Origin of the sequence: Hoeflea sp. AS16, assembly GCF_038900095.1 — a bacterium.
Classification (GTDB): Bacteria; Pseudomonadota; Alphaproteobacteria; order Rhizobiales; family Rhizobiaceae; genus Hoeflea.
The window spans coordinates 115,344-171,848 of the sequence record NZ_JBBMQQ010000008.1; the positions used below are offsets into that span (position 1 = coordinate 115,344).

Sequence of the window (56,505 nt, forward strand, 5' to 3'; positions counted from 1 at the left end):
GACGTCGACCGGCTCAACAGTGTCGGCGGACGGCTGATGGTCAGCCCCAATGTCGACAGGGAGGTTATTGCCCAGGCCGCCTCGCACGGCATGGTCACGATGCCCGGCGTGTTTACGCCGACCGAAGCGCTGGCAGCCTGTGCCGCGGGTGCCTCGGCGCTCAAGTTCTTTCCGGCCAGTGTTCTCGGCCCGTCAGGCATCAACGCCATTCGCGCAATCCTCCCCAAGGACGTGCCGGTCGGAGCGGTCGGCGGCGTATCGAACGAGGATTTCGCCGCCTATGCCAAGGTCGGCGTTCGCACCTTCGGGCTCGGTTCAAGCCTTTACAAGGAAGGCATGGAAGCCGCCGAAGTCGCCCGCCGCGGCGTGGCCGCGATCGCCGCTTATGATGCACTTGAGAAGGACAGGCCGTGAGCGCGGAAGAGATTGCATTTTCAGGACAGAAACTGAACGGCCCCGCCTGCATGCTTGGGGAAGGCCCGACCTATGACCCGCATACCGGCACGGCATGGTGGTTTGATATCATCGGGCGGAAACTGTTCGAATACGTGCTCGCCACCAACGACATCACGGTTCACGACCTGCCGGTGATGGGCAGCGTTCTGGCCCGGGTCGATGATGACCGGCAGGTGATTGCGACAGAGACGGGCCTGCATCTGCGCCACAGGGCGACGGGCGAAATGGAACTTGTCACTCCGATAGAAGCGGACAATGCCGTGACCCGTTCCAATGACGGGCGAGTGCACAAAAGCGGCGCATTGTGGGTCGGCACCATGGGCAGGAACGCCGAAAAAGATGCCGGTGCGATCTACCACGTGGCGCGCGGCAAGGTGACCACGCTTTTCCCCGACATCACCATTCCCAACGCGATCTGTTTTTCACCTGACGGGGCAATCGCCTACTACACCGACACGGTGACTGCCCGGTTGATGCGGGTGACGATAGACCCGGCAACCGCCTTGCCGACAGGCACGCCGGAGGTGTTTTACGACCATCGCGGCGATGCCGGCGGCCTCGACGGCGCGATCTGCGATCAGGATGGCAATATATGGAACGCCCGCTGGAGCGCAGGGTGCGTTGACGGCTATTCCCCCGGCGGCAAACGGTTCGTCTCGCTCAAGGTGCCGGCCGGTCAGACCACCTGCCCGGCATTTGTCGGCGAAGCGGCCGACCGGTTGCTGGTGACTTCAGCGCGTGAAGGCCTGTCGGACGAAGCGCTGGCAGCCGATCCCGAAGCCGGTTCGACCTTCCTGCTCGACCATCCGGTCAAGGGCCGGTTCGAGCCTGACTATATCCTCTGATCCGCCCCGGAGCCTGCCAAGATGAACCGTACGCTCGGTGTCTGCTACTACCCTGAACATTGGCCCGAATCTCAATGGGCGGAAGATGCCGCGCGCATGGCGAAGCTGGGCCTCACCCATGTCCGCATCGGCGAATTCGCCTGGTCGCGGCTTGAACCCAGGCGCGGTGCTTACGAGTTCGACTGGCTCAGCCGCGCCATCGACACCCTGCATGCCGCGGGTTTGAAAGTTGTGCTGGGCACGCCGACAGCCACACCGCCGAAATGGCTGGTGGACGAGATGCCGGACATGTTGCCGGTCGGCGCGGACGGATCCGTCCGCAAATTCGGCTCGCGCAGGCACTATGATTTTTCCCATGAAGGCTACCTGGAAGAATGCAAGCGGATCACGCTGGCGCTGGCAAAAGCCCTTGGCGATCACCCCGGCGTCACCGCCTGGCAGACCGACAACGAGTATGATTGCCACGACACCACGCTTTCCTATTCACCTGCTGCGCGTGCTGGTTTTCAAAGCTGGCTGCAGCGGAAATACCAGTCGCCGGAGGCTCTCAACCGGGCCTGGGGCAATGTGTTCTGGTCGATGGAGATTTCCGACTTTAGCGAGATTGAGCTGCCGAACCTGACGGTGACCGAAGCCAATCCGGCACATGTGATGGATTTCCGCCGCTACGCCTCTGACATGGTGGTACGCTTCAACAAGGCGCAGGCCGACATCATCCGGGTACATTCGCCGGGCCGCGACGTGATCCACAATTTCATGGGACGGACGCTGGCTTTCGATCATTTCGCTGTCGGCGCGGACCTCGACATCTCGAGCTGGGATTCCTATCCGCTCGGGTTCCTGGAAGATCGGTCGGACCAGAACGACGACTGGAAACAGAAATTTGCCCGGGCCGGCGACCCGGACTTCCAGGCCTTTCACCACGACCTCTACCGCGCCACCTCGAAGGGCCGCTGGTGGGTGATGGAGCAGCAGCCCGGTCCGGTGAACTGGGCGCCGCACAACCCCGCACCGCGCGACGGCATGGTGCGGCTGTGGAGCTGGGAGGCCTTCGCCCACGGAGCTGAAACCGTCAGCTATTTCCGCTGGCGGCAGGCGCCGTTTGCGCAGGAGCAGATGCATGCCGGCTTGCTGCGGCCGGATTCCATTGAGGCCGAGGGGTTTTTCGAGGCGGCGAAGGTGGCGGAGGAACTTGCCGATCTGGACGGCGAGCTTGACGACGCGGCAGGATGCGGGGATGTGGCCATCGTGTTCGACTACGCTTCCGCCTGGGCCTGGGAGATCCAGCCTCAGGGCCGTGAGTTCGACTATTTCCGGCTGGTGTTTGATTTTTACCGGACGCTTCGGCGGCTGGGCCTGTCTGTGGACTTCGTTCCCGCCGGTACGCAGAGTTTCGACGGATACCGGCTTGTGCTGATCCCCGGCCTTTTCACCTGGGCACCTGGCCTGCCCGATGCGATCAGGTCCCATGACGGGCATGTGCTGATCGGCCCGCGTTCAGGCTCCAAGACCGCCGACTTCGCCATTCCCGGCAAACTCCCGCCGGCTTTGCCGGACGACATACTCGGGGTACGCGTTGCACGCATTGAAACCTTGAGAGCTGATACACCGGTGCAAGTGAGCGGTGGCGGCGCGTTTCAGTTCTGGCGGGAATTCCTTGAACTTGATGCCGGGACCGAAACGGTTCTGAGCGCCGAGGACGGTGTGCCGGCCCTGATGAAGCAAGGCAATGTCCATTATCTTGGCGGCTGGCCGGATGCGGACCTGCTTCCGGGCATCATGAAAAAGCTGTCCGGCGAGGCCGGCCTTTCCATCCGGGAATTGCCTGACGGCGTCCGACTGCGACGGCATGGCAATCATGTCTTCGCGTTCAACTACGGCGCGACGAGCTTCAATCTGGCCGACCTCGGCTGGAGAGGCGAGCCCCTGTTGGGCAGGCTTGTGCTTGAGCCTTCGGGCATCGCCTTCACACGGCTTGTAGACGCCGGGTATTGAAAGCCGGGCAACACGCAGCGCAGATCCTAGATCTCCTTCATCAGCCTCAACGCATCATAAATCGCGGCGTGGGTGTTTCGCGCCGCCACCGCATCGCCGATGCGGAACAGCTGAAAGCCCTTTGAATTTCCGTCTTGCGAGCCAGACGCGGGGCCACCGTTGAGGGCCTGCGGCTTGCCGTTGATGAAAGCATCATAATCGACCTGACCGAGATTGCTCGACTGCGGCTTGAGATCAAAATAGAGATCATCGAGCGGCAATGTGCCGTGATTGACGACGATCTGGTCGAAATGCCGTTCCTTGGCGAGCGGCATGTAATCGCTGCCGATGATGGCTTTCAGCCCGTTGCCGTCGCGCTCCACCGAGGTCAGCCGGTAGGTAACGGTGAAGGTGACGTCCTTGTCCTGCAGCGCGCGCATATACGGCACCAGGTTCATTGCCATCACGTCGGGCGCGAAACTGCGATCCGGCGTCATGATCTCGACACTGGCACCCGCCATCGCCGCCACTTCCGCGGCCTGCAGCCCGGCATGATCTCCGGCGTCGTCATAGATCAGCACGGACTTGCCCGGCTTGACGTCGCCGGAGATCAGATCCCAGGTTGAAACCACCAGTTCATTGCCGGTTTCCAGCACCGCGGTGTTCGGCAAGCCGCCGGTGGCGATGATCACAGCATCTGGGTTTTCCGCCATCACATCTTCGGCCTCGGCCCAGGTGTTGAAACGGAATTCGACGTCACGTGCGGCGCATTGCGCCATGCGCCATTCGATGATGCCGATCATCTCCTTGCGGCGCTGGTTCTGGGCGGTGAGCCGGATCTGACCACCGGGATCGGGCTGCGCCTCAAACACCGTGACCTGATGCCCGCGTTCTGCAGCCACACGGGCGGCTTCCAGTCCGGCGGGCCCTGCCCCGATGATGGCCACGCGCTTTTTTGTCTCTGCCGGCGCAATCGTGTGCGGCATGGTCAGTTCGCGGCCGGTGGCGGGGTTGTGGATGCAGAGCGCATCGCCGGCCTGGTAGATCCTGTCGAGACAATAGGTGGCGCCGACGCAAGGACGGATATCGTGCTCGCGGCCTTCGACGATTTTCCTGACCAGGTGCGGATCTGCCATATGGGCGCGGGTCATGCCGACCATGTCGAGCTTGCCCTCGGATATGGCATGCCGCGCCGTGGCCACATCGGGAATGCGGGCGGCATGGAAGGTCGGCAGGCCGACTTCTGCGCGAATGCGGCCTGCGAAATCGAGATGCGGCGCGGATTTCATGCCCTGCACCGGGATCACGTCGGTCATCGCCGGGTCGGTGTGGATCTGGCCGCGGATAACGTTGAGAAAGTCCACATTGCCCGACGCCCTGAACATGTGGCCGATGGCGATGCCTTCGTCTTCGCTGATGCCGCCTTTGGCGGTTTCATCGGCGGTGTAGCGGACGCCAACCAGCAGCTTGTCGCCGACCTTGGCCTTGATCGCGGCAACCACGTCGAGCGCAAAGCGGGCGCGGTTTTCGAGCGGACCACCATAGGGGCCGTCGAGCTCATTGGTCAGCGGCGACATGAACTGATCCATCAGATGGCCGTAGCATTCGAGCTCAACCCCATCGAGCCCTGCTTCGGCCATGCGCTCGGCGGCATCGGCATAGTCCGCAATCACCCGGGCGATGTCCCAGTCTTCCATCTTCTTCGGAAACGCCCGGTGCGCCGGCTCACGCTGATGGCTTGTCGACAGCGCCGGCAGCCAGTCGCCTTTGTTCCAGTGGGTGCGGCGACCGAGATGGGTAAGCTGAATCATCACCGCGCAGCCATGATCGTGGCATTCGTCGGTGAGCTTTTTCATCCAGCCGACAACTTCGTCCTTGTAGGCCAGCACGTTGTTGAACACCGGCGGGCTGTCTTTCGAAACCGCGGCCGAGCCCGCCGTCATGGTCATGGCGATCCCTGCCTTTGCGCGTTCGACATGATAGGCCCGGTAGCGGTCCTTGGGCATGCCGTTTTCCGGATAAGCCGGTTCATGGCTGGTGGTCATGATGCGGTTTTTCAGCGTCAGATGCTTGAGCTGATAGGGCTGCAAAAGGGGATCGTTCAGGGTTGCCATGTGTTCAAACCACTCGTTTAATCGACACTAGGTCATCAGTACCAGGCATCGGCCTGGGTGCCCTTGGTGCGCTCGACATAGTCGACCAGCGCCTCGTCAACTGCAACATCCATTGGTGGCGCCTGATAGTCTGCCAGTGTCTGTTTCCAGCGCTTGTTGGCGCGGCTCGCGGCATCGGAACCGCCGGCCGCGCTCCATTTCTCGAACGGTTCGTTGTCGGCTATCGCCGAATCCCAGAATGCCGTCTGGTAGTTTTCCATGGTGTGGGCGCAGCCGAGGAAATGCTTGCCGACACCAACCTCCCGGAAGGCATCGAGAGCCAGCGAATTGTCGTCGACCACGACGCCGGCGAGATAGGAATGCAACGCGCCACAGAAATCGGCGTCCATGACGAATTTCTCGTAGGACATCGACAACAGGCCATCGAGGAAACCTGCCGAATGGAGAATGAAGTTGGCCCCGCAATGCACTGCCGAGAGCATCGACATGGTGCCTTCATTCATTGCCTGCGCATCGGGGAGTTTTGAATTGGAGAAGTTGCCAGCGCATCTGAGTGGCAGATCGAGACGCCGCGCCAGTTGCCCGATCACCATCGAGCCGATGGCGGGTTCGGGAGTGCCGAAGGTGGGCGAGCCCGACCTGAGCGACATAGACGAAAGGAAATTGCCGAAGATCACCGGCGCCCCCTTGCGCTCAAGCTGGGTCAACGCACATCCGGCCATGGTTTCGGCCAGCGCCTGCGCAATCGCGCCGGCATTGGTGACCGGGCCCATGGCGCCGCCGAGAATAAACGGCACGATCACCGCGGCCTGATTGGCGCGCGCATAGGCCCTGAGCGCATTGGTCATGGTGCCATCCCAGACCAGTGGCGAATTGACGTTGACGTTGCCGAGGATGACGCAGTTCCGGTCTACGAAATCGCGGCCAAAGACGATCCGCGCCATCTCGATGGATTCCTCCGCGCGGTTTTCCGCCGTGACCGATCCCATGAAGCAGCGGTCGGAATATTTCAGGTGGGCATAGACCATGTCCAAATGGCGCTTGTTGACCGGCACATCGACCGGCTCGCAGATGGTGCCGCCCGAATGATGCAGCCAGGGGCTCGATTGCGCCAGCTTTACGAAGTTGCGGAAGTCCTCGATCGTGCCATAGCGGCGGCCCTTGTCGAGATCCATGACGAAGGGCGATCCATAGGCGGGGGCGAAGACAACGCTCTTGCCGCCGATTTCGACATTGTTGGCCGGATTGCGTGCGTGCTGGGTAAAGCTTGACGGCGCGGAACTGAGGATCTCGCGCAGCATTCCGGGTTCGAATTTCACCAGAAGCCCATCGACATCAGCGCCCGCGTCTTTCCAGTGCCGAAGCGCTACAGGATCATCACGGAACTCAATGCCGATTTCGGCGAGGATGCGGTCTGCCACGGCCTCGATCCTGAGCAGGCTTTCTTCGCCGAGAATATCGTAGGTTGGAATGTTGCGGAGAATATAGGGGGCCGCGCAGTGCGGCGGTGCTACGCCCTGCCCTAACCGCCGGCCGTTGCGCCCGCCCGCCCGTTCCCGCCTGCGCCCCGTGGGGACCCCTGGTTCAACGATATCTGAAGCATCCATGGCATGCCCTCCATACCCGAAGTCTAGGATGATCCCCGATGCATGTAATGCTGGAAAATTCCATTGCATTGGATAAGCTGCGCTTATGGATAACCTTCGTCACCTGCTGCCGTCTGCCAGCAATCTCATCGTCTTTGAAGCAGCCGGGCGGCAGCTCAGCTTCACCAAAGCCGCGCAGGAACTGGGCATGACACAGGCCGCGGTCAGCTACGCGATCAGGTCGCTTGAAACCCAGCTCGGGACCTTGCTGTTTCACCGTGCGCACCGCGCGGTGTCACTCACCGAAGCCGGACGGCGCTTTCATGCAGACGTCACGCTCGGCTTGAGCCATATCCGCAAATCAGCGGAGGACATAAGGGCGCGTGGCCGGTCAAACACGGTCACGCTGGCTGCATCGACCGCGTTCGCCTCGCTTTGGATGCTGCCGCGATTGCACCGGCTACGCGACGAATTGCCTGACATTGACCTGCGGATCCAGACTGCCGACCGCGATCTCGACATTCGCAACGAAAACATCGAGCTTGGTGTGCGCGGCGGCAGGCCGGAAGACTGGCCCGATTATGACAGCGCGCTGATCGCACCGGAAGTGATCGAAGCCGTGGCAAGTTCCGCCTATATCGAAAAACACGGCATGCCCGAAAGTGTCGCCCACCTGACACAACACAGGCTGATCCATCTTGAGGAACCGTTTCGCAGCGCGTGTGACTGGCGGCAATGGTTCACAAGCGCCGGCGTCAACGGAGTGACGGCAAACCGCGGGCTGGCAATTAATGATTACGTGCTGGTCATCCAGGCGGTCATGGAGGGGCAAGGCGTGGCACTAAGCTGGCAACATCTGACCGAACGGCTGGTCACGTCGGGATTGTTGCAAAAAGTCAGCGGCCACCGGCTGGTCACCGGAGGTGCGTTTCATGTCATCTGGCCGAAAGGCCGTCCACTCTCTGCCCAGACGGAGATGGTCTTGCACTGGCTGACAAAGGAGGGCCAGGACGTCAGCGGATGAACAGACTTTCGCCTGATCCGCGTGCGCGGGCGATTTCCTCGGCTTCGATGAGGGCAAAGGTCGCAGTCGCATCAACAGCCTTGCCATAGAGCCAGCCCTGTCCAGACTTGCAACCGAGTTCCCTGAGCTTGGCTGCCTGTTCCTCCGTCTCGATGCCTTCGGCAATGACCTTGAGGTTGAGCCCTTCACACATCGCCAGAATGGCGCGGACAATATGCTCCGCGGATTTGTCGATGGTAATCTCGCTGACAAAACTGCGGTCGATCTTGACCTTGTTGAAGGCAAATTCGCGCAAACGCCCCAGGCTCGACTGTCCGGTGCCGAAATCATCAAGCGATACCCGGATGCCGACGCTGCTCAGCTCGGTGACCACCTTGGCGGCGATCTCAGGATCGCTCATCATCGCGGTTTCGGTGATCTCCAGTTCCAGGCGATGTGGATCGAGACCAACGCGGTTGATCACGGCAAGAACATTGAAAGCCGTTGCCGGATCGATCAGTTGGGCGGACGAAAGGTTGAACGACAGGAAAATGCCGGAAGGCCAGTGCTTGGCGGTCTCGGCGGCCTTCTTGAGCAGGGTTTCTGTCAGGGAATCAATGAAACCGCGCTCTTCTGCAAGCGGAATGAACACGCCAGGCGAAATGAAGCCCAGCTCCTTGTCAGTCCAGCGCGCGAGCGCTTCAAAGCCCTGGATGGAACCATCAGCCAGATTGACGATCGGCTGGAAGTGGACGGCCACCTCGTCCGCAATGATCGCCCGGCGAAGCGCCTGTTCAATCTGCGTACCGCGGCGCATCTCTTCCGCGATCTCCTCGGAATAGACGGTGATCTGGCCACGGCCACGCCGTTTTGACCGGTAAAGCGCCGTATCCGCGCTCTTGAGCAATTCGGCGAACTGCTCACCGGCGAACGGATAGACGGCGAAGCCGAAAGAAGCCGACAGGCGGACATTGCGGTCGCCCAGATCATAGGGAGCCGACAGCACATCCTTGAACATGCGGCCGATTTTCTCGGCGCCCTTTTTCTCGAACACGAGCGGCAGGATGAACGCGAACTCATCGCTTTCAATTCGGGCGACAAAGCCTCCGTCGGGAAGGCACGCGCGCAGGCGGTGCGCGACCTGACACAGGATCTCGTCACCGGCCGCGTGGCCGAACAAATCGTTGATCGGCTTGAAGCCATCAATATTGGCTATACCGATGGTAAAGGGAGCAGGGTCGTCAGCCCGTTCTGACGCAAGCTTGCGGATCTTGTCCATCAGCCGGCGTCTGTTTCCCAGACCCGTCAGGGGATCGGTGTAAGCCACAGCATTCGGGTTCGGGGACAATGCGTCCGTAATTGCATCTTCAGGGGTCATTGATAAACGATGGTCCGCACAAATGAATATATATTTCACCTTTAAAATGCGGCAGATGTCTTAAGATTGTCCTATAACGGGACCGGCAAGCATTCCCTAGGGAATCCGGGAACATAGACGGCTTATTCGGCGGCCATGAACTGGCTTGGGCTGTCGATCCATTTCTGGATGATCGCCTCGAGTTTTTCCGGGCTGACCGGCTTGGACAGATAGTCATCCATTCCCGCCGCCAGACAGCGGTCCCGGTCGCCGCTCATCGCATGGGCTGTCACGGCAATGACCGGAACACGTGCCGTCTTGTCCTTCATATTCGCCTCTGCATCCCGAATTGCCTGAACGGCCTGAAGGCCGTTCATGACCGGCATGGAAATGTCCATCAGGATGAGATCGGGTGGAGCCGCCCGCCAGGCAGCAACGGCTTCCTGGCCATTGTCGACAATGCGGAAGTCCACACCGATACCTTCGAGAATCTGCTCGAAAACGATCTGGTTGACGTCATTGTCTTCGGCCACAAGTACCCGGATCCGCTCACGGGCGGGAGCCGCCTTCTGGTCCGGAGCCGCGGAAAGTGAGGCCGCCGGGCTGGCGGGTTCATGCTTGGCATGAGCTGCCGGTTCCGGTGACTGTGCGGAGGCGACAACGGACAGGGCCGGAGGCTGGGGCGGCTTCACCGGCGTCGACGCAAGGGGGACTGGAGATCCGGCCGGCGGCTCTACTGCAAGCCTTTCCTCGATCGCCTGCTTGAGAACCGCATGCTTGCCGGTACCGGCCTGGCCTGACAAGACACTTGCCAATTGGGCCGTTATTTCCACCTTGCCGATTTCGAGCTTCATCGCTTTTGCTGCATCGAGAAAAGTAACGGCCTCGGTTGCGCTGGCAGTCGCCACAGCGTCGAACCCCGCCGCTTTCAGGGCCCTCACCCGTTCAGCCGAGCGGTTGCGATCCTCATCGACAACCAGGATGCGATGCCCGGGCTCCGCGTGGACCGGTTCCGCAGCTTGCGTGCCGGAAGACGCGGCTGACCGCTTTTCCGGTCTGCGGTAGTCCGACGCAAGCTTTGCGCCATCCGCGTAAGCACTGACGTCGTCGAACGACACGGTGACATGATAATTCCCGGGCGTTCCGGAGCGCGTGATGCGGGTCACGACCTGCAGCACTGTTCCGTCGGCCCTGTAGATATCCTCGAGCGCCTCGTAAGGCACGCCCGTTTCAAGCACATGGCCTTCGACCTTCTCGAAACGCGCAGCAAGTTCCGGCTCGACGAGATCGGCGGCTTTCTTTCCGACGATCTGCTTGCGGGGCAGGCCCGGGATCCGGCAAAAGGCGTCGTTGACCATCACGTAGCGCAGATCTGAATTCTTGACGATTAGCGGCGTGGCCAGATTGTCGAGGATGACCTGGACAAGCTCTGCCTTTTTCACAACCTCCGCCAGTTCCTCATCCTTGCGCTTCTGCTCGGTAACATCCTGAATGGTGGAAATCAGGATCCCGTCGGGCATCCGCCGCTTGCACAACCGCACCCAGCGTCCGTCGGCAAGCTTTTCGATGCTTTCGTAACGCTCACGCCAGTGGATGGCTATCCGCTCGGCAATCCAGTCCTCGCGCGAAATATAGCGTGGCTTCCCATTCAGTGAGCCCAGCACCCGAGCGCCGGCGTCATAGGTCGCGTTGAAGAGATCCCGCAGCCGGGCACCGGGCTGCAGCACGTCGGGGTTGATATTGAAAAACTGCAGGATCTGCGAGCTGGCGGCGATCAGCGTATCGTTCCGATCATAGATCATGATGCCGATATCAAGCGCCGATGCCAGGGCTTCGATCGTCCTGGCCTCCTCGAGGGATCGCCGTGTACCGGTTTCGTTCAACGCCATTTCACTTCGATCCGATACCCGTACTGATAAGCGGTATCACGCTAAAGATCCCACAGTGCGACCCTTTTCACCTTCTTTGAGCAGCGGCTGCTCCAACATGGTGCGATTGCTGCCCGAAACTCGAATTGACTATGGCAATCGAGGGTTAAGCCCCACTTAACTAAAAAAGCAAACAGCAGATATTCACTGCCGCACCGGGCGAGTGCAAAGGGCGTCCGGGTGTGACGCGATGACTTTTTCCTGCTTCAATTGCCTGACACACATTGCGCTGAAGCCCGAATCCCTGAACATGGCACCATGCGCGTCCATCAACTGCCAGAAACCCTGATCAACCAGATCGCCGCCGGTGAAGTCATCGAGCGGCCGGCAAGCGTCGTGAAGGAACTTGTCGAGAATGCCATTGATGCCGGCGCGAGCCGGATCGAGATTGCGACGGCCGCCGGCGGCAAGGCACTCATCCGGGTCATCGATGATGGCCTTGGAATGGACGCCGAGGATCTCACGCTCGCCATCCGCCGTCATTGCACATCGAAAATCGATCAGCGGCTCGATGATATTTGCACGCTCGGGTTTCGTGGCGAGGCACTGCCCTCTATCGGTTCGGTGGCACGGCTGACCATCCGGTCCCGCCCCAAGGATACGCCCCACGCCAACGAGGTCTCGCTGGCGGGCGGTGTTCCTGCCCCGCTCAGACCGGCAGCTGCCAACCAGGGAACCACGGTCGAAGTCCGCGACCTGTTCTTTGCGACACCGGCCCGGCTGAAATTCCTCAAGTCCGATCGCGCCGAAACAGCAGCAATCACCGAAACGGTCCGGCGCATCGCCATGGCCTTTCCGTCTGTCCGCTTCACACTTTCGGGACCGGACCGGTCGACGCTGGAACTGCCGGCAACGGGCGAGGACAGGCTGGCGCGCATTGCCCAGGTGCTGGGCAAAGAATTCGCCGCCAACACGATCGAACTCGATGCGGCCCGGGAAGATGTCGGCCTTGCCGGACACATCGGGCTGCCGACGTGGAACAAGGCAAATTCGCTGTCGCAATATGCCTTCGTCAACGGCCGCCCGGTGCAGGACAAGCAAATCCTGTCGGCAATCCGCGCCGCCTATTCAGACACCTTGCCGCGCGGCCGTTATCCGGTGGCCGTCCTGTGGATCACGATCGATCCGGCGCTGGTCGATGTCAACGTCCATCCGGCCAAGTCCGATGTCAGGTTCCGGGATCCGGGCCTGGTGCGCGGGCTTATCGTCGGAGCGATCCGCCAGGCGCTGATTTCCGGCGGCGACAGCGCCTCTCCCTCCGCCAGCGCCGGCCTGGCCCAGGCTTTCAGATCACCGGAGAGCTTACAGACGGATTCAGCGGGCGGCGGCATGTTCCATCGTGACCGTTTCGGCGCCATTCCGGCTGGCAGCACCACTGCAGGCTGGCGTCCGGCGGCCTCTCCGTCGCGGCCCTTGGATGGTTTCGGGCCGGGCTTCTCGGAGCCCTCACAGCCGGAGATCAGTGAAGCCGCAGCACCTTCCGCGCGAATGGGCGATACCGATATCGACCCTACCGCCGTCGAGCACCCGCTTGGCGCGGCGCGAACGCAAATCCATGAGAACTACATCGTGGCGCAGACCCGCGACGGGCTGGTGATTGTCGATCAGCATGCCGCTCACGAGCGGCTTGTCTTCGAGCGGTTCAAAACCGCGCTCAAGTCGGGCAAGGTTGCCTCGCAGATCCTGTTGCTGCCGGAGATTATCGACCTGCCGGAAGACGATTGCGACCGTCTGGCCGAGCGCGCCGAGGACCTTGCAGGGCTCGGGCTGGTGCTTGAGCGCTTCGGCCCCGGCGCCATCGCGGTCAGGGAAACACCGGCAATGCTCGGCGAGACCGACATTGCGGGGCTGGTGCGTGACCTGGCGGACGAAATCGCGGAATGGGACAGTTCCAGCGCCTTGCGCGACCGGCTTGAGGCCGTGGCCTCGACGATGGCGTGCCATGGTTCGGTCAGATCCGGACGGCGGCTTGTGCCGGAAGAAATGAACGCCTTGCTGCGCGAAATGGAACGGACACCGGGGTCAGGGCAATGCAATCATGGCCGCCCGACCTATATAGAGTTGAAACTCGAGGACATCGAGAAGCTGTTCTCCCGCCGCTGATCAGGCAGTCGTCCCGCTCCTTGATCAGCAAATCTTGCAATTCTGCCGCCGAGGCGGCATAGAGCAGCCAACACCGAAACCGGAGCAGTTCCCCATGAACCGTTTTGAAGGCCCCGGCGACCGACCGGCCAAGATACGTTACCTCGACGGCGATTTTCAGATCCTGATGCCCGGCAATCACGTGGTCTGCGCAGTCACCGGCGAAATCATCCCGATCGAAGAGCTGAAATACTGGAGCGTTGCGCGGCAGGAGCCGTATGTCGATGTCCATGCATCGGTCGCTGCAGAGCAGCGCGCGGGTCTGCTGCCGGAGAAATAACCGGCCTGGCGGTCAACGCTGGGTCCGGCGCCTGTGGAAAGCCGCCAACGCGGCTTCGATGATCGCGGACGGAGCATCGGGACTGTCAAATGCCAGATCGATCTCCAGGACAGACGTTTTTTCCAAGAGTTCCTGCGCCCGGCCATGTCCCGATTGCAGGCGGACATAATCCTTGCCGGTGGTGATCAGGTCGAGGCCATAGAGTTCAGCTTCCGCCAACAGCTCGTTGATCTCGTCTTCCGTGAAAGGATGGTGGTCGGGAAAGCTCTGGCGCCGCGCCAGCCGGACATGCGCGTCCTCAAGCGTCTTGAAGAATTTCTCCGGGTCGCCGATGGCTGCAAATGCCAGGCAATTCCGTCCCCTGAACCGGGCTGCGTTTCGAGGCTGAAACCGGGCCAGGTGGATCGGCTTGGCGGCGCGCGCGGCCAGCCGGATCATCGGATCCGCGCCATCGCCCTCGCCCACCACGATCAGCGCGTCGGCATGGCGAAGCTGGTCGATCACCGGGGCGCGGACCGGGCCGGCGGGAAACACGCAGCCATTGCCGACACCGCGGCGCGCATCGACCACCAGAAGCGCCTGGTCAAACACCAGCCGGGCACTCTGAAAGCCGTCATCCATGATGATGAGATCGACGCCCTCGCCGAGCAGGAGCTCGGCACCTTCGATCCGGTTGGCAGACACCACGGTCGGCGCCCTGGCAGCGAGCAACATCGGCTCATCGCCAACCAGCCGGGCGGTGTCTTTGGACACATCGACGACGGTGGCGTGATGGACACCACCGCCATAGCCCCGGGAGAGAAAACCGGGCTTCAATCCGCGGGCAATCGCGGCTTCCGCCAGCGCCAGCGCGGTAGGGGTTTTGCCGGACCCGCCGACGGTGAAGTTGCCGACACATATGACCGGAACATCGACGGCCTTGCGGACACGGCGATCCATGATGCGGCGCGCGACACGGCCATAGATCCAGCCGAAAGGCGAAAGAAGTGCGGACTGGATTCCGGCAGATTGCCACCAGAACGGTGGAGCTTCGCTTACCATTGTCCCCCTCCGCGGTTCTCCGTACTCTCGTTTTCGCGCGGCAGCAGCCGGGCTTTGACCGTCAGAGGATTGATGTAGGGTTCAAGCGCACGAATGGTGGCTTTCAATGCGCCGCGCATGTCCTGCAACGTCTTGTCGCCACCTTCGGCCATGGCCTGGCATGCCTGTGGATTGGACAGCAGGAAGTGCACGGCCTTTGCCAGCATCTCGCCATCACGAACATATCGGGCGCCGCCATTCTTGAGCAGCCGCGCGTAGCTTTCACGGAAATTCTCGACATTGCTGCCCGACAGCACGGCACAGCCGAGCATTGCCGGTTCGAGAGGATTCTGCCCGCCGCCACCCTTGAGTGATTTCCCGACGAAAGCGATGCCCGTGAGGTTGAGATAGAGCCCCATCTCGCCGATCGTATCGCCGAGATAGACATCCGTCGACGGCTCTATCAGGTCACCACGGGAACGACGGGCCACTTTCAGCCCCCTTGTTTCCAGCATGGCCTGGATCGCATCGGCACGGTCGGGGTGGCGGGGCACCAGGATGGTCAGCTGCCTGTGGCGCGGGTTGAGCGCCTTGTGGACCGCAGCAGCGATTTCATCCTCGCCCTCGAATGTCGAAATTGCCGCCCATGTCGGCCTGTTGCCGATCATATCCTTGAGCCGGGCGAGCTCTTCGCTATCCCAGGGCGGTGCGGTCGTGTCCACCTTGAGATTTCCCGAGACCGAAACCGGACGCGCGCCGAGCGCCAGGAACCGCTCCGCATCAAGATCCGACTGCGCGACAACGTGGGAGAGATTTTCAAACAACGCATCGGCAAGGCTTGGGCGCTTGCTCCACCGCGCAAAAGAACGGTCCGACAGGCGGCCATTGACCAGCACCTGTGGCGTGCGCCTTGCGCCCAGCTCGAGGATGGTCATCGGCCAGATTTCGGATTCGGCGATGATCGCCAGATCCGGCTTCCAGTGGTCGAGAAACCGGGAGACCGCCGGCTTGAGGTCCAGAGGGACGTACTGGTGGATCACATTGTCGCCGAGCCGTTCGCGCGCGACGCCGGCCGAAGTCACCGTCCCGGTGGTCAGCACGACGGCAATACCGCGGCGACGCACTTCGTTGATCAAAGGTACCACGGCGGTGGTTTCGCCAACGCTGGCGGCATGGAACCAGACCAGGGGGCCGTCCGGGCGGTCAATCTTGGAGCGGCCATAGCGCTCGTTGCGGCGGGAGCGCTCTTCCTTGCCCTTGGCAGCACGGATGGCAAGATAGGGGCCAAGCAGCGGATAGATACCTGCGCCGAACCAGCGGTAACCGACCAGCGCCGCTCTTGCCCAGCCACGGCTCATTTGCTCACCTCGACTGCGCGCAGCGCTTCGTCCGTAACCCGGTTGAGTTCCGCGGTCACCTTCAGACGGGCCTCCGCCAATTCCTGATCATCTGCCTTGGGCGCAACATAAATCGGCGGCGCAAGGCGCACGCTGCGTGTGCCGAACGGCAGATTGAGGGTCGTCTTGTCCCAGGTCTTTTCAAGAACCCGGCGGCGGCTGGTTGCAAGAGCAACGGGAACAATCGGGCGGCCTGAAATCTTTGCCAGCGTGACAATCCCCTCACCGGCCTGGCGCGGCTGGCCCTTGGAGATATCGGCAATCATGACCACGTTGACACCACGCTTGAGCGCATTGCGCATCGAGATCAGGGCTTTGACACCACCCTTTCCGGTATCGGTGCGGGATGATTCACGCCCACCCGAACCACGGATCACTTCGATGCCGGCCCTCGTCAGGACCCGTGCATTGATTTCCGCATCGGTGCTGCGCGACACTAGGGAAGTGAACTTCCTGTCGGACGGGCTTGCATAGGGCACCAGCAGATGCTGGCCATGCCACAGGGCGAATATTGCTGGCCACTCGCCGTCCAGCATGGTTTCCCAATCGGTCGAGGTTCCGTTGTCGCGATTGGCCCGCCAGATTGCCGCCAGCGTCCAGCCGATCAGGGCCGAACCGGTCCGCTGGACCAGTTCCGACTGCAAAAGCCTCTTGCCCAGACGCCGCCTGTTCATCTTCTCGCCAAGCTGCCTGAGCTTTGGCGCCGTGTCAGCGTCCGGTTTTATCATCTCGTCTTTCGCCCGGGCCTTAAGACGCGGATTTGCTGTCGTCGTTCGGATCAAGCATCCGGTGCATGTGGACGATAAAATACCGCATATGTGCGTTGTCTACCGTCATTTGCGCCTTCGACTTCCAGGCTTCGAGTGCTTTGGCATAGTTGGGATAGATGCCGACAATATCGAGTGCATCGAGATCCCTGAAGTTCATAGATTCCAAGCTCTCGAGCTCGCCGCCAAATACAAGGTGCAAAAGCTGTTTGTTGTTGCCATCAGCCATGGGAACACTCCAAGAATAAATGGTGTCATCGATTAGAGCGCGGTTTGCGGCAATTCGGTAAAAAGGTCAATGCCCGTCGGGCGACTGCAACAACGCCAGCAACCCCGGCACCTGCCCGCGTGAAGCCGCAAGCAGCAGGCCACGCGACGGATCAGGCTCATTGTAAAGCATGCGCGCACCGGCCCGATCGACCAGCACATGGCCGGTTTCGCCAAGCAGGGTATCCGCCGCCGCCAGATCCCATTCGCTGGCTTGCGGGCGAACAAACACCCCGTCCAGCTCGCCTTGTGCCACGGCAGCGACCCGCAGCGCCAGAGACGGCCCGCCGGCAACCTTGTTCAGGCTGTCCTGCGCACCGGGCCGCATCACCTTGGCGACCATGTCGGGAACAGCGACACGCAATGGCGTATCCTGCAGTCCGGGTTCCGCCGTACCGAGACGGACATCGTTGAGAAAGGCCCCGCCACCTGAATGGCCATGCCAGATTTCACCGCGTGCGGGGGCAGCCAGAACTCCGGCAACCGGCTTGCCGTCTTCGACAAGGCCGACACTCACACACCAGTCCGGCCTTCCTGCGACGTAAGCCCGGGTTCCGTCGATCGGATCAATGATAAACACACGGCGGTGCGCAAGCCGGTGCTCGGTATCCTCCGCCTCCTCCGAGAGCCAGCCGTAATCCGGCCGGGCCGCAAGCAGCACTTTCTTGAGAAGTTCATCGATGGCGATATCGGCTTCGCTGACCGGAGAGCGTCCGCCATGCTTGTACCAGACCTCCGGGTCCTGGCGGAAATGGGACATGGCAATATCGGCCGCCAAACGCGATGCCTCGACCATCAGGGCCAGATCGTCGGCATATGGTTTGGGGTCAGGCTTCATCATTCACCCGCAAGCGTCATGCCTTCGATGGCGATGGTCGGAGCCGCTATCGAGTATTTGGCATCGATATCATTGGCAAGCGTCATGCGCTTGAACATGTCCTTGAGGTTGGATGCGATGGTCACCTCGGAGACGGCGAAGCTCAGCTTGCCGTTTTCGATCCAGAAACCGGATGCGCCGCGGCTGTATTCGCCGGTTACACCATTCACGCCCTGCCCGATCAGTTCGGTGACATAAAACCCGTTGCCGACCGAAGCGATGAGGTCTTCAGGCGTTTGCGGACCAGGGTTGACGATGACATTGGTTGACGACGGTGACACGCCACTGCCGCGGCCTGCGCGTCCATTGCTCTTCAGGCCCAGTTCACGCGCAACCGCCGTGGTCAGGTACCATTGCTGCAACACGCCGTCCTCGACCATTGTCAAAGGACCGACCGAGACGCCTTCGCCATCGAAAGGCCGCGAAGCCGACCCGCGGCGGACAAACGGGTTGTCAGTCAGGGTCAGGCCGTCAATCGCGACTTTCTTGCCCATCATGTCCTTGAGGAAGGACGTCTTGCGGGCGACAGACGCTCCGTTGATGGCGGAGACCAGGTGGCCGATCAGGCCGCGCGAAGCCCTCGGATCGAAAACCACGGTGACGTTGGAACCGGTCTTGACCTTGCGCGGGTTTACCCGGGCAGCGGCCCGTTCGCCGGCACGGCGGCCGATCTCCTCGGCATCATCGAGATCGGAGAAGAAAACCCGGCTGTCGAAGTCGTAGTCGCGCTCCATCCTGACGCCCTCGCCAGCGATAACGCTGACAGAGCGGGAGAAACCGGAGCGTTCATAGGCACCGGAAAAACCATGCGAGGTGGCCAGAACCATGCCGAAAAGTCCGGTTCCGGCTCCCGCGCCGACCGAGCTTGAAACACCCGGCACCGACAGTGCCGCCGCCTCGGCGGCGGTCGCGGCTTCAATCAGGCTTTCGGCAGAGGGTTCGGTCGGATCGTACAGTTCGAGATCGGGCCAGGATTTGGCCAGCATGTCCGCATCGGCGAGGCAGGCGTGCGGATCTTCCGGAGAAACCCGCGCCATAGCCACGGCGCGCTCGGCAAGTGCTGTTTCATCGGCACCCTGCCCGGCGTGAACGGTCGCGACTTTCTGGCCGACGAACACCCGGAGGCTGAAATCATCCGATTCGGAGGACTGGGTGTTTTCGACCTGGCCATTGCGCACCGAAGCCGACCTGGAGCGGCTGCGAACCACCACTGCGTCAGCCTGATCGGCGCCTGCGGAACGAGCCCGCCCGATAAGACGCTCGGCTGTCGCCAGCAAGCCTTCGGATTGTTGTGTATCACTCATGTTTCTTGGCCTTTCGCTTGGCTCTCATGTATTGTCCCGACCGTCAAGCATCAAGCCCAACATGGTCCAAGCCGGCCTTTAAACGACAAAGGAACGTTCTGAATGGCTGGAGAAGAAGCCAATCTCTACACCCAGGGACTCGTGTTGCTGTGCGGAGCGGTCGTCGCGGCTCCGCTGTTCAAGAAAATCGGGCTGGGTACGGTTCTCGGCTATCTTGCTGCAGGCATCGTGATCGGACCGCTGTTGCGGATCATCAGCGATGGGGAAGAAATCCTGCATTTTGCCGAGCTCGGCGTGGTGTTGCTGCTGTTTATCATCGGACTTGAGCTGAAGCCATCGCGGCTGTGGCAATTGCGGCGCGACATTTTCGGGCTTGGCTTGGCGCAGGTCGTGGTCTCGGCCCTGGCGATCGTCGGTGTGGCCGTGGCGCTTGGCGGACAACCGTGGACGGCGGCCATCGTGATCGGTTTCGGACTGGCGCTGTCATCGACAGCTTTCGGCCTTCAGATTCTGGACGAACGAAGCGATCTCAACACCCGGTACGGACAACAGTCGTTTTCAATCCTGCTGTTTCAGGACATCGCGATCGTGCCGATCCTGGCCCTGATTCCGCTGGTTGCTCCGGCAACGAGCGATGGCGGCGGGTCGATCTTCACCGATATTGCCATCACCGTCGGAGCGATCGCGGCCCTGCTGGTTGCCGGCCGGTATCTGCTTGATCCGCTTTTCCAGCTGATTGCGGGGACCGGCGCCAAGGAAGCGATGATCGCGGCAGCCCTGTTTGTCGTGCTGGCGTCCGGTTCGCTGATGCAGTTTGCCGGCCTATCGATGGCGCTTGGCGCCTTCATCGCTGGCGTGATGCTGGCCGATTCGTCCTACCGGCATGAACTCGAGGCCGATATCGAGCCCTTCCGCGGCATCCTGCTGGGGCTGTTCTTCATGGCGGTCGGGCTTTCGCTCGATCTCGCGGTTATCAAGGACAATATCGTATTCATCCTGATTGCCGTGCCGGTGCTGATGAGCATCAAGGGGCTGGTGATATACGGCGTATGCCGGGCCTTCGGGTCCACGCACAACAACAGTGTCCAGATCGCAGGGCTGTTGCCCCAGGGCGGCGAATTCGGCTTCGTCATTTTCAGCGCGGCTGCGGCTGCAGGTGTCTTTTCACAATCGACATCCTCGCTGCTGGTGGCGATCGTCACCATTTCGATGGCCCTGACACCGCTGGCCGCGTGGCTTGCCAACCTGCTTATGCAGGAGGCCACCGACGAGCAGATGGACGAGGATTTCGCCGGTGCCGGCTCCGATGTGCTGATGATCGGGTTTTCGCGCTTTGGCCAGATCGCGTCGCAGATCCTGCTCGCGGGCGGTTCTGACGTGACCATCATCGACCAATCGGCAGACCGTATCCGCTCGGCCTCGAAGTTCGGTTTCAGGATCTATTTTGGTGACGGCACCCGCAAGGATGTGCTCATGGCAGCAGGCATCGAACGGGCAAAGATCGTAGCCGTGTGCACCCACAAGCAGGAAATCACCGACAAGATTGTCGACATGATCCAGGCCGATTTTCCGACTGCGCGGATTTTTGCCCGCGCCTATGACCGGACCCACACCTTGTCGTTGCGCGCCCGCGGCGTAGATTACGAGACACGGGAGACTTTCGAATCCGGAATGCTTTTCGGCCGCAAGACACTCGAAGCGCTCGGAACCTCGGAAGATCAGGCCACCGCCATCAGTCAGGATGTGCGTCACCGCGACGAGGAGCGGCTGGCAATCCAGGCCGTGGAAGGCCTTCTGGCGGGACGGGAAAAACTACACACGCGACCGGTCTCGCCGGAACCGCTGATCAAGCCGAAGCGCGAGTCCGAGCGTCTGGACAAACCGCTCAAAGACGATATCACCGTGTCCGATCCTGCGTGACAGCCAGTTTGAAAGAAAGAGACAGCATGACGCCCTTCCATCTCGCCTTCCCGATCAGAGATATCGAAGAGACACGCCGGTTTTACGGCGAAGTGCTCGGCTGCCCGATGGGCCGCTTCACCGACAGCTGGATCGATTTCGATCTTTTCGGCCACCAGATGTCAGGCCATGTCCGGGCCGATGCCGGCACCGGCGCCGCTTCGGGCACGGTTGACGGGCATTCGGTGCCCATCCCCCACTTCGGCGCGGTCCTCGAGATGAAGGACTGGAAAGACCTTGCGGCCAGGCTTGAAGCGGCAGACGGGATCGACTGGATCATGAAGCCGACGGTGCGGTTTGAAGGTCAGCCGGGCGAGCAGGCAACATTGTTCCTGCGGGACCCCTCCGGCAACGCGCTTGAATTCAAGGGCTTTGCCGACCTTGGCCAGGTGTTCGCCTCGTGACCACCGAAAAGCCGGCGGCAGCCGGCGGGCAAACCGGTGGGCGCACGGAGCAGGCGAAGTTCGTCACCGGTTCGACCATGCGGCATGTCGTGGTCATGACGGCCACCGGCTCCATCGGGCTTGTGGCCGTTTTCATCGTTGATGCACTCAACCTGTTCTACATCTCGCTTCTGGGCCAGCAGGAACTGGCGGCGGCGATCGGTTATGCCGGGACGTTGCTGTTCTTCAGCACCTCCATCGCCATCGGCCTGTCGATTGCGGCGACCGCGCTGACGGCGCGCGCACTTGGACGCGGCAACCGGGCCGAGGCCCGCGAGATCGCCGGTGCCTCGATCGTCTACATGATCATCATCATGACCAGTACGGTGGCGCTTGCCTATCCGTTCCTGGCAAAGTTCGTGCTGATGATGGGCGCGAAAGGGGAAACCGCGAAACTGGCAACGGAATTCATGCAGATCGTTCTGCCCTCGTTGCCAATCTTGGGGATCGGAATGTGCCTGTCGGCGCTGCTGCGCGCCGTTGGTGATGCCAAGCGGGCGATGTATGTAACGCTGGGGGCCGGCGGGCTGACCGCGGTGCTTGATCCGGTGTTTATCTTCGGCTTCGACCTCGGCATCCACGGCGCTGCCATCGCCACCGTGATTTCGCGCTTTGCGCTGGTCGGCATCGGCCTGTATTCGCTGCTGCGCGTGCACAATCTTGTCGCCATGCCTTCGGCAACGATCATCAGGCGCGAATTCCGTCCGTTCCTGGCAATCGGGCTGCCTGCCCTGATGACCCAGATCGCCACTCCGGTGGGCAATACCTTCGTGACAACGACCATGGCGGAGCATGGTGATGCCGCGGTTGCCGGATGGGCAGTGGTCGGACGGCTGATCCCCGTGGCCTTTGGCGCATTGTTCGCGCTGTCGGGCGCCGTCGGACCGATACTCGGCCAGAATTACGGCGCCAAACGCTATGACCGGCTGATCTCGACGATGCGCGACAGCCTTGTCTTCATATCGATCTACACACTGGTCACCTGGGCGGTGCTGGCGCTGTTTCGCAACCAGATTGCCGACCTGTTCGGCACAACCGGCGAGGCACGTGATGTCATCGTCTTCTTCTGCCTGTTTGTCGCCGGCAGCTTCGTGTTCAACGGCATGCTGTTCGTGGCCAATGCCGCATTCAACAACCTGGGCTATGCGCTGTATTCGACCGTCTTCAACTGGAGCCGTTCGACGCTTGGCGTGATCCCGTTCGTCTGGTTCGGCTCGCTCTGGTACGGCGCCCAAGGGGCGCTGGCCGGCTATGGGCTGGGCGCGGTGGTGTTTGGCCTCGGCTCGATCATCGTCTGTTTCCGGGTTATCGCGAAAATCGAAGACCGGGACGGCGGTGGCGCTGACGAGATTGTCGTTCGCGCACCGCCGGCAGGACAGTCGGCCTTTACCAGCGGCAAGGCATCGACGCTGTAGGCTTATTTGAAAAATGCGAAGGCAGCGTCGAGATCCTGCTTGAGCTGCTCGGTGACACCCTTGGATTCGGCAAGGATTTCCTTGGCCTTGAGGAAATCGAGAACCCGGAACTGGTGCACTTCCGGCCGGAGCAGAATCTGCGGCGGGTGCGCCCGACGCTTCATTTCAATGATGGACTGCATCATCAGCTGGCTTGCTCCGAACATCATGTCGACGGTTGTCGGCGCCTGTCCCGGGATACCCGAAGGCAAGCCCACGACATCGACACCGATGACGATGTCGGCGAGCCCGGAGAGCTGATCGAACGGCACCGGGTTGAAAATACCGCCGTCAATCATGACCGTGCCGTCTATTACCACCGGCCTGAACACCGCCGGGATCGCTGCGGATGCGGCAATTGCCGGGCGCAGCTCACCCTTGGTGCAGACCACTTCGCAGTGCCCGTAATAGTCGGTGACCATGATCTTGGCGGGGATGAGCAGGTCTTCGAAATTTCGTGCCACGGTATCGGGCAGGAAGGCATCCAGGATCCGCTCGACATTGAACTGGCCAAGGCGCAACCCGCCTTCCATGGCATCCTTGACGCCGCGCGGGCGAGCCTGCCACATGCGGCTGAAGGCTTTTGTGGGCTTTCCGATGGTTTCCAGTGTGTAGGCGCGGATTTCCTCGCCCGACATTCCCGAGGCCATGGCTGCGCCCATGATGGCACCGATCGAGGATCCGGCGATCGCCACGGGCCTTATGCCCATCGCATCGAGGGTTTCGATGACATGGATGTGGGCAATCCCGCGGGCGCCACCGCCGCCAAAGGCGACCGCGACCGTCGGTTCGGATGAACGCACGGGCAGACCGGGATCAGCTTTGCTTGTCTCACTCATTGCCAAAACTGCTTTCCATCGACGGATGCGCCGGCTCTGCATCATCAGGCAAGGCCGTTTCATCATATCGGAAGAACCGCATTACCGTGTCACCGAATGCGCGGCTGTCAAGAAGCTCAAAGCCCTGTCCCGGATCCGGATCGGCGGAAGCCTCCTCTTCGAGCACAACAAGGGCTCCATGCGCGATCCAGCCGCCCCGTGCCGCGGAGACCAGCGCCCTTTCGCCCAGGCCCTTGCCATAGGGCGGATCGGCGAAGACCAGGTCAAAAGGCCCCACAGTGCCGGACGCGCCGAGCTTGCAGGCGTCACGGCGAAAGATACGGGTTCGGCCCTGCAACCCGAGGGTCTCGATGTTCTTCTGGATCAGCCCGCGTCCCTCGACGCCGGTTTCGACGAACAAGGCCGTACGGCAGCCGCGTGACAGCGCCTCGATTCCCACGGCACCGGTGCCGGCAAATAGATCAAGCACACGCGTCCCGGCAAGCGCTTCGGGGTAGGCATGGCTCAGGATGTTGAACAGGCTTTCACGGCTCCGGTCGGTTGTCGGCCGGATGGCTTGTGATTTCGGTGCGGCCAGCCCTCTGCCGCGAAATTCACCGCCGACGATCCGCACCAGGTCCACGTCCCTTGCCGGAGGCCGGCTTGCCGCCCCGGTTGTCTGATGATGGCCGTCCGGCGCCCGAAGGCTTGCCAGGTCCCTTTGGCGGACCGTCGAATGTCTTGGCGCCAGCTGATCTGCCAGATGGCTTCACACCCGGCTTGCCGCCTGGTTTCTTGGCATCGCGGGCCGGACGGGCTTCGTCAGCCTCTCTTGGCGGACGAGGTTTGGCACGTCCCTTTGGAAAGCTGCCACGGCGGGTGTCGGCGCGCTCATCGGCGCGGCCCGGCTTGCGTGCGGGACGCTCGCCGCCGCGTTCGGCATCGTCCTTCTTGTTTTCATTGACCGGGCGGGCACCCGGCGCCATCCAGACATTGGTGGCGCGGCTGCGCTGCACGAAGCTGCGCTTGGCAGGCTTGCCGCCGGGCTCCTCGTTCCGGCCTCCCGATGGCCGTTCGCTTCTGGGCGCGCCAAAAGGCTTGCGCTCACCCCGATCACGGTCGGGGCCGCGATCACGATCCTTGCCGAACGGCTTTGCATCGCGGTCCGGTCGGCCGGGTTTGGTGTCCAGCCGGGCGCGGGCGCGTTCGGTCTTTTCCGAGCTCGAGATCCATTCGCGCTGGGCCGACTTCGCGGCAGGCTTGGGTTTGGCTTCCGGTTTCGGCGGAGCGACATGCTCGCTCAGCGGCGCATCGAAGTTGGCGCCGGATTCCTCGATCATGCGCTCACCGAGCTGCTCGCGCAGGGTCCGGCTCTTGATCTCGACAACCTCGCCTTCACGGATGTCGCCAAGCTGGAAAGGCCCGAACGAAATACGGATCAGGCGGTTCACATCAAGGCCGAGTGCACCGAGCACGTTCTTGATCTCGCGGTTCTTGCCTTCGCGCAAGCCCATCGTGATCCAGACATTGTGGCCCTGCTTGCGGTCAAGCGTGGCTTCGATGGCGCCGTAGAGCACGCCTTCGACGGCTATGCCGTCCTTGAGTTCATCAAGTCTTGCCTGATCGATATCGCCATAGGCGCGGACGCGGTAGCGCCGCAGCCAGCCGGTCTGGGGCAGTTCCAGCGTCCGGGCAAGACCACCATCATTGGTCAAAAGCAACAGGCCCTCGGTGTTGATATCCAGCCGGCCAACGGTCATGACGCGCGGCAGATGCTTGGGCAACCTGTCGAAAACGGTCTGGCGGCCCTCGGGGTCCTTGTTGGTCGTCACCAACCCGGCAGGCTTGTGATAGACCCAGAGCCGGGTGCGCTCGATGCCACCGATTTCCTCGCCATCGACCTCGATGCGGTCGGAAAGCGACACCACGATCGCAGGTGACTCCAGCGTCTTGCCGTTGACCTTGATCCGGCCTTCGGCAACCATGCGCTCGACATCGCGGCGCGATGCAACACCGGCGCGCGCCAGGATCTTGGCGATGCGTCCGCTTTCGACAGCGCTGTCTGCTGTTTCAGATGTTGCCTTGTCTGACTTCGGTTTGCCGCGTTTGGGCTTGTCTTGTTCTGTCATTTGTAGTTTGCCTGCCTCTACAGCGCATTCCGCGTTTCTTCTGGGATCGTGCGGGCACTGTAACATGTTTGGTTTGGCGATACGTCGTTCGACAGATCAGTTCTGTTGTCATGGGGTATGGCCGCTTGGATCGCTGTCTATCAGGTTGGACGTGCCGGGTTAAGGGGTTTCATGCATGGTCTTGTTGCGACGGGACGTTTGATGATCAGCAATGGATATATGGATCTGGCGCTCGAAGAGGCGCGGGCAGCGGCGGAGCGTGGCGAAGTCCCGGTCGGCGCCGTGATCGTGCGCGACGGCGTTGTGCTGGCGCGCGCCGGCAACCGCACCCGCGAATTCAACGACGTGACGGCGCATGCCGAGATCCTCGCAATCAGGCAAGCTGCGGAAAAGCTCGGTAGCGAACGGCTGACCGATGCCGATCTCTACGTCACGCTGGAACCCTGCACGATGTGCGCGGCGGCAATTTCGTTTGCCCGGTTAAGACGGCTCTACTTCGGGGCGGAAGATGAAAAAGGCGGGGCGGTGACAAGCGGCGTGCGGTTTTTCAACCAGCCCACATGCCACCACGGTCCGGAAATCTATCCCGACATTGCCTCCGGCGACGCCATGCAGCTTTTGAAAGGCTTCTTCCGCGATCGCCGCTGAATGCCCGATCAGGCAGGAATGCTCTGGCTACCGGTCAGAGCGTTCGGCTGAATACGGATTGCCGCAGCTTACCAGGGCCACCATTTTTTCTTGCCGGTGTCCGCCTTTGCCGCCTCTTCCTTCCAACGCTTCTCTTTCGCGCGTTCGGATTCGCCGAGTTCACCCACAGGTGCGGTCTCGGCCGGCTGGCGGTAGGTCAGTGGCGGATCGGACAGGAACCGGCGGCGGTCGGAATAGGCGCCAGACTGGACCTTCCGCGCTTGCTGATAGGCCCTACGCTGCTCCGCCGCACCGGTGACAGGTGGCGCTGCTTCAGCCGCACGGACCGACAAGCGTGGCCCTGACGGGCGTTTGGTCTTTTCCGGCGTGGCCAAGGGAGAGCTGAACGCCGTATTGCCCTCATTGGCATCGGCTGCAGCCAGAAGCCGCGCGCGGGTTTCTTCTGGCGATTCCACCCATGCCGGGTTGTTTTCGGCAACGTTCTGCTGTGGCGCAGGAAGATCCGCAGTTTCTGACGGCTTAACGATTGCCGGGCGCGGCTTGTATTCGATATCGGTGCCCTTGTTGGCAGAGCCGACCGATACGATGTTGCCGAGGTCGTCTATCAATTGCGCGGTGGATGTCTTGTCGGTGCCATAGGTCGGGCCCAGGCACCCTGACAATGTCAGGCTTGCGGCAATGAGTGCGCCTATTGTCACGCCGGCGCGATACTCGATCTTCATTGTCATGCACAGGATCCCGTCTCAGACAGTCGCTTGGAATTCATACTGCTTGTCGCCGCACAATCCGGCCATTTTCAGGCAGGGTTTTACCGGATTGGGACAGCAAGGGCAATTGACCCCGCGAAAATTGCCCTTGAACCGGATTCAAAGGCAGACGAACCCCGGACAACCGGGGTCCGTCGAATTATCACAACTGTCCCAGCGCCTTAAGTTCGTGCAGGGCAGCCGCGTCGCGGGCCGAAACATCGGGGAACTCCGGATCGGAGCCGACATCGTCGGTGATCCGCCAGGAGCGGGCGCATTTCGTCCCTTCGGCAAGGGCGGGAACAACAGCAACCGCGCTGATATCATCGATGCGGAAGGCGTCAGCCGGCCCCTCGCCGGTTTCGATGCGCACACCTGAGGTGATGCAGATCTCGGCAAAATCGCTCTCGCCTACAGCTTCGACAAGCGCTGAGTCGGTGATGTAGACCACCGGTGCCGCCTCCAGCGACGAACCGATGCGCTTTTCACGCCGCTCGATTTCCAGAGCGCCGGTGACAACACGGCGCACGGTGCGGATCTTCTTCCACTTGGCGGCAAGCGCATCATCGCGCCAGGTGCCGGGAACGTCGGGGAACTGCTCGAGATGAACAGATTCGGCGCCTGGCTTGTGGGAAAGCCAGGCCTCTTCCATGGTGAAAGGCAGCATGGGCGCGAGCCAGGTGACCAGACAATCGAAGATGGTGCGAATGACCTGCAGCGAGGCCTGGCGGCGCTGGCTCGACGGCGCGTCGCAATAAAGCGCATCCTTGCGGATATCGAAGTAGAAGGCCGAGAGCTCGATATTGGCGAAATCGGTCAGCGCCCGGGAAATGCGCTTGAAATCAAAATTGTCATATCCCGTCCGCACCAACTGATCGAGTTCGTTGAGCCGGTGCAGCATGAGCCGCTCGAGTTCCGGCATCTCGGATGGATCGATGGTTTCGCCTTTGTCGTGCGCCAGCGTGCCCAGCATCCAGCGGATGGTGTTGCGGAGCTTGCGGTAGGCATCGATGTTGGTCTTGATCACGGTCTTGCCGAGCCGCTGGTCTTCCCAGTAGTCGGTGTTCATCACCCACAGGCGCAGGATATCGGCGCCCGATTCCTTCATGATGTCCTGCGGGAACACCTGGTTGTTGAGTGATTTCGACATCTTGCGGCCGTCTTCGGCCATGGTGAAGCCATGGGTGATGACCGCATCATAGGGCGCGCGGCCACGGGTGGCGCAGCTTTCGAGCAGCGAGGAGTGGAACCAGCCACGATGCTGGTCGGAGCCTTCGAGATAGACATCGGCCGGCCACTTGAGATCGGGGCGGTCTTCCAGCGTGAAGACGTGGGTGCAGCCCGAATCGAACCAGACATCGAGAATGTCGGTGACCTGCAGCCATTTCGGGTCGCTGGCGAGATCGCCGAGGAAGCGTTCGCGCGCGCCTTCGGCAAACCACGCATCCGCACCTTCGGCCTCGAAGGCCTCGAGGATGCGGGCGTTGACCGCCTCGTCCATCAGCACATTGCCATCGGCATCGGCGAAGACGCAGATCGGCACGCCCCAGGCGCGCTGACGTGACAAAACCCAGTCCGGCCGGTCCTCGATCATGCCACGCAGGCGGTTCTGCCCGGCAGCCGGCACGAAGCGGGTGTCCCCGATGGCCTTGAGGGCACGCGAGCGCAGCGTCGTGCCGTCGCCAAAGTCCTTGTCCATGTGGACAAACCACTGCGGCGTGTTGCGGAAGATGATCGGCTTTTTCGAGCGCCAGGAATGCGGATAGTCATGCTTGAGACGGCCGCGGGCGAAGAGATTGCCGGCATTGATCAGCGCGGTGATCACCGACTGGTTGGCGTCGCCCTTCTTGCCCTTGTCATCGATCACGCGCGCCGGTCCGCCTTCACGGTCGGGCCCGAGACCGGGAACATCCTTGGTGTAAAAACCGGCGTCGTCGACGGTGAACGGAATTTTCGACGAGATACCGCGCGCCTCGATGTCCCGCGCCGCGTCCATCCAGGCTTCAAAGTCTTCGCGACCATGGCCAGGCGCGGTATGGACAAAGCCGGTACCGGCGTCATCGGTGACGTGGTCGCCAGCAATCAGCGGCACGGCGAAGTCGTAACCGCCGGCAAGGCCCTTGAGCGGGTGGGCGCAAACCATACCTTCAAGATCGCCCGGCTTCACATCGGAAAGCCGCTTGAACTCGAGCTTGGCCTTGGCGAAACATTCTTCAGCCAAAGCGTCGGCGAAAATCAGCTTTTCGCCGGGCTGCGGGCCGAAATCGTTTTCTGCAGCCGTGACTTCGTACAGGCCATAGGCGATACGGGGCGAGTACGAGACAGCCCGGTTGCCCGGAATGGTCCAGGGCGTGGTGGTCCAGATAACGACGAAGGCATCGGCCAATTCGCTGGCGCCATCCACAACCGGAAACTTCACCCAGATGGTGTCGCTCTCGACCTGCTGGTACTCGACTTCGGCTTCCGCCAATGCCGTCCGCTCGACCACCGACCACATGATCGGCTTGGAACCACGGTAGAGCTGACCGGATTTGGCGATCTTCAACAGCTCGCCGGCGATGCGGGCTTCGGATTTGAAATCCATGGTCTTGTAGGGCTTGTCGAAATCGCCCTCGATGCCGAGACGCTTGAATTCTTCCGACTGGACATCAACCCAGTGCTGCGCCCAGTTACGGCATTCCTTGCGGAATTCGATCATCGCAGCCGGATCTTTCAGATCAGGCTTTTCCTTGCCCTTGGAGCGGTAATTTTCTTCCTCGATCTTCCATTCGATCGGCAGGCCGTGGCAGTCCCAGCCTGGAACATAGTTGGAATCAAAGCCGCGCATCTGGAACGAGCGGGTGATCACGTCTTTCAGGATCTTGTTGAGCGCATGGCCGATGTGGATGTTGCCGTTGGCGTAGGGCGGGCCGTCATGCAGCACATATTTGGGGCGCCCGGCAGAGGTTGACCGCAGCTTGTCGTAAAGCCGCATTTCCTGCCAGCGAGCCACCAGTTCGGGTTCCATCTTGGGAAGGCCGCCGCGCATCGGGAATTCGGTTTCAGGCAGGTAGAGCGTCTTGGAGTAGTCGAACTTGTCGTTGGTGTCGGTCATGGTGTCGCAATCTTCTGGGCCGATGGCCCGTGGTAGACATTGTAGCGGAGAATTCGGAAGCGGCGCGAAGTGCACGCCAAGTTGCCCGGTCTCCTGCGAGCCTCGCTCAGCGGGAAACCGGGACCATAATTCGTATCGGCGGAGAGCCTGTGATCGGGACAGCCGTGGTCATGGGTCGGGTTCATAATGGTTTTTATGGCGCGTGAAAAGAAGATTGCGCACAGCAATCCCCTCGCCTTCCAATTCTCTGCCCGCTAGGGCTTGAGCCGAACATAAATCAGCCGCCGCATCATTGCCGTTACCGGTTTCGGAAACAGCCTGCCGATCCATGCCGCGAACCGGTTGGCAGCGCCGGGAATCGAGTTCTTTTTGCCCGCACGCGCATCAGCGATGATCAGGCTTGCCGCCAGGTCCGGATCCATGCGCTTGCTGGCGTCAGCGCCTTCGGGCGCATGCTGCTCGGCGTGATCGGTTTTCAAAGGACCGGGAAAGGCGACCGTCAGGCTCACGCCCCTGGATTTGGCATATTGGCGCATGCTTTTGGCGTAGATCGCCAGTGCATCTTTCGAAGCCGCATAGCTGGCCGCGCCCGGATAGCCGGTGAAATGCGACAATGAGGAAACAAAGACCATTGCCCCGCCGCGCCTGACCGCTTTCGCTTCAAGCAGCCCGGCGGCGATCACCATCGGGGCTTCGGCATTGACGCGCAGCACATCGATATGGGCCTGCGCATCAAGCCGCTCGAATTGTCCGGTGGCATTGATTCCGGCGTTGAGGAACACCAGGGAATAAGGTCCCGCCGCGATCAGCTCGGGCAGGACATCGTCGAGTTCTGTCCGGCTTGCAAGATCGCAGCGAATGAACTGCACGGGTGTCTTGCCGGTCCACGGGCGGTCCCGGTCCAGCACGACAACCTCGTAGCGGTGTGCCTGCAGCCAGCTTACTGCAGCGGCGCCAAGGCCGGCGCTGCCGCCGGTGACGAGAGCACGTTTGGGGGCGCGTTTGGGGGCGCTGGTCACAACCGCCTCCCCGTGTAGGCGCCACCGTTGAGATACCGGACCCAGGACAGCGTGACCGGCGAACGGCGAGCGGCGATTGCCGATGCCATCATCGAGGCCACATCATCGGGCGCCAGGAAAATCGCCCGCATGCGGCCGGGGTCGTATCCGGCCTTGTCATGAAGACCGGTTTTGGCCGGGCCGGGATGCAGAACCTGAACCGAAACCTGCCCACTCCATTCGGAGCGGAGCGCGCGGGCCAATCCGTGCAGGCCGGCCTTCGATGCAGCGTAGGCGGGGATGGTCGCGGAGCCCTTGTGCGCGACAGAACCGATGAGGCTGAGTGTTCCGCGGGATTTTTTCAGCAGCGGAAACAGCGCTTGCGCCTGCATCATGACGGCCAGCAGGTTCACGTCGAGCGTCTGGCGGATTGCGTCCGTGCTGTCGACGCCATCGGCGGCTGCAAAGCCAACACCGGCATTGAGAACGGCATTGTCGAGACTGTCCCAGCCGAAATCGCCAATCCCCCTGACAAGCGCCTGCGCCGACATTTCCGGGTCGCCCTGATCGGCGACAACATAGCCTGCGCCGGGCGGCAATGTGCCGGCGACCTCGCGCTGCGATTTGCGGCCGGACAGCAGCAAGGAGTGGCGGCGGGCGAGCTTCTTGGCGAGCGCCAAACCCAGGCCTGCGTTTCCGCCGGTTATCAATATGCGGCGCGACTTGGCGCCGATCCTGCCTGAGCCGATCATCCTGCAGGCCCGAAAGTCATGGCCGCGTCCAGTGGTGACAGCGGCTGCAGCGAACCAAGCGCAGCGCGCGCCTCGGCTTCGTCCATCTTCATCTGCGCCACCAATTCATCAAGACCATCGAATTTTTCCTCACCGCGCAGCCTGGAGACGAACGAGACCGTACAGGTCTCGCCATAAAGATCGCCGGAAAAATCGAACAGGAACGTTTCAAGCAGCAATGCGGCGCCGTCCTCGGCGACAGTCGGGCGACGGCCAAAGCTCGCCACCCCGTCATGGATTTTTCCATCCGCGCGGCGGAAGCGAACCGCGTAGATGCCGGGTTCGAGCCCCGTTTCGGGAGGCAACGCCATGTTGGCGGTCGGGTAGCCCAATGTTCGTCCGAGCTTCTTGCCGTGCAGCACCTTAGCCGAAACCGCATAGCGGTAGCCAAGCAATCCGTTTGCCTCGGCTATATCGCCTTTTGCCAGCGCTTCGCGGATGCGGCTCGAGGAGACGACCTCGGCATTCTCATCCTGGTACTGTTCGACAAGCGTGACACCGAAACCATGCCTTACGCTAGCCTTCATCAGGAAATCGGGATTGCCCTCGCGGCCCTTGCCGAAGTGAAAATCGTAGCCCGTGACGACATGATGCACGCCAAGCCGTCCGCAGAGGATTCCGGTGACGAAATCTTCCGCGCTTTGCGACGAGAACGCCTTGTCAAAGGGTTGCTCGACGATGGCGTCAAAGCCCAACTGTCCCAGGATCATTGCCTTCATCGGGGCTGGCGTCAGGCGAAAGACCGGCTGATCGGGGCGGAAAACCGTGCGCGGGTGCGGCTCGAAGCTCAGCACACTGGAGGAAACTCCGGCCGCCTCGGATATTTCGGTGGCACGGGCCAGAACAGCCTGATGGCCGCGGTGAACACCGTCAAAATTGCCGATGGCGACAACGCCGCCCTTGAGTTCGTTCGCGAAGCTCCCGGCATCCTGAAATCGCTGCGCCATTTCTGTCGTTATCCCGGTTTTCTCAGGCAAGCCATTCCATCCAGTAGGCTGGGGCCACGCCTTCAGCATCGAGGAAAGCCTGCAGCCGGGCCTCGTCGGTTGCCCGTCCGTTGAGATAGTGATTGGCGTGAATTCCGCGTGCTATGAAGACGGCTTCAAGACCATTGTCCAAAGCACCGCGGATATCGGTGTGCACGCCATCGCCTATCGCCAGCGCTCGCGCCGGATCCGCGCTGCCGCGGATGGCCTTGGCACGCGCCATGGCCTCGCGATAGATCGGCGCATGCGGCTTGCCGGCAATCCTGGTCTCTCCGCCGAGTTCGACATAGAGATCCGCCAGCGCCCCTGCGCAGGGCACAAGCCGGTCGCCGCGCTCGACCATGCGGTCGGGGTTGGCACATATGAAAGGCAGCTCGCGCGACTTGAAGCTCTCCAGCATGCTCCGATAATCTTCGGCCTGCTCGGTCTCGTCATCGAACAGGCCAGTGCACAGCACGGCCCTGGCGGTATCCGGGCCGACTAGCTCGACATCCAGTCCGTCGACCAGCGCGTTGTCGCGCTCCGGGCCGAGAAAATAGATCTGTTTGGGAGCTTCCATGACCAGTTGCCGGGTCACATCGCCGGAGGTGACAATGTCATCCCAACTGTCGGGATCAACACCGATGGTGTCGAACTGGCGGATCACGCCCGCGGCGGGCCGCGGCGAATTGGTGATGAGAATGACGGTCTGGCCACGTTGCCGCGCCGCCTTCAGAGCTTCCACAGACAATGGAAAGGGGTTGACGCCATTATGGATGACGCCCCATACATCGCACAACAAGATGTCGGCGCTGCCTGTCAGTTGATCGAGATCGGTAATCCTGCGGGCCATGGGCGAACGGTTCCTTTCGGCACAACGATGTCGCCCAGCTTGCCGCTGATTACAAGACCCCGCCGGAAAAATGGCCGCCGGGCGCAAACATCCAGCCTGAATGACCGCCAATATCTTGACTCTTGATCGTCGCACCCCTATCTCGGCGTCGTTAGCACTCCACCAGAGAGAGTGCTAACATCAGCTCCATGAGGCCCATTCGGGGTGCTCAGCCGCTTCTGTCATTCGATCAAGGAATTTAGACAATGGCAAAAACCAAGTTCCGTCCGCTCCACGACCGCGTTGTCGTTCGTCGTGTCGAGTCCGAAGAAAAAACCAAAGGCGGGATCATCATTCCGGACACCGCCAAGGAAAAGCCGCAGGAAGGCGAAATCATCGCCGTCGGCTCCGGCAACCGCGACGAAGCCGGCAAGCTTGTGGCGCTCGACGTCAAGGCTGGCGACCGCGTTCTGTTCGGCAAATGGTCCGGCACCGAAATCAAGCTTGATGGCGAAGACCTTCTGATCATGAAGGAAAGCGACATCATGGGCGTCCTCGGCTGAGCCGAACCCTGCTTGAACAAATCCAATCTGCCTCAACACGATGGGCCAAAGGCCCGGGAGTTAAGTTAAATGGCTGCTAAAGAAGTTAAATTCGGTCGTACCGCCCGCGAGAAAATGCTCCGCGGCGTCGACATCCTCGCCGATGCGGTGAAGGTGACGCTGGGCCCCAAGGGCCGTAACGTCATCATCGACAAGTCCTTCGGCGCTCCGCGCATCACCAAGGACGGCGTGACCGTTGCCAAGGAAATCGAACTCGAAGACAAGTTCGAAAACATGGGCGCACAGATGGTGCGTGAAGTTGCGTCGAAGACCAACGACATCGCCGGCGACGGCACCACCACCGCAACCGTTCTGGCCCAGTCGATCGTCCGCGAAGGCGGCAAGGCTGTTGCTGCCGGCATGAACCCGATGGACCTGAAGCGCGGCATCGATCTGGCCGTGACCGAAGTCATCGCCAACCTTCAGAAGAAGGCCAAGAAGATCAAGACCTCGGCTGAAGTCGAACAGGTCGGCACGATCTCCGCCAACGGCGAAACGCAGATCGGCAAGGACATTGCCGAAGCCATGCAGAAGGTCGGCAACGAGGGTGTCATCACCGTCGAAGAAGCCAAGACCGCTGAAAGCGAACTGGAAGTCGTCGAAGGCATGCAGTTCGACCGCGGCTACCTGTCGCCTTACTTCGTGACCAACCCCGACAAGATGGTTGCCGATCTCGAAGACGTCTACATTCTTCTTCATGAGAAGAAGCTCTCGAACCTGCAGGCCATGCTGCCTGTGCTCGAAGCTGTCGTGCAGACTTCCAAGCCGCTGCTCATCATCTCGGAAGACGTTGAAGGCGAAGCCCTTGCAACGCTGGTCGTCAACAAGCTGCGTGGCGGCCTGAAGATTGCTGCCGTCAAGGCTCCTGGCTTCGGCGATCGCCGCAAGGCAATGCTCGAAGACATCGCAATCCTGACCGGCGGCCAGGTGATTTCCGAAGACATCGGCATCAAGCTTGAAAACGTGACCCTGGAAATGCTGGGCCGCGCCAAGAAGGTTTCGATCACCAAGGAAACCACCACCATCGTTGATGGCGCTGGCAAGAAGAAGGAGATCGAAGGCCGGATCACACAGATCAAGGCTCAGATCGAAGAAACTTCTTCCGACTACGATCGCGAAAAGCTGCAGGAACGCCTGGCCAAGCTGGCTGGTGGCGTTGCCATCATCCGCGTCGGCGGTGCAACCGAAACGGAAGTCAAGGAACGCAAGGACCGCGTCGACGACGCGCTCAACGCTACCCGCGCTGCCGTCCAGGAAGGCATCGTTGCAGGCGGCGGTACCGCACTGCTGCGCGCTTCCGTTGCAATCACCGTCAAGGGTGCCAACTCCGACCAGGAAGCAGGCATCAACATCATCCGTCGTGCCCTGCAGGCTCCTTGCCGCCAGATCGCCGACAATGCCGGTGATGAAGCTTCGATCGTTGTGGGCAAGATCCTCGACCAGAAGAGCGACACCTACGGCTACAACGCCCAGACCGGTGAATATGGCGACATGATCACCATGGGTATTGTTGACCCGGTCAAGGTTGTCCGTACTGCCCTTCAGGACGCGGCATCGATCGCCGGCCTGCTGATCACCACCGAAGCCATGATTGCAGAACTTCCGAAGAAGGAAGGCGCTGCTGCCGGTGGCGGCATGCCTGACATGGGCGGAATGGGCGGAATGGGCGGCATGATGTAATAAGGCCCCGGCCTTATTATTGACAGCCAGCGCACTCTGCGTGGGTTTGGAAAAGGGCGGTCTCCGGACCGCCCTTTTTGCTGATTTGACCGGCCCGTTTGACCGAAACCAAATTTCAATTTGGCGGTTGTTGCAAAATGTGTCATTCGTAGATTAGTATCGGCTCGCGAATTAGTTGATAATCAACCGTAAAATTGGCCAAACGGGCATGGCGTTTTGTTTGTAGAGCGCTCTGCCCTGAACTTTCATCAACCCCTGCCGGTGGCGAAGACTGATCAGCGGATACTTCCGCACCATAGAAGTGCTCAGATCAGAGACTGTTTCGTTTCACCCAAAAGGGGCCTGTGTCATGCTTATCCCGGACAATCAGGGTAAAAGCACACGCAGGAATTCATCGGGTACTACCGAGGTCGACATTGTTCAAAATTGCTAGGGCAGACAGTATTTCGGGATTTGGCGCGCAGACGCAGGGATTTGGCGCACCTGATCTCGACGTTATTTCCCACTACTGTCGTATTGAGGCATTCGAAGCCAATCTCGCGACGGGTGCATTTCAACTCGGGCCTGCAGCACGATACCATCACCAACTCCCCGAACAGGGTGAGTTCGGCCTTTACAATCTGGTCAAGTGTTACGACGAAGAGTATCGCAATCATGTGCTGGAGCTTTACGAGCTGGCAGCGATGCGGCCGTCCTCGTTTTGCTTCTCCACCACCATCGTTCAAGACGACGACAGCCAGGTGCCGGTCATGTGCATCGGCGAATCATCCAACTTCTCGGATGATGGTGACGGCGCGATCAATGGCGTGTTTGTTTTTCCAAAATTCAAGCTGCTCAATCAGACGCCTCTGCACACCCAATAACGGCAATCCGGGCGGCGACCGCAGCTTCCTGCCGACACTGAATGATTGTGAACAATATGTTCATCATTGTTCAGCTTTTCGCGCGTGAACAATACATATAGGGCTCTCTCCAGTTTGAAAAACAGGAGAAACCAATGTCAAACAATTTGCAGCTTCTCATCGGCCGCGTGCTGCTGAGCATCATCTTCATCATGGCCGGCTTCGGCAAGCTTACCAGCGTCGCAGGCACAGCGGGCTACATGGCCAGCATGGGCATCCCGATGCCTGCCGTTACCGTCTGGCTGGTGATTGCAGTCGAACTTCTCGGCGGCCTCGCCATTCTGTTCGGCTTCTTCACCCGCTACGCCGCCTGGGCACTGGCTGCCTTCTGCGTGGCATCGGGCTATCTCGCCCACTTCCAGCCTGAAGACCAGATGCAGATGACAAGCTTCATGAAGAACATCGCCATCGCAGGCGGTTTTCTGGCCCTGGCAGCAGCCGGCGCAGGCAGTTTCTCCATCGACGCACGCCGCAAGTAATCCATCGAAACCGGTCACCCCGGTAATGAGCCCGGCGCTTTAAGCGCCGGGTTTTTCCTTGGGGTCACACCACAAGCTCGACCCGGGTCCTGCACATCAGGCAGGCAACCCTCCATGCGAGCTGCGGCCCACCAGCCTGGCGACACCCCAGATGGACACAACGGTGAACGCAACGATCACCGTCAGCTTGATGCTGCGCGATGGAAAATAGGCCTCCCCGCCAAGCACCATCATCAACAGGCCCATGGTGAGGCCGGTTGCGATGAGAACCGCCAGCATTGCCGGCAGGAATTCACCGCGCAAAACCGGCGAAGCCGGATTGTGCGCAGAAATCCGGGCCAGAATGGCGAGCAAAAGCATCGATGAGAGAAACACGACTGATCCCATGGTGAATTCCATGACAAACCCCACAATCCGAAATCATCCCTGTGCCTGCGAAGAGGCTGACCGGTGAAGAAGCGGCTTTGTGGTCGGCGGAGCCATTCCGCCCGGGGCCGGCTGAACCAATGCCCAAGGGCGTGAAGGACGCGTGCAGGCCGGGTCTTTCCCGGATCACTCAACTCTGCCTCAAAGCTGCGGAAACACAAGTGGGGCAGAGCGCCTGCCTGAAAATAAAGTTTGCCGGCCTGTCGTCAGCGGTGATCCGCTCGCAAGCCCCCGGCGTAAGCGCTGAAGTGAGCCGCAGATCATCGCCCCCGATCCGATTGCTGCGGCGACACCGTCTACCGGGATTCCGCCCTCCCCTCGACACGGCCGCCTCTTCAAGGGGCGGCCTTTCTTTTGTGTGATGTCGGTCAAGGCCCGGCCGATCCGGATCAGGTGACCGCCCGAACCGCCTCGATGATGGCCGCTACACGCGGATCATTGTCATGCGAGGACATGCGGGCGCGGACCAGGCACGCCTCGGATTTCAGGATCACGCCATCGGACAGGATCCTGAGATGATTGGCCGTCAGGGTCGAGCCGGTCGAGGTGATGTCGACGATGATGTCGGCAGCGCCGGATGCCGGTGCGCCTTCGGTGGCGCCAAGGCTCTCGACGATCCGGTAAAGCTGGATGCCGTGGCGGGTGGAGAAGAAATTTTGCGTCAGCCGCCAGTACTTGGTGGCGATGGTCAGCCGCCGGCCATGACGGCTGCGGAAATCCGCGGCGACGTCGCCGAGATCGGCCATGCTGTCGACATCCTTCCAGATGTCCGGCACGGCGACCACCACATCGGCATTGCCGAAGCCGAGCCGGGCGGTGATTTCCACCCGTTCGTCGGCGCGCGGCAGGCTTTCGCGCACCAGATCCTCGCCGGTGACGCCGAAATCCACCGCACCAGCGCCCAGTTCCCGGGCAATCTCTGAAGCCGAGAGGAACGCCACCTCGACATCGTCGATACCGTCAATGCGGCCACGGTAGCTGCGGTCGTTGCCGATGGCGGAGACGGTCAGTCCGGCACGGGCGAAGACGGCAATGGCGTCATCCTTCATGCGGCCCTTGGAGGGCAGTGCAACTGTCAATGTCATTTGCCTGCCCTCACGCTTTCAATCCGGTCGAGCCACAGCGAGAAGCCCACGGCGGGGATTGGCTCCTGTGCGCCAAGCAGTTCCATCAAGCGGTCATAGCGGCCGCCACCGGCAAGAACCAGATTGTGATCGCCTGCGGAAATCTCGAAAACGAGACCGGTGTAGTAATCAAGCGGACGGCCAAAGGCGGCACGCCAGCGAATGGCGCCCAGATCCTCGCCGCGCGCCTCAAGCGCATTGAGCCGGGCTTCGAACGCCCGCTGCGCAACGCTGATTTCAAGACCGGCATCGCGTGCAAATTCCGCCAGCGCCGATGCAGCGCGATCAAGCGGCACATCCAGCGCCAGAAATGCCTTGAGCGCGTCGAGCGATGCAGGCGACAGCCGGGTTGCGTCGAGCGCCTGCTTGCCCATCAGACGGGCGGCGATCTCGGCGGGCGAGCGGCTGGCGTGGCTGGAATAGCCGGTTTCCTGCATCACCCGTTCGATATGCGCCTCAAGGCCTTCAACATCGCCCTTCGCAAGAAACCCGGCAACCGAGGCATCGGGCTGGGCGGAACTGTCGGGATTGGCCAGACGGGCGATCATCGCATCAAGCGCCTGCCCGTTGCCAAAGGCATGGATCAGGCGTTTCTGCCAGCCGGACGGCAGACCGAGACCCGCGACAACAGCCTCGAAGACCGACTGGTCGCCGAGAATGGTCGAGAGTTCGACGCCGGGCACGAACTGCGTGACCAGCGCCCTTGCTTCCGAAATCGCGCGGGCATCGGCGCCGGCTTCATCGGGTTCACCGAGATCCTCGACACCGGCCTGGAAGAACTCGTTTCCGCCCTCGCGGCGCTGGCGGAACACCTGGCCGAGATAGCCGTAGCGGCGCGGAGTGGCAACGGTTTCGGCGATATGGGCGCTACACACCGGAATGGTGAATTCGGGCCTGAGGCAGAGGCTTTCGCCGGTCTCGCTCTCGGTGAGAAAGATGCGGCGGCGCAAATCCTCACCAGCCATATCAAGGAACGGTTCGGCCGGCTGGATCACCGGGATATCGACGCGAACGCCGCCGAGCGCATCGAGCGCACGGGCAAGGTCAGCGGCGAAGACAGGCAGACCGGCTTGGGGCATGGTCTCTCAGCCCTCTTTGTTGGCGGCATCGATGGCCGCGTCGGACGCCTGTTCGGCCAGAACGCGCTTGACGGTGATGACCAGATCGGCCTCGTCGACCAGATGCTCGCCAGCCTTGGCTTCGCGCCATTCAGCGTTGTCGGTGATGGTTTCGGCGATGCGCTTGCCCTCGATCAGGTCCTTGACGATGACATGGCCCGCTTCCTTCTCGTTGCCACCCTGGATGATGGCGATAGGAGAGCCGCGGCGGTCGGCATAGCGCAACTGCTTGGGGAAATCCTTGGGGTTGCCCTGGAACAGCTCGACCGGAATGGTGGGGCCGAGCGGCTGGTTGTTCTCATCCACCGGGTTGAGCGCGGTGCGCAGTTCCTGCGCCATCTTGGCGTAATCGCCGATGCGGTCGCGATCCATGATGGTGACGAGGACCGGGCCGTTGGCGGCTTCGCCCGAGAGCTTGCCGAGGTTTTTCAGCGCCGTCATCAGGCGCGAGACGCCGATGGAAAAGCCGGTGGCAGGCACCGGCTGGCCCATGAAGCGCGAGACCAGTCCATCGTAGCGGCCACCACCGCCGACGGAACCGAACTGAACGATCTGGCCCTTCTCGTTGGGAATGCCGCCAAGGAGCTCGGCTTCGTAGACCGGGCCGGTGTAATATTCGAGGCCACGGACGACGGAGGGATCGATTAGAATTCTGTCTGAATCATAACCGCTCGCTCTAACGGTTTCGCTGATTTTTCCGAGTTCAGCAAAACCGTCTTGAAGGAGAGTGGATTTGTCTGCTGTGCTTTCCAGAAAATCAGCGACTTTCTCACCCATAGCCGCTCCTCTCGGAATCGAGACAAACCGGATAATTGTTTCGATTTGCCATGATCCAAGCCCCGCCCCCGGAGTAAAGTCCCCCTCGCCTTCCTTGCCACCATCCCAGCGACCAGGTCCAAGCAAGAGCTTCACGCCTTCGGTGCCGAACTTGTCGAGCTTGTCGATGGCGCGAAGCACGGTGAGGCGCTTGCCGGCGTTCTCTTCGCCGCCAAGACCGATGGCTTCCATCACCCCGTCGAGCACCTTGCGGTTGTTGACGCGGATCACGTAGTCACCGCGCGGGATGCCGAGCGCTTCCATGGTGTCGGCCATCATCATGCACATTTCCGCATCGGCCTGGACGCCGGGGGCACCTACAATGTCGGCGTCGAACTGCATGAACTGGCGGAAGCGGCCGGGACCGGGCTTTTCGTTGCGGAACACCCAGCCGGCGCGATAGGTGCGGTAGGGCAGCTGGATGTCGTTGAAATTCTCGGCGACATGACGGGCCAGAGGTGCGGTCAGGTCATAGCGCAGCGACAGCCATTGATCGTCGTCATCCTGAAACGAGAACACGCCCTCATTGGGCCGGTCCTGGTCGGGAAGGAACTTGCCCAGCGCATCGGTGTATTCGATAAAAGGCGTTTCCACCGGCTCGAATCCGAAGCGCTCGTAGACGGTCCTGATCTTGGCCATCATCTCGTCGGTGGCGCGGATATCGGCGGACGAGCGGTCAGGAAAACCGCGCGCCAGGCGCGCCTTGAGTTTCTGGGGCTTCTTTTGCTTCTTGTCGGACATGGAAAAGGGCCTGCGAAAGGAGAAACATCTTGTTGCGCTTCTCCTAACCGACAGGCCCTTTAGCTGCAAGGCTTGGGTGGCGGAACGAAGGGAGACCGATGGCCAGACCTTCCACTCATCCAGGCTTCAAAGCGACCGGTTTGGCTCAATAGTAAGGCGAGCGGCATTCGCGGCGCGGCCCGTGATAGGGCTGGAACGTATTGTCGCGCTCACGATAGGAGCGATACTTGTTGTGGCACCAGCGAATATGCTGCGGGTTGGTGTAGCCCGGCCGGACATGCGAGCCGCGGCGATGGCCGTCGCCGATGATCACGCCGAAGGAAAAGGCGGCTGGCGGAAACCAGAAGCCGTTGTAATGGCGATAACCCGGACGCCTGTGACGCGAGCCGCGATGGCCGTTGTAGAATCCGCGATCCTTGTGGCGGTGGAAACCGCGCTTGCGGTGGTCGATGCGAACGACATCGGACTGCCCGGCGGCCTGCACAGCCGGTTTCGGAACCATCAGCGGCGCGGAGGAAACCGGCCCCATGACCGAAAGACAGAGTGATGCCGACAGGAGTGTCTTGATGATTGGGTTCAACATGTCGTGGTCCTCTCAGTAACTGTTCAAAGTCCCTTCAGACAATTAACGCCATAACGCCGGCCATGGTTCCACGCAACGGTGCTCGCGAATCTGTGAGCGCCCGAGACCGATCAGACCGTCGACATTTGCCGCTGGACCGGCGATAGATCGAAACCTCGTCGCGCTACTCTTCCCCCTTGAGAGATATCCGGTTTTGCCCCTTTTCCTTCTCACCTGCCTGACAATGATCGCGTTTGCCGCCAACTCGGTGCTGGGGCGGATGGCGACCGGGCCGGGCGAGATGCCGTTGATCGATCCGGCGAGTTACTCGGCGGTGCGACTGATAAGCGGCGCCGTCATGCTGGCGCTCCTGGTCGCCGTCACAGGCAGCGGCGCAGGCCGTTCGCCGCGTCTGCAATCCGGTTCATGGTCTTCGGCTTTCGCGCTGTTTGCCTATGCGGTGGCGTTTTCCTACGCCTATGTGGCGCTCGATACCGGCATTGGCGCCCTGATCCTGTTTGCCTCGGTGCAGGCAACGATGATCGGCTGGAGCCTGAAGGAAGGCGACCGTCCCTCCCCGCTTGAATGGCTGGGGCTGATCGTCGCCTTCGGTGCGTTCATCTGGCTGGTTTCGCCGGGGCTGTCGGCGCCTGATCCGATGGCCGCGGCCATGATGGCGGTGTCGGGCATTGCCTGGGGTGCCTATTCGCTGCGCGGCCGCGGGCTGCCGGATCCGCTGAAGGCGACGGCCGACAATTTCATGCGTTCGGCGGCCTTTGTCATCCCGCTCGGCGGTGTGGTGATGATTGCCCAGCCGGTGCATGCCAGTTTCAACGGCCTCATGCTGGCGATTGCTTCCGGCGCTGTGACCTCGGGGCTCGGCTATGCGCTGTGGTACCGGGTGTTGAGAAAGATCGGGGCAACGCAGGGCGCCATCGTGCAACTGACCGTGCCGGTGATCGCCGCAGTCGGCGGCACCCTGTTTCTGGCCGAAGGCTGGACGCTCCGGCTTGCGGTTTCCTCGCTGCTGATCCTCGGTGGCGTGGCATTGGCGACCATCGCCAAGCAGCGCCGGGTCTGAGTTCAGGTGCGTTTCTGCCGCTTGCGCAGCTTGTAGGTCAGCGCCAGCGCAATGCAGTGTTCAAGCGCCTCGCGGTCGGGCGCAACGCCTCCGGGCAGCACGATGGCGCGGTTGCCTTCGTAAGTCAGGGTATCGGGATAAAGGTCGCGGAACTCATCAACCAGATCGGTGTGGCAGATGAACATCAGCGCCAGATCGCCGTCCGGACGCGGTGCGATCCGGACGGAACTGCCGACATTGCGTTTTGCCGGGGTAAAACTCTGCTCGCCCCATTTGAGGCTTTCTTCCAGCGGCCCGATCTCCGGCCTTGCCGCAGCAACATGATGGATCAGGGTCTTGAGCTCATCGGGGGTCATGCAGGACGCACCAGGGCCGTGCGCAGCGCCTCGACTTCCTGTCGGTGGCAGCAGCCCTCGAGATGGTCATTGACCAGCCCCATGGCCTGCATGAAGGCATAGACCGTTGTCGGGCCGACAAAGCTCCAGCCGCGCTTCTTCAGATCCTTGGAGATGCGGGTGGACACGGCGGTTGTCGGATTTGCCCGCAGGGTTGCATAGTCCACTGTTTCCGGGCGCTCATCCGGACCGGGCTCGTGGGCCCAGAAATAGGCGGCAAGCGAGCCGAATTCGTCGACCATTTCGATGGCGCGATTGGCGTTGTTGATGGTCGAGACGATCTTGCCGCGGTGGCGGATAATGCCCTTGTCCTGAACGAGCCGTTCGATGTCGGCATCATCGAAGCGGGCAACCTTGCGGAAATCGAAACCGGCAAAGGCGGCGCGGAAATTCTCACGCTTGCGCAGGATGGTGAGCCAGGACAGGCCGGACTGAAATCCTTCCAGGCAGATCTTCTCAAACAGCCGTATGTCATCGGTCACCGGCCGGCCCCATTCGGCGTCATGGTACGCCAGGTAGTCGGGGAGATTGCCCGGCCAGAAGCAGCGGGTGCGGCCGTCCTCGCCGGTGATCAGGCCGTTTTCATGCGCCATGGAGCCGCTCTTCATCATGGTTAATCGGGAATCGCGGCCAATTAAGCGGTCGTTCACCGCGTTTGGCAAGGCAGCGATAACCCTAAGAAGAGCTTTCCACCCAAACGGGCATTTTATTGATGCGGATTCACCAATTGATTCCATCGCTGCCGCAAGCATGGATCATGGAAGACAGATCCATCGGCGTGAATTCGTCGATGGTGACCTGTCGCAATCAGACGAAAGGTATTTGGTGCGTCCGATGAAACAACTTGCTCTGCTTCTCATGTCCGGCGCGGCGTTGAGCCTTGCCGCATTTTCCGCCCCGGCCAGCGCCGGAGACCGGTATGGGCAACGGCCACCCGTGGTGCTCAGCCCGGATCTGACCGCCCCCTGGGTCCTGCAGCTCAGCGGCCAGGCCGCGCCGCGGGGCGGCATTGTCTACCGGTCCCAGCCGAGAGCCGTTCGCCGGGCCGTTACACAACCACGCATCCAGCGGGCGCAGCCCCGCCGGGTGACCAATGTCGCGCTTGCAGCCCCGCTGGTGAAACCGAAGCCGGCGAGCCAGATCGATCAGCGATTCCTGCCGCAGACGGTTTCCTACAATGGCAAGGAGAAGCCCGGCACCATCATCATCGATACAAGCGAGCGTTACCTCTATTACGTCATGAGCGACGGCAAGGCGCGGCGCTACGGCGTAGGCGTCGGCAAGGAAGGTCACGCCTGGAGCGGTACCGAGAAGATCACTCGCAAGGCGGAATGGCCGGACTGGCGTCCGCCGGCAGAGATGATCAAGCGGGTGCGCGAGAAGGAAGGCCGGATCCTGCCGGTGCACATGAAGGGCGGACCGGAAAACCCGCTCGGCGCACGGGCGCTTTATCTCGGCTCAACGCTGTACCGCATCCACGGCACCAACCAGCCCTGGACAATCGGCAAGGCCGTCTCGTCGGGTTGCATCCGGATGCGCAACCAGGATGTCACGGAACTCTACGAACTTGCCAAGGTCGGTGCCAAGGTCATCGTGATGTGATCACAGGCTGATCTGCCGCCTCAGGAACAGATCCGGTCAGGCCCAGTGCCGGGCCGGGTTTTTCCATTGGCGTGAAACGCCATGTCCCGTTTCACCCTCAGGGCGGTTGATCCAATAAAAAACGATGGTACCTTTGTAACCGAGGGCTAAAGTACGAACGAGGGGGTCCCATGACATTGCCACGCCTATTCACCCGATTTGCCGTCATTGCGGCCAGCGCGCTGGCGCTGCTTGTTGCGCCGGCGCTGCCGGACGCATCGGCCATGCCGCGAACGATCGCACCCGCTGCATCCGATGCAGCCTTGCCGGTCGTCCAGGTGGCGCAGTCGAAAAAGCCGAAACCGGAATTCATGCGCAAGAAGGTCCGGTTCAAGACCAACGAGAAACCCGGCACCATCATCATCGATACCAGCACGAAATATCTCTATTACGTCGAGGGTAAAAACCGCGCCATCCGCTATGGCGTCGGTGTCGGACGTGACGGATTTGGCTGGTCGGGCACCGTCAAGATCGGTCGCAAGGCGGAATGGCCGGGCTGGCGCCCGCCTGCCACAATGATTGCCCGCGAACGCCGCAAGGGCCACAAGCTTCCAGCCTATATGAAGGGTGGCCCAAACAACCCGCTCGGTGCGCGCGCGATGTATCTCTACAAGGGCGGCCGCGACACGATCTTCCGCATTCACGGCACCAACCAGCCATGGACCATCGGCCAGAACATGTCGTCAGGCTGCATCCGGATGATGAACGAGGATGTCAAACACCTCTATGAACGCGCCGCCATCGGCTCCAAGGTCATCGTCATCGGGCCGAACGGGAAAGGCTCCGAGAGACACTACACCGATCTCGGGATGGATTTCTTCGGCACGCTGTTCGGCGGTTGAGGCCGGCGGGTCCAACGCAGCCAACATCTGCAGAAACAAACCAGAAGGCAGCGTTTACGGACGCTGCCTTTTTGCTTCCGACGGACAGGAAGTTACTCTGCCGGGCTCAGTTTCACGGCTCAAGCCGTGGGCAATGCCGCCGGCCGGTCGCCACCATAGACCCAGTCGAGCAATTCCACCGTGTGGATGATCGGGATGTCGGTGCCGCCGGCGATCTGGGTCATGCAGCCGATATTGCCGGTGGCGATCAGATCCGGCTTCGTGCGCTCGATGTTCCTGACCTTGCGGTCGCGCAGGGTGCGCGCGATCTCGGGCTGCATGATGTTGTAGGTGCCTGCCGATCCGCAGCACAGATGACCTTCGGGCGGATCCTTGACCGTGAAGCCCGCGGCCTTGAGCAATGCCTTTGGCTGCACGGTGATCTTCTGGCCGTGCTGCATCGAACAGGCGGAATGATAGGCCACGACCATGTTGGCGCCATTGACCGGTGCGGGCATCTCGACGCCGGCAAGATACTCGGTGATATCCTTGGCCAGTTCCGACACACGCGCAGCCTTGTCCGCATAGGCCGGGTCCTCGCGCAGCATGTAACCATAATCCTTGATGGTGGTGCCGCAGCCCGAGGCGGTGATGATGATGGCATCCAGACCGCCATTGTCGATTGCCCGTGTCCAGGCATCAACATTGTTGCGCGCGGCCTCGAGCGCGTCATGCTCGCGGCCCATGTGGTGCACTAGCGCACCACAGCAGCCCTCGCCTTCCGGTACGACCACTTCAACGCCGATCCGGTTCAGCAGCCGGATGGTCGCCTCGTTGATGCCGGGCTTGAGCACAGGCTGGGCGCAGCCGGTGAGAATGGCGACGCGGCCACGCTTTGCTCCGGTGCCGGCATGAGACCCGGGTTTGGCGAAGTCTGACTGCGCCGGCACCGACTTCGGGGCGAGTTCCAGCATCGCCGCCATCGGTTTGAGGCCCGGCACGGCCCGGAACAAGGGCGCGAAGGGCCGGCCGATACGGGCGGCATAGAGCGATGCACGGAAGCGTCCGGGATAAGGCAGCACCATCGCCAGCAGCCCACGGGTGATGCGGTTCATCAACGGCCGCTTGTAGGTCTTCTCGATATGGGCGCGGGCATGATCGACCAGATGCATGTAGTTGACGCCCGAGGGACAGGTGGTCATGCAGGACAGGCACGACAGGCAGCGGTCGATATGGGTCACCACCTTCTCGTCGGCAGGACGGTCATTCTCCAGCATGTCCTTGATCAGGTAGATCCGGCCGCGCGGGCTGTCGAGCTCGTTGCCAAGCGTCACATAGGTTGGACAGGTGGCGGTGCAGAAGCCGCAATGCACGCATTTCCTGAGAATCTTCTCGGATTCGGCGACACCGGAGTCCTTGAGCTGCTCGGCGGTGAAATTGGTCTGCATGTCGCGAATTCCTTGGAACTTTCAGAAAAATGTGCCGCCGGTTGAGACCAGCGCTTTCAGAGCAACCAGCTTTGGGGATTGTCGATCGGCTCGTTGCGGCCCAGTTTCTGCAGCCCGACAATAGTGCGGACGACGACCCAGAGAGCAACAAGCGGCATCAGCAGCATACCGATCAGGACGAACATCAGCACTGCGCTGATGACCGCACCAAGCAGGCCGAGCCAGAAGGTGCGGATCGCCCAGGTATAGTGGCTTTCAAGCCAGGCCTCGGACTTGCCGCGGTTGAGGTGGGCCAGAACGATGCCGACGATGCCCGAGATCCCGATGACGAAACTCACCAGGTACAGGATGTAGATGACCTGCAGATTGGTCTTGCCGGGTTCGAGCCAGCGGTCGGTCTGGCGGGGTTCAGGGGCTTGATCCGGATTGCTCATTGCCTGCTCCTTGTTCTGACGAATAAATGCTTTTCCCAAAAGGCCCGGGACCGGATCACATGGTGGCGGTCATGCGTCCCGGGTTGAGCACGCCTGCCGGGTCGAACTGGTCCTTGATCCGCCGCGCCAGGGCTTCCAGCGGCTTTGGCTGCGGTTCGAACACGGGAACGGAAATTCGGGTGGCGGCATCAGCCCGGACAAGGGTGGCATGGCCACCACCGAGCACCTTGATGTACTGGCGAACCAGATCAGCATCCGGATCGGCTTCCATGCGCAGCCAGACCAGCCCGCCCTGCCAGTCGTAAAATGCATCAACGCCGGTCTTGAGCCGCAACGCGGCAACCAGCTGATGCCCGGCGGAAGGCGCCACAGACACTTTCCAGACCGGCTTCATGGTCCCGTCGGCGAATGGCCTGACGTCGCGGATGTCGCGCCAGAGACCGTCCGAGACGTCACCTTCCAGCACACTTACCGTGCCACGCCTGCCCATTTCGGCTACCAGCCGCCCGGTGCGGACTTCGACAGAGGGCGTCAGCCCCTCAAGCCGCAGAACGGTTGCAGGGCCACCCTTGAGACTGCCGCCGGCAAATTTGGAAATGACGCTTTCGGGCAGGTGCGCGGCTCCGGAAACCTCCACCGACATGGCAAGCGCCGCGGCCATGGCTTCGGCGGCTTGCGCATCATTGAGGCCGGAGACGACAACCGTGACGGCGGTTTCAGGCCGCGGCAGGACCTTGAAGATGACCTCTGACATAACCCCGAGCGTGCCCCAGGACCCGGCCATCAGCTTGACCAAATCGAGGCCGGTGACGTTCTTCATCACCCGGCCGCCGCTCTTGACGATTTCGCCGGAGCCATTGACGAAGCGGACGCCCAAGAGATTATCGCGCGCTGCACCGGCGGAAATCCGGCGCGGACCGGAGACGTTCCCGGCAAAGACGCCACCAATGGTCGGCTCGCCGGTAGCGCCCAGAAGAGGGCGGTGGTCCATCGGCTCGAAGGTCAGCATCTGGTTGTTGGCAGCCAGCGCCGTCTCGATCTCGGCGAGCGGGGTGCCGGCACGCGCCGCCATCACCAGCTCAGAAGGATCGTAATTGGTGATCCCGCTCAGTTTTGCCACCGACAGGACCGACGCCGATTGTACCGGACGGCCAAGATCAAGCCTGGTGCCTCCGCCCCTCACCTCGATGGGACGGCGGGCCTCGTTCGCCTCAAGCACAATCCGCGCGACCTCTTCCTCGGTCTGTGGATACTGGATGTCGGTCGTGCTCATGCTGCTGTCCTGTCATCGCCGGCCGCGCTCTGGTTACCCGGCTGGGAGCCGTTTCTGCCTTCGAGCGGAAACACTTTCGAGGGATTGAGGATCCATTTCGGATCAAAGGCGGCACGCACCCGCATCTGCTGGGCCAGATCGGCATCGGAATACTGATGCCGCATCAGGTCGCGCTTTTCGATGCCGACGCCATGCTCTCCGGTCAGGCAGCCACCGGCATCGACGCAGAGCTTGAGGATGTCGTTTCCGGCCATCTCCGCCTTCAGGCTTTCCTCCGGATCGTTGGCATCGAACAGGATCAGCGGATGCATGTTGCCGTCGCCAGCATGAAACACGTTGGCGACACGCAGTCCGTAGCGGTCGATGATCTCGCTGGTTTTCTCCAGCACATGAGACAGTTGCCCCAGCGGCACGGTGCCATCCATGCAGATATAATCGGCGATGCGCCCGGTGGCGCCAAAGGCCGACTTCCGGCCCTTCCAGATCAGGGCTGCTTCGGTGGCAGACTGGCTTTCCCTGATCGTCTTGACGCCGTGCTTGCGGGCGATCTCGATGATGCGTTCGAGCATGGCATCCATCTCGGCATCCGAGCCCTCGACCTCAACGATCAGCAGCGCCTCGACATCCATCGGATAGCCTGCCTGGGCGAAGGCCTCGCAGATCTCGATGGCCGGCTTGTCCATGAACTCGATGGCGACCGGGATGATGCCCGAGCCGATGATGTCGGTGACGCAGGCGCCCGCGGCAATCGAGCTGTCGAAGCCGAACAGCACCGGACGGGCGCCCTCGGGCCTGGCGATCAGCCTGACGGTCGCCTCGGTGACAATGCCCAGCTGCCCTTCGGATCCACAGATCAGGCCAAGCAGGTCATAGCCTGCCGCATCCAGCGCCTTTCCGCCGATCTCGACGATGGAGCCATCGAACATGACCATCTTGACGCCCAGCAGGTTGTTGGTGGTGACGCCATACTTGAGACAATGGGCTCCGCCAGAATTCATGCCGATATTGCCACCGATGGTGCAGGCAAGCTGAGAACTGGGGTCAGGCGCGTAGAAGAAGCCGTCGGCCTCGACCGCCTGGCTGATCGAGATGTTGGTCACGCCGGCCTGGACCACTGCCGCGCGGTTGGGGAAATCGACCTCAAGAATGCGGTTGAGCTTGGAAACCCCGATGACGATCGCATCTTCCTGCGGGATCGCGCCTCCGGAAAGCGACGTTCCTGCTCCACGCGGAATGACCGGAATGGCGTTGTCGTTGCAGTATTTGAGAACGGCCGCGACCTGAGCTGTGGTTTCGGGCAAGACGACCGCCAAGGGCATGCGCCGGTAGGAGACGAAGGCATCCGTATCGAACGGCACCAGCTCCCTTTCCTCGGTTATCAGGCAGCTTTCGGGCAGCAGGCCTGCAAGATCGGCAATGATCGAGGGACGACGGTCAATGACCGCGCGGTCAGGCTCCAGAAATGCAATCAACTCCGACATGGCATCCTCCCTCGCGTCTCGAAACAGTGAAAAAGCACCGCCATCAGACCTTAACTGGTATTTTTTGTTTACCACTTAATTTGACGTTCGGCAATGCAGTTCACATCACATCCCGGAGCCCGTAAAACATGGAGGCGCGCGTCCCTGAAACCCGGTTGCACCGAAATGATCCACGACAACAGCGCTTGCGTACTGTTAAGTATGACGTTCTCAAAGGGGAGAGACCACCCAGCATGAACAATTTGGGAGACCTGGAGATTTTTGCCCGCGTGGTGTCTGCCGGATCAATGTCGGCGGCGGGGCGCGAACTCGGGCTGTCTCCTGCCGTGGTATCAAAGCGGCTTCGCCGTCTCGAGGACCGGCTCGGGACCCGCCTAATGCAGCGCACGACCAGGCAGATTTCACTTACCGAAGCCGGACAGGGATTTTACGAACGCGTGCTGGCCATCCTGGCAGGGATCGAAGAGGCCGAGGCTTTTGTCTCGCGCCGCTCGGCGCTGGCGCACGGCGTGCTGAAGGTCTCGGCTCCCACCTCCTTCGGACGCATGCACATTGCGCCGCATATCAACGCCTTCATGCAGGCAAATCCCGATCTCGGGGTCAATCTGATGCTGCGCGACGAGTTCGTGGATATTGTCGGAGATGGCTACGACCTGGCGATCCGGATCGCCGAACTGAGCGATTCAAGCCTGGTTGCGCGGAAACTTGCGCCTGTTCGCCGCGTTCTGGTGGCGTCACCGGATTACATCAAGCGCCACGGCGTGCCGGAAACGATCGAGGATCTCGAGAGCCATATCTGCCTTGCTCCGCACAACAATGATTCCTGGAAGCTCGAAGGTCCGCAGGGCCAGATGGTTCACCGTCCGCTCGGGCCGCTGCAAACCAACTCCAGCGAAGTGGTTCGCGAAGCCGTCATTGGCGGTGTCGGCATCGCCTTGCGGTCGACATGGGACATCGGCACGGAACTGGCCGATGGCCGGCTGGTCCAGGTGCTTCCCGCTTACGAAGGCTCGCGCAACGTCGCCATCCACGCGGTCTATGCCAGCCGCCGGTTTCTGCCCGCCAAGGTGCGGCTGTTTATCGACTACCTGGCGGAACTCTACAGCCCCACGCCCTACTGGGATGCCCGGGAAGGCGGAAAGTAACGCGGCAACTGTCCTCGCCAGCCGGATGCAGCTTCCTCCGGACCGGGTATGCGGCCTCGCGCCGGATTTACGGGAAGTACCAGGGGCCAAGCCCGCGCTCGGTAAGACCGGGGCCGGTTACCGGGCGCAAAATGCACCGTTCGAAACCTCGCCACTCGTCCCTGAAAACACTAAACTTGACACAAATTGGATAAAAATATTGACCACCTTTCCCGACCCTTGGTACGCTTCAAACCAGCACCCAGCGGGAAACGGCGATGGCCACGGACATTTTTGCACGTATCGAGCACAGCCGGACAGCTGATGAAGTGGTTCATCAGATCGAGATTCTCGTGCTCGAAGGCATCCTGCGCGTTGGCGACAGGCTTCCCGGAGAGCGGGAACTGGCCAAGCAGTTCGATGTCTCGCGGCCGATCCTGCGGGAAGCGCTCAAGGTTCTTGAAGGGCGCGGCCTGCTCAACACGCAACATGGCGGCGGTACCTTTGTTGCCGACGTGATCGGCCAGGTCTTCACCCGTCCGGTGATGGAGCTGATCACGCGGCATCAGAAAGCGACGCTGGACTACCTTGAGTACCGGCGGGAGATCGAAGGCGTTACCGCGGAGTTTGCCGCGCGGCGCGCCACGGAGGCCGACAAGGCGCTGCTGACCCGCATCGTCACAGCGATGAAAGCCGCGCACCAGAAAGACGCCTTCGATGAAGAAGCCGAAATCGACGTGGAATTCCACAGCGCGATCGGCGAATGCGCACACAACATCATTTTGCTGCACACGCTGAGATCGTGCTACCGGCTACTGGCCGAAGGTGTGTTTTACAATCGCGCGCTGGTCTACAATCTGCCTGGCGCACGCGATCAGTTGCTGGCCCAGCATATTGCCATCTACGACGCGGTGATGGCGGCGAACCCTGAAGCAGCACGGCGTGCAGCCCAGGCCCATATCGATTTCGTCTCCAGGGCGATGACCGATGCCGAACGCTCGGGCGACTGGGAGCGGGTGTCGAAACTGCGCCTGCAACAGCGCGCGCCGGACCTGTCCGGCTCCAGCAGAACATCAAAACAGAAACAATCGGAGGCGGCAGAGTGACGTCAAGCGGAACGAAGGCTGCCCAACAGCCACGTGTGGGACTTTTTGCGACCTGTCTGGTCGATCTTTTCCGGCCATCTGTCGGTTTTGCCAGCGTCAAGCTGCTGCAGGACGCCGGGTGCGAGGTGCATGTGCCGGTGGCGCAGACCTGCTGCGGCCAGCCAGCCTACAACACCGGCGACAGGGCTGACACGCGCGAGATCGCCGAACAGGTGATCGAGGCTTTCGAGGAATTCGATTTCATCGTCGCGCCGTCGGGTTCATGCGCCTCGATGCTGAGGAAGCACTATCCCGGCCTGTTTGAGGGCGATGCCGCCTGGGAAGACCGGGCAAAGGCATTCTCGGCGAAATGCCACGAGCTGATCTCGTTTCTCACCGACGTGATGATGGTGCGCGATACCGGGGCAGCACTTGAAGCCAGGATCACCTATCACGATTCCTGTTCGGGACTGCGCGAGCTCGGCATCAAGGAGCAGCCGCGCAAGCTCCTGGGCAATGTCAGCGGCGTTGAAGTCCGGGAAATGACGGATTCGGACGTCTGTTGCGGTTTTGGCGGCACCTTCTGCGTAAAATATTCCGATATTTCCAATGCCATCGTCACCAAGAAGGTCGGCAATATCGACACCTCGGGCGCCGACATGCTGCTGGCCGGCGACCTTGGCTGCCTGATGAACATGGCCGGAAAACTCAAGCGCCAGGGATCGGACGTCGAGGTCCGTCATGTCGCCGAAGTTCTGGCGGGCATGACCAGCCAGCCGCCGATCGCCGGCTCCGGCAAATAGGCGGAACAGGAGACACCCGATGGAACTCACCGCCAACAAGTTCAAGGCAAACGCCTCAAAGGCACTGGTCGATGCGCAGCTGCAAAAAGCGCTCGGCAATGTGGAAAAGGGGTTTATCGGCAAGCGCCAGAAGGCCGCCGATGCACTGCCGGAATTCGATGCGTTGCGCGACAATGCCCGCGACATCAAGAACCATGTGCTCGAGCATCTCGACCTTTATCTCGAGGAATACGAGCGCAAGGTGACGGCTGCCGGTGGCCATGTGCACTGGGCCGAAACGGCCGAGGATGCGCGCCGCATCGTGCTCGATATCTGCCAGAAGGCCAATGCCCGCACGGTGACCAAGGGCAAGTCGATGATTACCGAGGAGATCGCGCTCAACGATCACCTGGAGGCCAACGGCATCGAGCCGGTGGAAACCGACCTCGGCGAATACATTATCCAGCTGCGCGGCGAACATCCGAGCCATATCATTGCGCCGGCGGTGCACTTGAACAAGGAACAGGTGGAAGGCGATTTCCGCCGGGTACATACGCATCTGCCGGAAGGCCGTGACCTCAGCGAGCCTGTCTCACTGCTCAGCGAGGCGCGCGAAGTGTTGCGGCAGCGCTATTTCGCGGCCGATGTCGGCATCACCGGCGCCAACTTCCTGATCGCGGAAACCGGCACCTCGGTCATCGTCACCAACGAAGGCAATGGCGACCTGACCCAGACGCTGGGCAAGGTGCATGTTGTCGTCGCCTCGATCGAGAAGATCGTGCCGACGCTGGAAGACACGTCGCAGATTCTCAGGGTGCTTGCACGCTCGGCCACCGGTCAGGACATGAGCGTCTACACGACATTCTCCACCGGCCCGAAACGCGAGGAAGACCCGGACGGGCCGGATGAGTACCATGTTGTGCTGCTGGACAATGGCCGCTCGGCGATGCTTGGCACCGAGTACCAGGACATGCTGCGCTGCATCCGCTGCGGCGCCTGCATGAACCATTGCCCGGTCTACCACGCGGTCGGCGGTCATGCCTACGGCTCGGTCTATCCCGGCCCGATGGGCGCGGTGCTGACGCCCTCGCTCAATGGCATTGACGAGACCGGACAACTGCCCAACGCCTCGACCTTCTGCGGCCGTTGCGAGGCGGTGTGTCCAATGCGGATTCCGCTGCCGAAGATGATGCGGCACTGGCGCGAGCGCGAGTTCGAGCGAAATCTGACGCCAGCTGTTGCGCGCTATGGGCTGAAAGCCTGGGCTTTCTTTGCCAAGCGGCCGAAACTCTACCGTTTTGGCGCATCGTTCGCGATGCCCTTGCTGTCGCTGTTCGGCGGCACGTCGCGGCGCTTCCATTCGCTGCCATTTGCCGGCGGATGGACCCGCCATCGCGACCTGCCGGCACCTGAGGGCCGCACCTTCCTGCAGGCCTGGGCGCAGCGCGAAGCGCAGAAACAGGAGACGGGACAATGAGCGCGCGCGAGAATGTGCTGAGCAAGATCCGGGCATCGATGCGGGTTCCGTCCTCCGATGACAAACGCCGCGAGGCGGTTGCTGCCCGGCTCGAAAATTCACCCGCCGGCATCATTCCAGGCAGGGCGCAGCTGCCGAAGGCCGGACAGGTCGATCTGTTCTGCTCGATGGCCGAGCAATTCGGCGCGACACTGGCGCGCGTCAGCGACTACAAGGCGGTTGCGGCGGAGGTCACCACCTATCTGCGTTCTCACAACCTGCCTGCGGAAATCCGGATGGGCGCCGACAAGCGGTTGAAGAAGGCCGGCTGGGAAACCGAGAAGAACCTCGAAATCCGTCACGGCGCCTCCGATGGCGGCGATCTGGCCGGCGTCAGTCACGCCATGGCCGGGATTGCGGAAACCGGGACGCTGGCGCTGGCTTCGGGTCAGGACAACCCGACAACCATCAACTTCCTGCCCGAACACCATATCGTGGTGCTGAAGGCCAGTGACATCAAAGGCGACATGGAAAGCGTCTGGGCTATGCTGCGCAAGGCGCAGGGCAAGGGTGAAATGCCCAGAGCCTTCAACCTGATCACCGGTCCGTCGCGCTCCGGCGATATCGAGCAGACCATCCTGCTCGGCGCGCACGGGCCGCGGGCGCTGCATGTCATCGTGGTTGACTAGGGCGTTCCGCCTTCGGGACCGTCAAGACGGGCGGTGACGTCTTCTCTGTACTCCCGCCCGGCCTTGCGCCGAAATGCATCAGCCCATCCCGGTGCGAGTCGCGGAAGCTCCGCCATTGCAGCCGCAGTCTCGAGCGCAAGACGCGGATTGA

Annotated in this window: 52 protein-coding genes and 1 pseudogene (2 of these 53 running past the window's edge); 22 read left to right on the plus strand and 31 right to left on the minus strand. The window is 61.4% G+C overall.

What is annotated here, in order from left to right; genetic code table 11:
• The 3 genes in view from WNY80_RS17890 to WNY80_RS17900 are tightly spaced (at most 50 nt apart) and all read left to right on the plus strand, a layout consistent with a single transcriptional unit that may run on beyond the window.
• Positions 1-414, plus strand: partial view of a 2-dehydro-3-deoxy-6-phosphogalactonate aldolase gene (locus tag WNY80_RS17890; protein WP_342888775.1) — the 3' portion only. It extends 225 nt beyond the left edge of the window; only the last 414 of its 639 coding nucleotides appear in the window; its start codon lies beyond the left edge, outside the window; the stop codon is at positions 412-414.
• Positions 415-464: 50 nt separating this feature from the next.
• The gene (locus WNY80_RS17895) at positions 465-1,301 is read left to right on the plus strand and encodes an SMP-30/gluconolactonase/LRE family protein (RefSeq protein WP_342888856.1); all 837 of its coding nucleotides are present in this window, start codon (positions 465-467) and stop codon (positions 1,299-1,301) included.
• 21 nt (positions 1,302-1,322) lie between these two features.
• On the plus strand, positions 1,323-3,296 hold the full coding sequence (locus WNY80_RS17900; RefSeq protein ID WP_342888776.1) for a beta-galactosidase: 1,974 nt from the start codon (positions 1,323-1,325) through the stop codon (positions 3,294-3,296).
• Positions 3,297-3,322: 26 nt separating this feature from the next.
• Here WNY80_RS17900 and WNY80_RS17905 read toward each other — a convergent pair whose 3' ends face one another.
• Both WNY80_RS17905 and WNY80_RS17910 read right to left on the minus strand, forming a co-directional pair.
• Positions 3,323-5,389: an NADH:flavin oxidoreductase gene (locus WNY80_RS17905; RefSeq protein WP_342888777.1), complete on the minus strand. Its 2,067-nt coding sequence runs from the start codon at positions 5,387-5,389 to the stop codon at positions 3,323-3,325.
• Positions 5,390-5,424: 35 nt separating this feature from the next.
• Complete coding sequence (locus WNY80_RS17910) at positions 5,425-6,996, minus strand: trimethylamine methyltransferase family protein (RefSeq protein ID WP_342888778.1); 1,572 nt, start codon at positions 6,994-6,996, stop codon at positions 5,425-5,427.
• Between the two features lie 85 nt (positions 6,997-7,081).
• Between WNY80_RS17910 and WNY80_RS17915 the strand changes: the two genes are divergently transcribed.
• Complete coding sequence (locus tag WNY80_RS17915) at positions 7,082-7,999, plus strand: LysR substrate-binding domain-containing protein (protein WP_342888779.1); 918 nt, start codon at positions 7,082-7,084, stop codon at positions 7,997-7,999.
• Here WNY80_RS17915 and WNY80_RS17920 read toward each other — a convergent pair.
• Both WNY80_RS17920 and WNY80_RS17925 read right to left on the minus strand, forming a co-directional pair.
• On the minus strand, positions 7,989-9,356 hold the full coding sequence (locus tag WNY80_RS17920; protein WP_342888780.1) for an EAL domain-containing protein: 1,368 nt from the start codon (positions 9,354-9,356) through the stop codon (positions 7,989-7,991). The genes WNY80_RS17915 and WNY80_RS17920 overlap by 11 nt on opposite strands.
• A 122-nt stretch (positions 9,357-9,478) precedes the next feature.
• Positions 9,479-11,224 (minus strand): response regulator, encoded by a 1,746-nt coding sequence (locus WNY80_RS17925; RefSeq protein WP_342888781.1) that lies wholly within the window; start codon positions 11,222-11,224, stop codon positions 9,479-9,481.
• A 297-nt stretch (positions 11,225-11,521) separates the two neighbouring features.
• Between WNY80_RS17925 and mutL the strand changes: the two genes are divergently transcribed.
• Together mutL and WNY80_RS17935 are read left to right on the plus strand one after the other, a co-directional pair.
• Positions 11,522-13,366 (plus strand): DNA mismatch repair endonuclease MutL, encoded by a 1,845-nt coding sequence (gene mutL / locus WNY80_RS17930; RefSeq protein WP_342888782.1) that lies wholly within the window; start codon positions 11,522-11,524, stop codon positions 13,364-13,366.
• A 94-nt stretch (positions 13,367-13,460) separates the two neighbouring features.
• The gene (locus WNY80_RS17935; RefSeq protein WP_342888783.1) at positions 13,461-13,685 is read left to right on the plus strand and encodes a DUF2093 domain-containing protein; all 225 of its coding nucleotides are present in this window, start codon (positions 13,461-13,463) and stop codon (positions 13,683-13,685) included.
• 12 nt (positions 13,686-13,697) lie between these two features.
• Here WNY80_RS17935 and lpxK read toward each other — a convergent pair whose 3' ends face one another.
• The 6 genes from lpxK to WNY80_RS17965 all read right to left on the minus strand — a co-directional run bounded on the left by lpxK (position 13,698) and on the right by WNY80_RS17965 (position 19,317).
• Positions 13,698-14,726 carry a tetraacyldisaccharide 4'-kinase gene (gene lpxK / locus WNY80_RS17940; RefSeq protein ID WP_342888784.1) on the minus strand — a complete coding sequence of 343 codons (1,029 nt, stop codon included), beginning with the start codon at positions 14,724-14,726 and terminating at the stop codon, positions 13,698-13,700.
• Positions 14,720-16,063 (minus strand): lipid IV(A) 3-deoxy-D-manno-octulosonic acid transferase, encoded by a 1,344-nt coding sequence (gene waaA / locus WNY80_RS17945; protein ID WP_342888785.1) that lies wholly within the window; start codon positions 16,061-16,063, stop codon positions 14,720-14,722. The genes lpxK and waaA overlap by 7 nt, the downstream gene beginning before the upstream one ends.
• Entirely contained in the window at positions 16,060-16,830 is a 771-nt protein-coding gene (locus WNY80_RS17950) for a lysophospholipid acyltransferase family protein (RefSeq protein WP_342888786.1), read from the minus strand. Before WNY80_RS17950 ends, waaA begins: the two co-directional genes overlap by 4 nt.
• 19 nt (positions 16,831-16,849) lie before the next feature.
• Complete coding sequence (locus tag WNY80_RS17955; RefSeq protein WP_342888787.1) at positions 16,850-17,098, minus strand: DUF4170 domain-containing protein; 249 nt, start codon at positions 17,096-17,098, stop codon at positions 16,850-16,852.
• 66 nt (positions 17,099-17,164) lie between these two features.
• Positions 17,165-17,977 (minus strand): 3'(2'),5'-bisphosphate nucleotidase CysQ, encoded by an 813-nt coding sequence (locus WNY80_RS17960; RefSeq protein WP_342888788.1) that lies wholly within the window; start codon positions 17,975-17,977, stop codon positions 17,165-17,167.
• Entirely contained in the window at positions 17,974-19,317 is a 1,344-nt protein-coding gene (locus WNY80_RS17965; RefSeq protein ID WP_342888789.1) for a TldD/PmbA family protein, read from the minus strand. Before WNY80_RS17965 ends, WNY80_RS17960 begins: the two co-directional genes overlap by 4 nt.
• 102 nt (positions 19,318-19,419) lie before the next feature.
• Between WNY80_RS17965 and WNY80_RS17970 the strand changes: the two genes are divergently transcribed.
• The 3 genes from WNY80_RS17970 to WNY80_RS17980 are packed head-to-tail and all read left to right on the plus strand — an operon-like array spanning position 19,420 to position 23,134.
• A complete protein-coding gene (locus WNY80_RS17970; protein WP_342888790.1) occupies positions 19,420-21,237 on the plus strand; it encodes a monovalent cation:proton antiporter-2 (CPA2) family protein in 1,818 nt (605 codons plus the stop codon).
• A gap of 26 nt (positions 21,238-21,263) precedes the next feature.
• Complete coding sequence (locus WNY80_RS17975) at positions 21,264-21,680, plus strand: VOC family protein (protein WP_342888791.1); 417 nt, start codon at positions 21,264-21,266, stop codon at positions 21,678-21,680.
• Positions 21,677-23,134: an MATE family efflux transporter gene (locus WNY80_RS17980; RefSeq protein WP_342888792.1), complete on the plus strand. Its 1,458-nt coding sequence runs from the start codon at positions 21,677-21,679 to the stop codon at positions 23,132-23,134. Before WNY80_RS17975 ends, WNY80_RS17980 begins: the two co-directional genes overlap by 4 nt.
• Before the next feature lie 2 nt (positions 23,135-23,136).
• On the opposite strand, the gene WNY80_RS17985 is transcribed toward WNY80_RS17980, so the two are convergent.
• The 3 genes and pseudogenes from WNY80_RS17985 to WNY80_RS17995 all read right to left on the minus strand — a co-directional run bounded on the left by WNY80_RS17985 (position 23,137) and on the right by WNY80_RS17995 (position 26,120).
• Entirely contained in the window at positions 23,137-24,012 is an 876-nt protein-coding gene (locus tag WNY80_RS17985; protein ID WP_342888793.1) for a patatin-like phospholipase family protein, read from the minus strand.
• A 64-nt stretch (positions 24,013-24,076) separates the two neighbouring features.
• Positions 24,077-24,625: pseudogene (gene rsmD, locus WNY80_RS17990) on the minus strand (16S rRNA (guanine(966)-N(2))-methyltransferase RsmD); the annotation flags it as partial.
• Positions 24,606-26,120 carry a pseudouridine synthase gene (locus WNY80_RS17995; protein ID WP_342888794.1) on the minus strand — a complete coding sequence of 505 codons (1,515 nt, stop codon included), beginning with the start codon at positions 26,118-26,120 and terminating at the stop codon, positions 24,606-24,608. The pseudogene rsmD and the gene WNY80_RS17995, both read right to left, overlap by 20 nt.
• A gap of 201 nt (positions 26,121-26,321) precedes the next feature.
• Between WNY80_RS17995 and WNY80_RS18000 the strand changes: the two genes are divergently transcribed.
• A complete protein-coding gene (locus tag WNY80_RS18000) occupies positions 26,322-26,768 on the plus strand; it encodes a nucleoside deaminase (RefSeq protein ID WP_342888795.1) in 447 nt (148 codons plus the stop codon).
• 68 nt (positions 26,769-26,836) lie between these two features.
• On the opposite strand, the gene WNY80_RS18005 is transcribed toward WNY80_RS18000, so the two are convergent.
• From WNY80_RS18005 to WNY80_RS18030, 6 genes are all read right to left on the minus strand, one after another.
• Positions 26,837-27,496, minus strand: coding sequence for a hypothetical protein (locus WNY80_RS18005; protein WP_342888796.1), 660 nt, complete (start codon positions 27,494-27,496; stop codon positions 26,837-26,839).
• A gap of 181 nt (positions 27,497-27,677) precedes the next feature.
• On the minus strand, positions 27,678-30,608 hold the full coding sequence (gene ileS, locus WNY80_RS18010) for an isoleucine--tRNA ligase (protein ID WP_342888797.1): 2,931 nt from the start codon (positions 30,606-30,608) through the stop codon (positions 27,678-27,680).
• Between the two features lie 254 nt (positions 30,609-30,862).
• Positions 30,863-31,627 carry an SDR family NAD(P)-dependent oxidoreductase gene (locus WNY80_RS18015; protein ID WP_342888798.1) on the minus strand — a complete coding sequence of 255 codons (765 nt, stop codon included), beginning with the start codon at positions 31,625-31,627 and terminating at the stop codon, positions 30,863-30,865.
• Positions 31,624-32,358: an SDR family oxidoreductase gene (locus WNY80_RS18020; RefSeq protein WP_342888799.1), complete on the minus strand. Its 735-nt coding sequence runs from the start codon at positions 32,356-32,358 to the stop codon at positions 31,624-31,626. The genes WNY80_RS18015 and WNY80_RS18020 overlap by 4 nt, the downstream gene beginning before the upstream one ends.
• Positions 32,355-33,344 carry a bifunctional riboflavin kinase/FAD synthetase gene (locus WNY80_RS18025; RefSeq protein ID WP_342888800.1) on the minus strand — a complete coding sequence of 330 codons (990 nt, stop codon included), beginning with the start codon at positions 33,342-33,344 and terminating at the stop codon, positions 32,355-32,357. The genes WNY80_RS18020 and WNY80_RS18025 overlap by 4 nt, the downstream gene beginning before the upstream one ends.
• Before the next feature lie 22 nt (positions 33,345-33,366).
• Entirely contained in the window at positions 33,367-34,215 is an 849-nt protein-coding gene (locus tag WNY80_RS18030; RefSeq protein ID WP_342888801.1) for a TIGR01459 family HAD-type hydrolase, read from the minus strand.
• A 245-nt stretch (positions 34,216-34,460) separates the two neighbouring features.
• On the opposite strand from WNY80_RS18030, the gene groES reads away from it, so the two are divergent.
• From groES to WNY80_RS18050, 4 genes are all read left to right on the plus strand, one after another.
• Positions 34,461-34,757 carry a co-chaperone GroES gene (groES, locus tag WNY80_RS18035; RefSeq protein WP_152009878.1) on the plus strand — a complete coding sequence of 99 codons (297 nt, stop codon included), beginning with the start codon at positions 34,461-34,463 and terminating at the stop codon, positions 34,755-34,757.
• Between the two features lie 69 nt (positions 34,758-34,826).
• Positions 34,827-36,476, plus strand: a complete 1,650-nt coding sequence (gene groL / locus WNY80_RS18040) for a chaperonin GroEL (protein ID WP_342888802.1) — start codon at positions 34,827-34,829, stop codon at positions 36,474-36,476.
• A gap of 416 nt (positions 36,477-36,892) precedes the next feature.
• On the plus strand, positions 36,893-37,339 hold the full coding sequence (locus WNY80_RS18045; RefSeq protein WP_342888803.1) for a hypothetical protein: 447 nt from the start codon (positions 36,893-36,895) through the stop codon (positions 37,337-37,339).
• 134 nt (positions 37,340-37,473) lie between these two features.
• On the plus strand, positions 37,474-37,857 hold the full coding sequence (locus tag WNY80_RS18050) for a DoxX family protein (RefSeq protein WP_342888804.1): 384 nt from the start codon (positions 37,474-37,476) through the stop codon (positions 37,855-37,857).
• A gap of 96 nt (positions 37,858-37,953) precedes the next feature.
• On the opposite strand, the gene WNY80_RS18055 is transcribed toward WNY80_RS18050, so the two are convergent.
• The 5 genes from WNY80_RS18055 to WNY80_RS18075 all read right to left on the minus strand — a co-directional run bounded on the left by WNY80_RS18055 (position 37,954) and on the right by WNY80_RS18075 (position 42,665).
• Positions 37,954-38,256 carry a hypothetical protein gene (locus tag WNY80_RS18055; RefSeq protein ID WP_342888805.1) on the minus strand — a complete coding sequence of 101 codons (303 nt, stop codon included), beginning with the start codon at positions 38,254-38,256 and terminating at the stop codon, positions 37,954-37,956.
• Positions 38,257-38,672: 416 nt separating this feature from the next.
• On the minus strand, positions 38,673-39,368 hold the full coding sequence (gene hisG, locus WNY80_RS18060) for an ATP phosphoribosyltransferase (RefSeq protein WP_342888806.1): 696 nt from the start codon (positions 39,366-39,368) through the stop codon (positions 38,673-38,675).
• A complete protein-coding gene (locus WNY80_RS18065; protein ID WP_342888807.1) occupies positions 39,365-40,486 on the minus strand; it encodes an ATP phosphoribosyltransferase regulatory subunit in 1,122 nt (373 codons plus the stop codon). Before WNY80_RS18065 ends, hisG begins: the two co-directional genes overlap by 4 nt.
• A gap of 6 nt (positions 40,487-40,492) precedes the next feature.
• Positions 40,493-42,082 carry a histidine--tRNA ligase gene (hisS, locus tag WNY80_RS18070; RefSeq protein WP_342888808.1) on the minus strand — a complete coding sequence of 530 codons (1,590 nt, stop codon included), beginning with the start codon at positions 42,080-42,082 and terminating at the stop codon, positions 40,493-40,495.
• Between the two features lie 145 nt (positions 42,083-42,227).
• Positions 42,228-42,665 carry a BA14K family protein gene (locus tag WNY80_RS18075; protein WP_342888809.1) on the minus strand — a complete coding sequence of 146 codons (438 nt, stop codon included), beginning with the start codon at positions 42,663-42,665 and terminating at the stop codon, positions 42,228-42,230.
• 193 nt (positions 42,666-42,858) lie between these two features.
• On the opposite strand from WNY80_RS18075, the gene WNY80_RS18080 reads away from it, so the two are divergent.
• Positions 42,859-43,725 carry a DMT family transporter gene (locus tag WNY80_RS18080; RefSeq protein WP_342888810.1) on the plus strand — a complete coding sequence of 289 codons (867 nt, stop codon included), beginning with the start codon at positions 42,859-42,861 and terminating at the stop codon, positions 43,723-43,725.
• 2 nt (positions 43,726-43,727) lie between these two features.
• On the opposite strand, the gene WNY80_RS18085 is transcribed toward WNY80_RS18080, so the two are convergent.
• Complete coding sequence (locus tag WNY80_RS18085; RefSeq protein ID WP_342888811.1) at positions 43,728-44,081, minus strand: DUF1801 domain-containing protein; 354 nt, start codon at positions 44,079-44,081, stop codon at positions 43,728-43,730.
• On the minus strand, positions 44,078-44,713 hold the full coding sequence (locus WNY80_RS18090) for a DNA-3-methyladenine glycosylase I (RefSeq protein ID WP_342888812.1): 636 nt from the start codon (positions 44,711-44,713) through the stop codon (positions 44,078-44,080). Before WNY80_RS18090 ends, WNY80_RS18085 begins: the two co-directional genes overlap by 4 nt.
• A gap of 241 nt (positions 44,714-44,954) precedes the next feature.
• On the opposite strand from WNY80_RS18090, the gene WNY80_RS18095 reads away from it, so the two are divergent.
• Entirely contained in the window at positions 44,955-45,722 is a 768-nt protein-coding gene (locus WNY80_RS18095; RefSeq protein WP_342888813.1) for a L,D-transpeptidase, read from the plus strand.
• Positions 45,723-45,892: 170 nt separating this feature from the next.
• Positions 45,893-46,603, plus strand: a complete 711-nt coding sequence (locus tag WNY80_RS18100) for a L,D-transpeptidase (protein ID WP_342888814.1) — start codon at positions 45,893-45,895, stop codon at positions 46,601-46,603.
• A gap of 119 nt (positions 46,604-46,722) precedes the next feature.
• Here the strand turns inward: WNY80_RS18100 and glcF are convergent, their stop codons facing one another.
• Genes glcF through WNY80_RS18120 form a run of 4 tightly spaced genes read right to left on the minus strand, consistent with a single transcriptional unit; the run spans position 46,723 to position 51,218 of the window.
• Positions 46,723-48,030, minus strand: a complete 1,308-nt coding sequence (gene glcF / locus WNY80_RS18105) for a glycolate oxidase subunit GlcF (RefSeq protein WP_342888815.1) — start codon at positions 48,028-48,030, stop codon at positions 46,723-46,725.
• Positions 48,031-48,086: 56 nt separating this feature from the next.
• The gene (locus WNY80_RS18110) at positions 48,087-48,464 is read right to left on the minus strand and encodes a hypothetical protein (RefSeq protein WP_342888816.1); all 378 of its coding nucleotides are present in this window, start codon (positions 48,462-48,464) and stop codon (positions 48,087-48,089) included.
• A 55-nt stretch (positions 48,465-48,519) separates the two neighbouring features.
• Positions 48,520-49,737, minus strand: a complete 1,218-nt coding sequence (gene glcE / locus WNY80_RS18115; RefSeq protein ID WP_342888817.1) for a glycolate oxidase subunit GlcE — start codon at positions 49,735-49,737, stop codon at positions 48,520-48,522.
• Positions 49,734-51,218 carry an FAD-linked oxidase C-terminal domain-containing protein gene (locus tag WNY80_RS18120; protein WP_342888818.1) on the minus strand — a complete coding sequence of 495 codons (1,485 nt, stop codon included), beginning with the start codon at positions 51,216-51,218 and terminating at the stop codon, positions 49,734-49,736. Before WNY80_RS18120 ends, glcE begins: the two co-directional genes overlap by 4 nt.
• Positions 51,219-51,451: 233 nt before the next feature.
• Here WNY80_RS18120 and WNY80_RS18125 point away from each other — a divergent pair, with 233 nt between their 5' ends.
• The 5 genes from WNY80_RS18125 to WNY80_RS18145 all read left to right on the plus strand — a co-directional run bounded on the left by WNY80_RS18125 (position 51,452) and on the right by WNY80_RS18145 (position 56,354).
• Positions 51,452-52,363 (plus strand): LysR family transcriptional regulator, encoded by a 912-nt coding sequence (locus WNY80_RS18125; protein ID WP_342888819.1) that lies wholly within the window; start codon positions 51,452-51,454, stop codon positions 52,361-52,363.
• Positions 52,364-52,620: 257 nt separating this feature from the next.
• A complete protein-coding gene (locus WNY80_RS18130) occupies positions 52,621-53,448 on the plus strand; it encodes an FCD domain-containing protein (RefSeq protein WP_342888820.1) in 828 nt (275 codons plus the stop codon).
• Positions 53,445-54,230: a (Fe-S)-binding protein gene (locus tag WNY80_RS18135; RefSeq protein ID WP_342888821.1), complete on the plus strand. Its 786-nt coding sequence runs from the start codon at positions 53,445-53,447 to the stop codon at positions 54,228-54,230. Before WNY80_RS18130 ends, WNY80_RS18135 begins: the two co-directional genes overlap by 4 nt.
• A 19-nt stretch (positions 54,231-54,249) precedes the next feature.
• The gene (locus WNY80_RS18140; RefSeq protein WP_342888822.1) at positions 54,250-55,686 is read left to right on the plus strand and encodes a LutB/LldF family L-lactate oxidation iron-sulfur protein; all 1,437 of its coding nucleotides are present in this window, start codon (positions 54,250-54,252) and stop codon (positions 55,684-55,686) included.
• Positions 55,683-56,354: an LUD domain-containing protein gene (locus tag WNY80_RS18145; RefSeq protein WP_342888823.1), complete on the plus strand. Its 672-nt coding sequence runs from the start codon at positions 55,683-55,685 to the stop codon at positions 56,352-56,354. The genes WNY80_RS18140 and WNY80_RS18145 overlap by 4 nt, the downstream gene beginning before the upstream one ends.
• Here WNY80_RS18145 and WNY80_RS18150 read toward each other — a convergent pair.
• Positions 56,351-56,505: the 3' end of an MOSC domain-containing protein gene (locus WNY80_RS18150; RefSeq protein WP_342888824.1), read on the minus strand. The gene runs 565 nt beyond the window's last position; 155 of the gene's 720 nt are visible here — the last part of the coding sequence; its start codon lies beyond the right edge, outside the window; it ends in the stop codon at positions 56,351-56,353. The genes WNY80_RS18145 and WNY80_RS18150 overlap by 4 nt on opposite strands.

Coding starts and splice junctions, on each gene's coding strand:
- WNY80_RS17895 (WP_342888856.1), top strand. CDS start 465: ATGCTTGGGGAAGGCCCGACCTATGACCCGCATACCGGCACGGCATGG.
- WNY80_RS17900 (WP_342888776.1), top strand. CDS start 1,323: ATGAACCGTACGCTCGGTGTCTGCTACTACCCTGAACATTGGCCCGAA.
- WNY80_RS17905 (WP_342888777.1), bottom strand. CDS start 5,389: ATGGCAACCCTGAACGATCCCCTTTTGCAGCCCTATCAGCTCAAGCAT.
- WNY80_RS17910 (WP_342888778.1), bottom strand. CDS start 6,996: ATGGATGCTTCAGATATCGTTGAACCAGGGGTCCCCACGGGGCGCAGG.
- WNY80_RS17915 (WP_342888779.1), top strand. CDS start 7,082: ATGGATAACCTTCGTCACCTGCTGCCGTCTGCCAGCAATCTCATCGTC.
- WNY80_RS17920 (WP_342888780.1), bottom strand. CDS start 9,356: ATGACCCCTGAAGATGCAATTACGGACGCATTGTCCCCGAACCCGAAT.
- WNY80_RS17925 (WP_342888781.1), bottom strand. CDS start 11,224: ATGGCGTTGAACGAAACCGGTACACGGCGATCCCTCGAGGAGGCCAGG.
- mutL (WP_342888782.1), top strand. CDS start 11,522: ATGCGCGTCCATCAACTGCCAGAAACCCTGATCAACCAGATCGCCGCC.
- WNY80_RS17935 (WP_342888783.1), top strand. CDS start 13,461: ATGAACCGTTTTGAAGGCCCCGGCGACCGACCGGCCAAGATACGTTAC.
- lpxK (WP_342888784.1), bottom strand. CDS start 14,726: ATGGTAAGCGAAGCTCCACCGTTCTGGTGGCAATCTGCCGGAATCCAG.
- waaA (WP_342888785.1), bottom strand. CDS start 16,063: ATGAGCCGTGGCTGGGCAAGAGCGGCGCTGGTCGGTTACCGCTGGTTC.
- WNY80_RS17950 (WP_342888786.1), bottom strand. CDS start 16,830: ATGATAAAACCGGACGCTGACACGGCGCCAAAGCTCAGGCAGCTTGGC.
- WNY80_RS17955 (WP_342888787.1), bottom strand. CDS start 17,098: ATGGCTGATGGCAACAACAAACAGCTTTTGCACCTTGTATTTGGCGGC.
- WNY80_RS17960 (WP_342888788.1), bottom strand. CDS start 17,977: ATGATGAAGCCTGACCCCAAACCATATGCCGACGATCTGGCCCTGATG.
- WNY80_RS17965 (WP_342888789.1), bottom strand. CDS start 19,317: ATGAGTGATACACAACAATCCGAAGGCTTGCTGGCGACAGCCGAGCGT.
- WNY80_RS17970 (WP_342888790.1), top strand. CDS start 19,420: ATGGCTGGAGAAGAAGCCAATCTCTACACCCAGGGACTCGTGTTGCTG.
- WNY80_RS17975 (WP_342888791.1), top strand. CDS start 21,264: ATGACGCCCTTCCATCTCGCCTTCCCGATCAGAGATATCGAAGAGACA.
- WNY80_RS17985 (WP_342888793.1), bottom strand. CDS start 24,012: ATGAGTGAGACAAGCAAAGCTGATCCCGGTCTGCCCGTGCGTTCATCC.
- WNY80_RS17995 (WP_342888794.1), bottom strand. CDS start 26,120: ATGACAGAACAAGACAAGCCCAAACGCGGCAAACCGAAGTCAGACAAG.
- WNY80_RS18000 (WP_342888795.1), top strand. CDS start 26,322: ATGATCAGCAATGGATATATGGATCTGGCGCTCGAAGAGGCGCGGGCA.
- WNY80_RS18005 (WP_342888796.1), bottom strand. CDS start 27,496: ATGACAATGAAGATCGAGTATCGCGCCGGCGTGACAATAGGCGCACTC.
- ileS (WP_342888797.1), bottom strand. CDS start 30,608: ATGACCGACACCAACGACAAGTTCGACTACTCCAAGACGCTCTACCTG.
- WNY80_RS18020 (WP_342888799.1), bottom strand. CDS start 32,358: ATGATCGGCTCAGGCAGGATCGGCGCCAAGTCGCGCCGCATATTGATA.
- WNY80_RS18025 (WP_342888800.1), bottom strand. CDS start 33,344: ATGGCGCAGCGATTTCAGGATGCCGGGAGCTTCGCGAACGAACTCAAG.
- WNY80_RS18030 (WP_342888801.1), bottom strand. CDS start 34,215: ATGGCCCGCAGGATTACCGATCTCGATCAACTGACAGGCAGCGCCGAC.
- groES (WP_152009878.1), top strand. CDS start 34,461: ATGGCAAAAACCAAGTTCCGTCCGCTCCACGACCGCGTTGTCGTTCGT.
- groL (WP_342888802.1), top strand. CDS start 34,827: ATGGCTGCTAAAGAAGTTAAATTCGGTCGTACCGCCCGCGAGAAAATG.
- WNY80_RS18050 (WP_342888804.1), top strand. CDS start 37,474: ATGTCAAACAATTTGCAGCTTCTCATCGGCCGCGTGCTGCTGAGCATC.
- WNY80_RS18055 (WP_342888805.1), bottom strand. CDS start 38,256: ATGGAATTCACCATGGGATCAGTCGTGTTTCTCTCATCGATGCTTTTG.
- hisG (WP_342888806.1), bottom strand. CDS start 39,368: ATGACATTGACAGTTGCACTGCCCTCCAAGGGCCGCATGAAGGATGAC.
- WNY80_RS18065 (WP_342888807.1), bottom strand. CDS start 40,486: ATGCCCCAAGCCGGTCTGCCTGTCTTCGCCGCTGACCTTGCCCGTGCG.
- hisS (WP_342888808.1), bottom strand. CDS start 42,082: ATGTCCGACAAGAAGCAAAAGAAGCCCCAGAAACTCAAGGCGCGCCTG.
- WNY80_RS18075 (WP_342888809.1), bottom strand. CDS start 42,665: ATGTTGAACCCAATCATCAAGACACTCCTGTCGGCATCACTCTGTCTT.
- WNY80_RS18085 (WP_342888811.1), bottom strand. CDS start 44,081: ATGACCCCCGATGAGCTCAAGACCCTGATCCATCATGTTGCTGCGGCA.
- WNY80_RS18090 (WP_342888812.1), bottom strand. CDS start 44,713: ATGGCGCATGAAAACGGCCTGATCACCGGCGAGGACGGCCGCACCCGC.
- WNY80_RS18095 (WP_342888813.1), top strand. CDS start 44,955: ATGAAACAACTTGCTCTGCTTCTCATGTCCGGCGCGGCGTTGAGCCTT.
- WNY80_RS18100 (WP_342888814.1), top strand. CDS start 45,893: ATGACATTGCCACGCCTATTCACCCGATTTGCCGTCATTGCGGCCAGC.
- glcF (WP_342888815.1), bottom strand. CDS start 48,030: ATGCAGACCAATTTCACCGCCGAGCAGCTCAAGGACTCCGGTGTCGCC.
- WNY80_RS18110 (WP_342888816.1), bottom strand. CDS start 48,464: ATGAGCAATCCGGATCAAGCCCCTGAACCCCGCCAGACCGACCGCTGG.
- glcE (WP_342888817.1), bottom strand. CDS start 49,737: ATGAGCACGACCGACATCCAGTATCCACAGACCGAGGAAGAGGTCGCG.
- WNY80_RS18120 (WP_342888818.1), bottom strand. CDS start 51,218: ATGTCGGAGTTGATTGCATTTCTGGAGCCTGACCGCGCGGTCATTGAC.
- WNY80_RS18125 (WP_342888819.1), top strand. CDS start 51,452: ATGAACAATTTGGGAGACCTGGAGATTTTTGCCCGCGTGGTGTCTGCC.
- WNY80_RS18130 (WP_342888820.1), top strand. CDS start 52,621: ATGGCCACGGACATTTTTGCACGTATCGAGCACAGCCGGACAGCTGAT.
- WNY80_RS18140 (WP_342888822.1), top strand. CDS start 54,250: ATGGAACTCACCGCCAACAAGTTCAAGGCAAACGCCTCAAAGGCACTG.
- WNY80_RS18145 (WP_342888823.1), top strand. CDS start 55,683: ATGAGCGCGCGCGAGAATGTGCTGAGCAAGATCCGGGCATCGATGCGG.